29 protein-coding genes and 1 riboswitch are annotated in these 41,883 nt (G+C 47.2%); of the genes, 11 read left to right on the forward strand and 18 right to left on the reverse strand.

The window, feature by feature from the left end; translation table 11 throughout:
• The coding region (locus QUA23_RS26705; protein ID WP_333110595.1) for a hypothetical protein at positions 1-322 on the reverse strand (322 nt) is incomplete at its 3' end.
• Here QUA23_RS26705 and QUA23_RS26710 point away from each other — a divergent pair.
• Positions 297-4,343: an FG-GAP-like repeat-containing protein gene (locus tag QUA23_RS26710; RefSeq protein ID WP_333073421.1), complete on the forward strand. Its 4,047-nt coding sequence runs from the start codon at positions 297-299 to the stop codon at positions 4,341-4,343. The genes QUA23_RS26705 and QUA23_RS26710 overlap by 26 nt on opposite strands.
• A gap of 263 nt (positions 4,344-4,606) precedes the next feature.
• Here QUA23_RS26710 and dprA read toward each other — a convergent pair whose 3' ends face one another.
• The 3 genes from dprA to QUA23_RS26725 form a co-directional block, all read right to left on the reverse strand.
• The gene (gene dprA / locus QUA23_RS26715; protein ID WP_333073418.1) at positions 4,607-5,758 is read right to left on the reverse strand and encodes a DNA-processing protein DprA; all 1,152 of its coding nucleotides are present in this window, start codon (positions 5,756-5,758) and stop codon (positions 4,607-4,609) included.
• 180 nt (positions 5,759-5,938) lie between these two features.
• Positions 5,939-6,592: a YdcF family protein gene (locus QUA23_RS26720; protein WP_333073416.1), complete on the reverse strand. Its 654-nt coding sequence runs from the start codon at positions 6,590-6,592 to the stop codon at positions 5,939-5,941.
• A 153-nt stretch (positions 6,593-6,745) separates the two neighbouring features.
• Positions 6,746-7,393, reverse strand: a complete 648-nt coding sequence (locus QUA23_RS26725; RefSeq protein ID WP_333073415.1) for a DUF2301 domain-containing membrane protein — start codon at positions 7,391-7,393, stop codon at positions 6,746-6,748.
• Between the two features lie 80 nt (positions 7,394-7,473).
• Here QUA23_RS26725 and QUA23_RS26730 point away from each other — a divergent pair, with 80 nt between their 5' ends.
• On the forward strand, positions 7,474-8,151 hold the full coding sequence (locus QUA23_RS26730; protein ID WP_333073414.1) for a hypothetical protein: 678 nt from the start codon (positions 7,474-7,476) through the stop codon (positions 8,149-8,151).
• Between the two features lie 198 nt (positions 8,152-8,349).
• Here the strand turns inward: QUA23_RS26730 and QUA23_RS26735 are convergent, their stop codons facing one another.
• Together QUA23_RS26735 and QUA23_RS26740 are read right to left on the reverse strand one after the other, a co-directional pair.
• The gene (locus QUA23_RS26735) at positions 8,350-9,105 is read right to left on the reverse strand and encodes a DUF561 domain-containing protein (RefSeq protein WP_333073412.1); all 756 of its coding nucleotides are present in this window, start codon (positions 9,103-9,105) and stop codon (positions 8,350-8,352) included.
• Between the two features lie 233 nt (positions 9,106-9,338).
• A complete protein-coding gene (locus QUA23_RS26740) occupies positions 9,339-10,190 on the reverse strand; it encodes a creatininase family protein (RefSeq protein ID WP_333073411.1) in 852 nt (283 codons plus the stop codon).
• Positions 10,191-10,372: 182 nt separating this feature from the next.
• Between QUA23_RS26740 and QUA23_RS26745 the strand changes: the two genes are divergently transcribed.
• Positions 10,373-15,724 carry a PAS domain S-box protein gene (locus QUA23_RS26745; protein ID WP_333073409.1) on the forward strand — a complete coding sequence of 1,784 codons (5,352 nt, stop codon included), beginning with the start codon at positions 10,373-10,375 and terminating at the stop codon, positions 15,722-15,724.
• A gap of 388 nt (positions 15,725-16,112) precedes the next feature.
• Here QUA23_RS26745 and QUA23_RS26750 read toward each other — a convergent pair whose 3' ends face one another.
• Positions 16,113-16,436 carry a WGxxGxxG family protein gene (locus QUA23_RS26750; RefSeq protein ID WP_333073408.1) on the reverse strand — a complete coding sequence of 108 codons (324 nt, stop codon included), beginning with the start codon at positions 16,434-16,436 and terminating at the stop codon, positions 16,113-16,115.
• 322 nt (positions 16,437-16,758) lie between these two features.
• Between QUA23_RS26750 and QUA23_RS26755 the strand changes: the two genes are divergently transcribed.
• Positions 16,759-17,403: a hypothetical protein gene (locus tag QUA23_RS26755; RefSeq protein ID WP_333073431.1), complete on the forward strand. Its 645-nt coding sequence runs from the start codon at positions 16,759-16,761 to the stop codon at positions 17,401-17,403.
• A gap of 20 nt (positions 17,404-17,423) precedes the next feature.
• Positions 17,424-18,170 carry a pentapeptide repeat-containing protein gene (locus QUA23_RS26760; RefSeq protein ID WP_333073406.1) on the forward strand — a complete coding sequence of 249 codons (747 nt, stop codon included), beginning with the start codon at positions 17,424-17,426 and terminating at the stop codon, positions 18,168-18,170.
• Between the two features lie 178 nt (positions 18,171-18,348).
• On the opposite strand, the gene QUA23_RS26765 is transcribed toward QUA23_RS26760, so the two are convergent.
• Positions 18,349-18,879 (reverse strand): hypothetical protein, encoded by a 531-nt coding sequence (locus QUA23_RS26765; RefSeq protein ID WP_333073405.1) that lies wholly within the window; start codon positions 18,877-18,879, stop codon positions 18,349-18,351.
• 84 nt (positions 18,880-18,963) lie between these two features.
• Between QUA23_RS26765 and pyrE the strand changes: the two genes are divergently transcribed.
• Both pyrE and QUA23_RS26775 read left to right on the forward strand, forming a co-directional pair.
• The gene (pyrE, locus tag QUA23_RS26770; protein WP_333073402.1) at positions 18,964-19,539 is read left to right on the forward strand and encodes an orotate phosphoribosyltransferase; all 576 of its coding nucleotides are present in this window, start codon (positions 18,964-18,966) and stop codon (positions 19,537-19,539) included.
• A gap of 364 nt (positions 19,540-19,903) precedes the next feature.
• A complete protein-coding gene (locus tag QUA23_RS26775; RefSeq protein ID WP_333073401.1) occupies positions 19,904-20,389 on the forward strand; it encodes a hypothetical protein in 486 nt (161 codons plus the stop codon).
• 721 nt (positions 20,390-21,110) lie between these two features.
• On the opposite strand, the gene thiC is transcribed toward QUA23_RS26775, so the two are convergent.
• On the reverse strand, positions 21,111-22,484 hold the full coding sequence (gene thiC, locus QUA23_RS26780; protein ID WP_333073400.1) for a phosphomethylpyrimidine synthase ThiC: 1,374 nt from the start codon (positions 22,482-22,484) through the stop codon (positions 21,111-21,113).
• A 7-nt stretch (positions 22,485-22,491) separates the two neighbouring features.
• A riboswitch (TPP riboswitch) is annotated at positions 22,492-22,588 on the reverse strand.
• A gap of 225 nt (positions 22,589-22,813) precedes the next feature.
• Between thiC and QUA23_RS26785 the strand changes: the two genes are divergently transcribed.
• Positions 22,814-23,005 carry a DUF4058 family protein gene (locus QUA23_RS26785; protein ID WP_333110597.1) on the forward strand — a complete coding sequence of 64 codons (192 nt, stop codon included), beginning with the start codon at positions 22,814-22,816 and terminating at the stop codon, positions 23,003-23,005.
• Positions 23,006-23,181: 176 nt separating this feature from the next.
• Complete coding sequence (locus QUA23_RS26790; protein WP_333073398.1) at positions 23,182-27,654, forward strand: ATP-binding protein; 4,473 nt, start codon at positions 23,182-23,184, stop codon at positions 27,652-27,654.
• A 198-nt stretch (positions 27,655-27,852) separates the two neighbouring features.
• Here the strand turns inward: QUA23_RS26790 and QUA23_RS26795 are convergent, their stop codons facing one another.
• A complete protein-coding gene (locus tag QUA23_RS26795; RefSeq protein ID WP_333073397.1) occupies positions 27,853-30,126 on the reverse strand; it encodes a tetratricopeptide repeat protein in 2,274 nt (757 codons plus the stop codon).
• Positions 30,127-30,157: 31 nt separating this feature from the next.
• Between QUA23_RS26795 and QUA23_RS26800 the strand changes: the two genes are divergently transcribed.
• On the forward strand, positions 30,158-30,283 hold the full coding sequence (locus QUA23_RS26800) for a hypothetical protein (protein WP_333067264.1): 126 nt from the start codon (positions 30,158-30,160) through the stop codon (positions 30,281-30,283).
• 158 nt (positions 30,284-30,441) lie between these two features.
• Here QUA23_RS26800 and QUA23_RS26805 read toward each other — a convergent pair whose 3' ends face one another.
• Both QUA23_RS26805 and QUA23_RS26810 read right to left on the reverse strand, forming a co-directional pair.
• A complete protein-coding gene (locus QUA23_RS26805) occupies positions 30,442-31,314 on the reverse strand; it encodes a 6-carboxytetrahydropterin synthase (RefSeq protein WP_333073396.1) in 873 nt (290 codons plus the stop codon).
• Between the two features lie 48 nt (positions 31,315-31,362).
• The gene (locus tag QUA23_RS26810) at positions 31,363-31,623 is read right to left on the reverse strand and encodes a hypothetical protein (protein WP_333073395.1); all 261 of its coding nucleotides are present in this window, start codon (positions 31,621-31,623) and stop codon (positions 31,363-31,365) included.
• Positions 31,624-31,731: 108 nt separating this feature from the next.
• Between QUA23_RS26810 and QUA23_RS26815 the strand changes: the two genes are divergently transcribed.
• A complete protein-coding gene (locus QUA23_RS26815; protein WP_333073394.1) occupies positions 31,732-33,231 on the forward strand; it encodes a cyclic nucleotide-binding domain-containing protein in 1,500 nt (499 codons plus the stop codon).
• A gap of 101 nt (positions 33,232-33,332) precedes the next feature.
• On the opposite strand, the gene QUA23_RS26820 is transcribed toward QUA23_RS26815, so the two are convergent.
• The 6 genes from QUA23_RS26820 to QUA23_RS26845 all read right to left on the reverse strand — a co-directional run bounded on the left by QUA23_RS26820 (position 33,333) and on the right by QUA23_RS26845 (position 40,893).
• Positions 33,333-34,013, reverse strand: a complete 681-nt coding sequence (locus QUA23_RS26820) for a J domain-containing protein (protein ID WP_333073393.1) — start codon at positions 34,011-34,013, stop codon at positions 33,333-33,335.
• Positions 34,014-34,457: 444 nt separating this feature from the next.
• Positions 34,458-35,420, reverse strand: coding sequence for a cysteine synthase A (cysK, locus tag QUA23_RS26825; protein ID WP_333073392.1), 963 nt, complete (start codon positions 35,418-35,420; stop codon positions 34,458-34,460).
• A 56-nt stretch (positions 35,421-35,476) separates the two neighbouring features.
• Complete coding sequence (locus QUA23_RS26830) at positions 35,477-35,917, reverse strand: Rrf2 family transcriptional regulator (protein WP_333073391.1); 441 nt, start codon at positions 35,915-35,917, stop codon at positions 35,477-35,479.
• Positions 35,918-36,310: 393 nt separating this feature from the next.
• Entirely contained in the window at positions 36,311-38,509 is a 2,199-nt protein-coding gene (locus tag QUA23_RS26835) for an iron uptake porin (RefSeq protein ID WP_333073389.1), read from the reverse strand.
• A gap of 292 nt (positions 38,510-38,801) precedes the next feature.
• Positions 38,802-40,451, reverse strand: a complete 1,650-nt coding sequence (locus tag QUA23_RS26840; RefSeq protein WP_333073388.1) for an HD domain-containing phosphohydrolase — start codon at positions 40,449-40,451, stop codon at positions 38,802-38,804.
• Positions 40,452-40,611: 160 nt separating this feature from the next.
• Positions 40,612-40,893 (reverse strand): 4a-hydroxytetrahydrobiopterin dehydratase, encoded by a 282-nt coding sequence (locus QUA23_RS26845; RefSeq protein ID WP_333073387.1) that lies wholly within the window; start codon positions 40,891-40,893, stop codon positions 40,612-40,614.
• Between the last annotated feature and the right edge of the window lie 990 nt (positions 40,894-41,883).

A 41,883-nucleotide genomic window follows, 5' to 3' on the forward strand; every position in this document is an offset into this window, starting at 1 on the left:
CACCAGTCACGCCGATACCGACGCCGATAGTCGATCCAGTACCGCCGACACCAGTCACGCCGATACCGACGCCGATAGTCGATCCAGTACCGCCGACACCAGTCACGCCGATACCGACGCCGATAGTCGATCCAGTACCGCCGACACCAGTCACGCCGATACCGACGCCGATAGTCGATCCAGTACCGCCGACACCAGTCACGCCGATACCGACGCCGATATCTCCGACATTTAACTTGAGGACAGGTAACGAAGCACCGCTAGGTAACGCTTTCCCGGGAGCTAACGAAACTCCTTTGGCTGCTGCTGCTAACCCAGGCATCACCGTCTCCCCCACCAACGGATTAATCACCACTAAAACAGGTGGCAAAGCCAAATTTACCCTCGCACTTAACAGCCCGCCGACGGGCGAAGTTTTGATCGGTTTGAATGTTTCTCCTCAAAATCCAACAGAAGGTAGTCTCTCCTCTTCAGGAGTTACCTTTACACCTGACAACTGGAATATTCCCCAAGAAGTTACGGTAACAGGCACTGAGGGTACTTTCAGCATGGATGCTAACCGACCTTATACGATCGTCACAGACCCTGCGCTCAGCACTGATAGAAACTACTCAGGTATTGACGCCGCTGATGTCAGTCTTACCAATATGCGGGTTAATTCTGACAATCTATATCCTTCTCAGATTGTCGTTGGGCCAACAAGCTGGTTGACTACAACAGAAGTTGGTGGCACTGATAATTTCAGCGTTGTACTCACTCGCCAACCTATGGCTGATGTTGTCATCCCAGTAAGGAGTGACAACACAGCAGAAGGAACTGTTTCTGTATCGACGCTGAAGTTCACTCCTGATAATTGGGATATAGCTCAGATTGTCACAATCAAGGGTATTAACGATAATCAATCTGATGGCGATCGCCCCTACAAAATAATCCTCGACCCGGCTATAAGCAGCGACTTTGCTGACAGTGGCGGCTTTTTTCCAAATTTTGTGTACTCAGGTCTCGATCCTCAAGATGTCAGCGTGACTAATCTTGAACGCAGTTACACTTTCAACAAAATCAATACCGAAATGTCGAATTATTTCGACGGCGGAGCGATTAGCGCTTGGGGAGACTACAGCGGTGATGGGAAACTGGATTTTATCGCTTCGGGCGCTCCTCAGCTACTTAGCACACTCGGTAGCAGTTTTAGCTTCACGGGCACTTGGCTGTACCGGAACACAGGCAGTACATTTACTGCTGAAAGTGGCAACACAGGTTTGGAGTTAGCTCCTACCGCATCTTGGGGAGACTACAACAACGACGGCAAGCTCAATTTTGCCTTACAAACAAACCAATTGCAAAGTCAGGATCAAACGAACGACATACCAAACTATCTGAAAATCTACGACAACACTGGCAGAAACGAGAATGTATTCAACTCGGAACAGAGAAGTTCCGTTGATAGTTCCCAAGCATGGGGAGACTACAACAACGACGGCAAACTCGATCTCCTGAATGCCACCCAACAAAGTATCACGAACCAAAATGCAGACGGTACGTTTAGCGCCCTGGAAAACGCAAGCTTACTGTACCGCAATACTGGGAAGAGCGATCTTGTTTTTACGCCAGATATTACTGCCCAACTCCCGGGTGTTCTCAACGGTTCAGCAGCATGGGGAGACTATAACAAGGACGGCAAACTCGATATCCTGCTAACGGGCGATAGTCTTTCCGGCAAAATAACCAAGGTGTTTGGCAATACTGGCAGTGGGTTTAGCGAAGCTTTCGCTTTGCCCGGTGTTTCTAATGGTTCGGCTGCTTGGGCAGACTATGACAATGATGGCGATTTGGATATCTTGCTGGCAGGTAATTCAGATTCTGGCAACATCACTAAAGTTTACCGGAACACAGACAGCAGCTTTAGCGAAGACACGACCGTCGCCTTGCCCGGTGGTAGTTTTGCTGCTTGGGGAGACTACGACAACGACGGCAAATTGGATATTTTGCTCAACAGCAAATTGGAAGACAAGTTCTACAGCAAAGTTTACCGGAACACAGGCAGCGGCTTTAGCGAAGATATCAGTGCTGGACTGACTGGCGCCGGTTTTGGAGCTTGGGGAGACTACGACAACGACGGCAAATTGGATATTTTGCTGGGCAACCAAGTGTACCGCAGCAATACTGCGATCGCAAACACTCGCCCAACTGCACCCACAGGGCTGTCGGCCCAGCCGGATGGCCGAAATGTCACTTTCAACTGGAACAAAGCAACTGATGCTCAAACTCCTGCCGATGGTTTAAGCTACAATCTGCGAGTTGGCACGACACCAGGGGGCAGTGACATTCTCGCCCCGATGTCTCTCAATGACGGAACTCGGCAAGTTGTAGGGTTAGGCAATGCCAACCAAAACACCGAGTGGCAGCTCAAAGATTTGTCTCCAGATAAGACATATTACTGGAGCGTACAGGCGATCGACACTGCTTGGGCCGGTTCACCCTTTGCCGAAGAAGGGAGTTTTACCACAGTTGCCAACAACCCTCCTGTCCTCAACTACGGCCCGACTACAACCCCGTGGCATTACCAGTACATCAAGTCGAGCAGTTCATCAACGTTCGAGTACACCTTCCCAGAAAACACGTTCACTGACCCCGATCCGGGCGACCAACTGACCTACACAGCAACTCTGATGGACGGCAGTCCCCTGCCAAGTTGGCTCACTTTCAACCCAGATACCCGCACACTCAGCGGCACAAGTCCTAAACTGCAGCAGTTAACAATCAAGTTAACAGCAACAGACAGGGCGGGTCTTAGTGTCAGCGACAATGACCTTACACGTCCATCTCAGGGTATGTTGCTGACATTTAGCAGCACCGGCGTAGTCATTGACGGTTATATCTCCGGTGCAACTCTCTTCCTAGATGCCAATAAAAACGGCGTCAAAGACACCAACGAACCATCCACCACAACCGATTCCGGCGGTAAATTCAATCTCAACATCCCCTTCGAGACATTCGACACCAACAAAAACGGAGAAATCGACCCATCAGAAGGCAATCTAGTAGCCACAGGAGGCACTGACACCGCCACCGGCTTACCCCTAGAAACACCAGTCACCGCACCCCCAGATGCGAGTGTCGTCACCCTCCTAACCACCTTAATCGCCGACTTGAGCGACAAAGGAATTGAACCAGAAGAAGCCCAATCTTTAGTCAAAGCAGCCCTTGGACTCCCCGCCGATGTTGACCTAACTAGCTTAGACCCCATAGAAGCCACCAACAACAATCAACCAGGCGGAGTCCAAGTCTTATCCGCAATGGTGAAAGTCCAAAACTTCATCACCCAAACCAGCGCTTTGATTGACGGTGCTTCCAGTGCAGTCAATACCGATATTGTCAAAGCTGTTGTCAGTTCAATTACGACTCAAATTCAATCCGGTACAGTCTTAAACCTCAGCAATGCCGCAGCCTTAGAACCAATCATTCAGCAAGCAGCAGCTAAAATCCAGCAAATAGATCCCAGTTTCAACTCTCAACAAGTCAGCCAAATTACCTCGCAATCCGCGACAGTAATGGCAACAGCCAATCAACGCATTGATGCGGCTGTCTCCAACCCAACAGCAACATCAATTCCTGAATCACTTGCCCGCCTCCAACAAGTAGCCTTGGGCCCCACCACTCAAGATTTCAAAGAAGTTGGTACGGGAAATAAACCAATTTCCCAGGTAGTTGCTGACAATACTGGTACTGCTTTAGATAGCAGAATTAAAGCTGTAATATTGCCGACTGGGATTGCCACTCCTGTTGTCAGCGGTGATGCAGATTTGGGCAGCAATTCTCCCAATGCGATTCTCGGTACAAATGGCGACGATATCCTGACTGGCGACAGCGCGAATAATGTCTTGATGGGGATGAGGGGCAATGATTCCCTCAATGGAGTTCTGGGGAATGACACTATTTTCGGTGGCAAAGGTAGCGATACAATCCTGGGAAGTAGCGGTGATGATGCCTTGCTTGCCGGCCGCGGTGCTGACATTGTGAATGGCGATGATGGTAATGATATTCTTTACGGAGGTAAGGGCGATGATTTGCTGACGGGCGGTTTGGGAATTGATAGTTTGATAGGAGGAATGGGAGTAGATAAGTTCTTACTCTCTACCAATTCCGGTACTGATACGATTACTGATTTTGAAGTCGGTAAGGACTTGTTAGTATTGGGTAACGGGTTGAGTTTCTCGCAATTGGCGATTGCTCAAGATAGTGGTGCAACTTTAATCCGGTTGGGTCAAACAGGGGAGATTTTAGCTTCTCTCAGTGGTGTTTCGGCTAGCAATATTAGTGCCGTTAATTTCGGATTGATTTAAAGGTTCGTAATGAGGACTTTAGTCCTTATTATTCTTCAGTCTCTTAGAGACGGACTTCGTTTGTATATATGCGGTTTCAACCGCTGACTGTCAAGGCCTTGATCCCCCCTAACCCCCCTTAAAAAAGGGGGTGACAAGAATCTTCTCTCGCGTCCCCCTTCTTAAGGGGGATTTAGGGGGATCTGGCCTCGGCGGTAAACGAGAGATAAAGAGGGTTTTAGAGTTAAGTTGACACCAATGGCCTAAACCGTATTACTTACAAATCAGCATCGCTGATATCGCATTCCCGGTAACTGCGAAACTAATCCCAACAATTCCAACTGCAAAAGTATACTAGAAACTGTTCCCGCTTCCAATCCCGCTGCTTCCACAATTACATCAAAAGAAATCGGCCCAGATGCGATCGCACTTAACACCTGAGCCAATTCCGGCTCCAACGGCGGCCCTTGCTTCTCAACCGTCGGATTTGGGGGAAATAGCGACAACTGCTCGGCTCTATCCAATTTGGGCATAGCTCCGAGCATTTCCAACAACCTGTCTTCGCTTAACATTCTATCGCTATTCGGCAGAATCGGATGAGCACCTTTACTCAGCAACTCCAAACAACCAAAAGAACGCTCATCATCCAATCTGCCCGTCAAAACATACACATCCCGGCAAAAATCATTCGCTTGATAAGCAGTAATTAAAGCACCCGATTTGTGCGGAGCTTCTATCACGATTGTAGCGCGACTTAAGCCAGCAATTATGCGATTTCGGCGGGGAAAATTAGTTTTATTCGGTTGAGTACCCGCTGGATATTCGCTAATTACCAATCCCTGCTGCAAAATACGATCGCACAACCTCTCATTTTGTTTAGGATATACAATATCTACTCCCGTCCCCACCACTGCAAAAGTCCTTCCTCCCGCCTCCAAACAGCCTGTATGTGCCTCTGTATCAATGCCCGCAGCCAATCCCGAAACCACAGTAAAACCGCTTCTAGCCAAAGCCGTACTAATTTTGCGAGTCCACCTTCTGCCGTATTCCGAAGGGCTGCGAGTACCAACCATTGCCACCGTCGGCGTAATTCCTTGATTCTCTTTTACATCAACTAAACCACGATAATACAATACTGGCGGCGGATTGGGAATTTCCAATAATAAGCGCGGATAATCTGGATCGGCGGGCGTCCAAAAACAGGGATTTTTTATAAGATGTTTTTCAATAAATTCTTCGGGATTGAGTTTAGTGCGTTCTTGCACAATGGTTTCAATTATCTGCTTCCCCAACCCTTCGATTCGCATTAAATCTACTGGTTTTGCCGTCCAAGCTTCCGCCAAACTATTGAAATTTTGGTGCAATCTTTGCAACAAAATCGGCCCGATACCGTTAATTTGTGACCATGCTAACCAGTATGCGCGTTCTTCTAACAACGAGTTGCCCTCAACTTATCTGAAAATGATTTTATCATTTTTGGTTGAATTATGGTAGGAAACGGCACTGCCTTGTCCTGTCTTTTCACAGATTTACAAGTGCTATATAAATATTTTTTGACGAACCGGGAAGGCGCTAAGAACGCGAAGGGAATTAAGATAGATGTTGACAATTACTGGCTAGGTTTTCCAATCTACAAAACGGGCATAAATATAAGCAATGATTTCTCCGATTACTGTCCGAAAACCTTCGCTAGATTTCCACCATTCTTGGGAATTGTAATCTTGCGGTTCCGCCGCTATAATTCCGACTTTAATCTCAGGATTCAGCACTTCTTTAAATACAATCCAACTTCGGCGGGCGTGAGGGCCAAACGAATAAAGATTAATTGAGTTAACTTTTAAATCTGAAGTAGAAAACCAATCTCGAAGTGCGATCGCAGAAGCAGCAGTGCGGTGTTTCACAACACTCGCGGCTGGTACTGCTATTACTTGGTTTTTATCAAATCCTAGCGCAATAAAAGTCGCGGCAGTTAGTGCGGCATAATTTTTATATTCAGCGAGATAGTAGCCTTTACTTAAAGGAAGCCCTGTGGTAATTAATTGGGTGTATTTGCCTTTTTTGAATTCGGCGATCGCACTTTCGATGGCATAATCGGGCAACCAGCCTTCGACAACCAATATATCTGCTTTAATCGGCGCATTTACCGCCAAAAACGGATGGATATTTGTGATAATTAAGAGCATTAAAATTATCAACCCCGCGCTTGCAATTACCCAACCTTCCCTAGTAATTGCCCAGATTTCTCGACGACGAATTAAACGAATTCTCATTATAGAGCATAAGGAAGAAAATTGATGTGAAGATGGAAGAAGCTACAATACCAATGGTTTTAGGAAAATGGAAATAGTGGGACAGTGAGAGAGCGATCAAATTGCTCTTCGGCCCCATGCCCAATGCCCCATTCCCAATGCCTCATTCCCAAATTATTTGTGTTTCAGATACTCAAAAACGCTTTTATCCCCGATATCCTGCGGCAGCGGTTGAAAAAACTTGCGTACAGCAAAGATGATAAACAAAGCCGCCCAAATAGCCAGCAAAAACTGTTCATTTTCGGCTGACAAAAAGCCGAAAATATGTCCTAAAATTAAAAGAGGAACTCCGGGAGTCAAAAACTTGGTTTCGAGGCGATTAAAGCAGAACGCTTCCTTAAAATAAATACCATTTAAGGCGGCAAAAGTAAAGCCAATTCCCCACAACGTGGCGGGATGTTCGTACACTGCTAAAGCTAGAGGTTGGCTGCTTTGTAACGCTACAAACAATGCTGCCGCGCCGCCGATCGCCCAAAACACCTGTAGTGTTCGGTGTAGCGCAATCATGTAAATGTGAATAGTTGCCAAGCTGACGCCTAAAGCTATCCAGAAACAAGCAAAAACAGGCGTTACAGCTTGGATTGCGATCGGGTTGTCGCCCTGTTGCAACACCAGAGTAGTGCCGATCGCAAAACACAGCGCCGCCACCCCCAATCCGGCGCGGTAAATCAACACTCCCGTGCGATCGTTTTGAGTAATTGTAAATTCGCCGAATTGTCCTTGATAGACTGGCGATTCATCAGGTGATTTCAGTAGTTGCATTACAGCTTCCTCCTATTAGACACGAATGTACTTCTGCCAAGATATACTTTATTGATAAACCGATCCAGCGAGACCGAGCGATGCCTAAATTTAACAAGCCTAAACTTAACCAGCCTAAAGTTAACAAATCTAAAGTTAACAAATCTAAATTGGACGATCGCCCCGATCACAGCAAATCCCTTCCTTCGCAATCCGAACTTCCTCCAGTTCAGCTTGATGAAACCATTGTAGCAGGCAGAAGACCGAAACCGCTAGACGACTTCCAGCGCCTGCTGGCAGAAGTAACCGAATTGAGATCGGGGTTCGATCCAGAAATGTTAGCGCATATCGACAAAAATATCCCATTTAATACCAAGCAATTTGAAACTAAAATCAGCAAAATTTTGGGTTCTAAAAATATTGATTGTACTCTCAAAAACTCAGTCAAATATCTAGAGTACATCAAGCAAAATATTCAACTTCCCTGTCACGTTACTGGCATAGAAGAGTTTGAATGGGAAGAAGAATATACAATGGGTTATGGCAGCAAAAAAGAATATGCAAAGCTCAAAAAAACTAAACCTTCTTATACTGATAGATTCACCATTAATCGGTTGGAGGATTTTGTGATTCAGGAAGAAGGCATATTTGTGGAAGTGCAGCGCGTCGGCGATCGCCAAAAGTTTATGTTGCCTTTATTCGAGTTAGAATCAGTTGATGTAATCTCCCGCAACAATCAGTTATTAGATGATTATGCCGTGTGGTTTCTCAATTATTAAGGAAGAGTGGAAAAGTGGAAAAGTGGGGGAGGGGAAGAGGGGAAGAGTGGGAGAAGGGGAGAGTGGGGGATGGGAAAAATCTTCCTTCTTCCTAACATCCGTTACAGAATCCGTTGCCGAACTTCCTTCTCTCTTCTCCCTAACATCCGTTACACCCTAACATCCGTTACAGAATCCGTTGCCGAACTTCCTGCTTAATTAAATTGAAGCCGCAAAGTGCGATCGCGAAACCAAAGCCAAAGCTTCAACCAAACTGCGAACAGCCGCAATCATCGCCACTTCGCTATTAAGTTGGCTGACAGCAGAACCGACACCAATACCCGCAGCACCCGCTCCAATAGCGAGGGGTGCGGTGACGCTGGAGATACCGGAAGCGCAGAGTACGGGGACGGATACGGCGCGGGAAATTTCAAAGGCTGCGGCCAAAGTAGGCGCTGCTTTTTCAATTAATCCCAAGGTGCCTGCGTGAATTGGTTGAGCGCTAGTACCACCTTCGGTTTGGATGATGTTAGCGCCAGCTTTGACTAATTCAATTGCTAATTGCACTTGTTTGTCGAGTGCCAAAATGTGGGGAACTGTCACAGAAAGAGTGATGTTCGGAAATAGCGATCGAGTTTCGCGAGTCAACTGCAAAACTTCCTCAGCTTCAAAGCGGCGGCCTACTGCGTAGAAAGCATCAAAGTTGCCAATTTCAATCAAATCAGCGCCAGCTTCTACCGCAGGCACAAACTTTTCTGGTTCAACAGCAGATACACAAATTGGCAAATTTGTCAATTGTTTTGCCATCAATACCAAATCTCGATCGGCAGCAATATCTACAAAGGAAGCACCGCCGAGATCCGCTGCTTTGACGACACCCGCAACGTTGGCGGCATCAAAATTATTTAAACCGCTGATAATTTTCAGGGCGCGACCTTGCTCAAATGCGCGCTGCAATTTAGAATTTACACTCATCGTCTGTTTTCCAACTCAAAAAATTTCTTAGACTCATTTTGACACAAATTAGAATAATTTTTGATTTTTAATTCTTAATAGCCGTAAGGTGCAACCTAAGCAGCCTACATAGGTGGATTATGCCTCCAGGACTGTATTTTTTATTTTTATAGCAACCGCCAAGACAGTTATAACGTTCTTAATTGCTGCAACTATTGTTGTGACTGCATTTCCCGATCGATCTTCTTCACTCTTCATTCGTCCATCGGACTGACATCCGTTACATCTTGTACAGTTCTCGTTGCCGAACTTCCCGGCTGTCGAAATTTGTAAACATCTTTGATAACTTGTGCCCAGCCGTCCGAAAGAGATTCGAGAATCCGAGAACCCTTTTCTTTCGTTGCCACCGTCGCATCGCCCAACACACCGCTTTCAGTTAACTCTCGCGTCAGCCAAGCAAAAGGCAAATTTCCTTCCATACTCAGCAAACTGTCGATCGGCAAATTTTTCGGATATTCAGTAACAGCAAGTTCCATTTTTACCTGATCCGGCAAAATTGACAACATCAAACTCGTTTCTGCATCGCCCGCGTGAATCCCAAACTCCAACTCTTTCGCGCTCAATAATTCAGCAGCCACATTCGGAACCCGCCACACAAACAGCGGAAAAACCGAAAAATCCTGATATTTTTGATGAATGTCCCGCGCTGCAATTTCCATCACCTGCGGCTGTCCGCCGTGACCATTGAGTAACACTAATTTCCGAAATCCAGCCTGATAAATACTGTCAGCAATTTCGCCAATTACTGATAAAAGTGTCTGAGCACTGAGCATAATTGTACCGGGGAAATGGCAGTGTTCGTTCGACTTGCCATAGTACAAAGGCGGCAAAGCATAAGCGGGAATATTTGTCTCTAACTTTGCCAGCGCTTTGCCTGTCACTGCCGCGCTAATTGCCGTATCTACAATTAAAGGCAAATGGGGGCCGTGTTGTTCGATCGCACCTAGCGGCTGAATAATCACAGTATTTTCCTTATCCAGCATAGACTGAATTTCTGTCCAAGTTAGATATGGAAAAAATCGCGATTCGGGAATAAAATTGTGCATAAGGTGGCAACAAGAGTAAAAGCAACCAAGGCGATCAACTAGCCTGAAAACTAAAAAGCAATTACCAAGATAGATAACTAATTCTGTCTCTAGGTAAATGCTATAATTTATAGCAGATGCTTTAAGAGGGCGCTGATATACGCTCGCCAGCTCAGACCGAAAGACATAGAGACCACTAATTGATGGAAGCTTGGCAAACCCCACAAACTAATTTAACCGATATTCCGATCGCCGAGGAACTGTCCCGCCGCATTCCTCGATCGCACGATCAAAAAGCAGAAAACCGAGCGCTGCAAAAGCTGGCTAGACAATTGGCAACCTCACCCCACAGGCTGCTCAAAACACTGGTTGCGATTGCTAAAGATTTGTGCGGCGCAGAAAGTGTCGGAGTCTGCTTACTAGAAGAAAATGTCAGTTCCGAACAAATATTTCGGTGGGTGGCATTGGCGGGCGCGTGGGAAGCAGCAGAACATAGAAACACACCCCGCAAATTGCGTTTGTCGGGAGCAGGTTTCGATCGCCAAACTCCCCAGCTTTACTTCGCTCCCGAACAATATTTTACCGACTTACAACAGTTAGAATTGCCGATCGCCGAAGCGTTAGTCGTGCCGCTGCAAGCAGAAAATCAACCGCTGGGGGCAATATGGATTGTATCTCACGATTCGGGCCAATTCGATGCCGAAGACTTGCGGATCGCCATCTCCCTAGCAGACTTTGCCGTTGCCGCCGTACAAATCGATCGCGCCAATCAAACCAAAGAAGCTTTGCGAGAAAGCGAAGAACGCTGGCAGCTAGCCTTGCAGGGCAACAACGACGGGATTTGGGATCACAACCTGCAAACCAATTGCCAGATCCTGAGCGATCGCTGTTTAGAGATTTTGGAACGCGGCCCCGAAGAAGTCAAAAACTTCAGCCAATTTTTGAGCTACATTCATCCCGATGATTTGGAGATAATGCAAAGCAATTGGCAGCAGCACTTAAATCGAGAAACCTCACATTACTGCTGCGAGTACCGCGTTCGCTGTCGGGACGGGCGCTACAAATGGGTTTTAGCCAGAGGGCGAGCAATTTGGGACGAGTCAGGCAATCCCCTGCGAGCCGTAGGTTCCCTGACAGATATCAGCGATCGCAAACAAACTGAAATTGCCTTGAAACAAAGCGAAGAACGTTTGAGCATCGCCATCGAAGGCTCAGGCATGGCAACCTGGGATTTTGACGTGCGAACAAACCGAGTAATTTGGTCGGCGACCCATTTCAGCATTTTGGGCTGCGAACCGGTACCGGGCGGCGAAGCAAGCGCGGCTCTGTGGCAAAAGTGCGTGCATCCAGACGACTTAAAGCAAGTCATGCAAGCAGCCAAAACAGCTCGGGAAACGCGATCGCTCTACTCCCCCGAATACCGCATCATCCGCGCCGACAACGGAGAAATCCGCTGGTTGAGCGCGTTCGGGCGCTATCTCTACGACGCTGCAGGCGAAGCAGTGCGGTTTATCGGAGTATTATTTGATGCTACCGATCGCAAAAAAGCCGAACTCGCCCTGCACCAGAGCGAGCAAACCGTGCGCCGTCAACTTCTAGAGATAGAGTCGCTCTACCAAACAACTCCCGTGGGTTTGGCCGTTTTAGACACAGATTTGCGGTACGTGCGGCTCAACCAACGGTTAGCCCAAATCAACGGCTTGTCCGTGGAAACGCACATCGGCCGGACGGTGCGCGAAATATTCCCCGGCTTGGCAGATACAGCCGAAGCTGTGTTCCGCCGCCTTCTCGAAACCGGAGAACCGATGCGGAATTGTGAAATCAGCGGTGAAACCAAAGCTCAACCCGGTGTTGTGCGCACTTGGCTGGTGAATTGGTGGCCGCTCCAAGACACGGGCGGGGAGATAGTCGGGATGAATGTCGTGGTACAGGAAATTACCGCTCGCAAAATGGCCGAACTCGCCTTGCAAGAAAGCTACAACCGTTTCCAATTAGCAACAAGGGCGATCGACGGCATTGTGTTTGAGTGGGATTTGGCAGCCAACTCAGTTTACCGTTCCGAGGGGCTGTACTCGCTCGTCGGTGTCCGCTCAGAAGATGCACAGACAACACCAGAGTGGTGGAGAGAACGCATCCATCCCGTCGATTTGGCGCGCATCCAAGCCGAGACGGCAGAACTCTTGAGTGTTGAGCGCTACGAAAGCGAGTACCGAGTCCGGCACGAAGACGGGCGCTGGATCGATGTTTGGGAACGCGCCTGTTCGATCCGCAATCAGCAAGGTGAAGTGACCAAAGTTGTCGGCTTCACAACCGACATTACCAAACGCAAACAAGCAGAAGCAGCACTGCGCGATCGTGAAACCCACCTGCAGTTGATTCTCGACAGCGCCAAAGACTACGCCATCTTCACCACCGACACCGACGGACACGTTACCAGTTGGAACGCAGGCGCCCAGAGATTGCTGGGCTATACCGAAGCTGAAATCGTCGGGCAGGACGGACGAATCATCTTCACCCCAGAAGACTCTGCTGCTAGAAAGCCGGAAGCAGAAAGGCACATCGCCCTGACTCAGGGAAAGGCAAAAAACGAGCGCTGGCACCTCCGCAAAGACGGCAGCCGCTTTTGGGGCAGCGGGCTGGTGATGCCCCTGCGCGACGCAGCCGGCGAGGTGCAAGGTTTCCTGAAAATTATGCAGGACAAAACCGAGCGCCGGCAAATAGAAGAAGCACTCCGGCAAAGCGAAAATCGCTACCGCACCCTCGCCGATGGCGTCCTGCAATTAATGTGGATCAACACTGCCGACGGCAGGTTAGAGTTTTGCAACCAACACTGGCAAAGCTACACGGGCATCAGGCCAGCAGAATTGCCGCTGGCTGCACCGGTGCTGCAATTATTTCATCCTGATGATCTGCCAACAGTTGTCGCTACGCGCACCCAGGCGATTGAAGCAGGGGAAGCCTACGAATTTGAGTGTCGGGTGCGTAGGTTTGATGGTACTTACCGCTGGCATCTAGCGCGACTTGTGCCCGTCAAAGACAGGAAGGGAGAGGTGGTGCAATGGGCGGGAATCGGGATTGATATTGACGATCGCAAACGAGCCGAAGAAAGCTTAGCAGAAAGCGACCGCCGCTTCCGCTTTCTGGCTGAGTCGCTGCCCCACCTGATTTGGAACGTAGATTCCGCCGGGGAAATTCGTTTTACCAATCAACAAAAATGGTTGGAATATCTGGGAATGTCTTACGAGGAAGCCGCTCAAAGCAATTGGGAATCCCTAGTGCCGCCCTCGGATTTAGCAGAATCTTGGGCCCGCTGGGAAGAATGTCTAATCACCGGAGAAGTTTATCAAGTTGAGCTGCGCCTGCGGCGGGCCTCCGACCAAATGGAACGCTGGCATTTGTCCCGCGCCGTGCCAATTCGCGGCGCGGGGGGCGAGGTTGTCGAGTGGATCGGCACGAATACCGATATTCACGATCGCAAACAAGCCCAACTCAACGAGCAGTTTCTCTCGGATCTCGAAGTCCGCTTGCGGCAGCGCATCAACCCCGCAGAAATGTTGTGGGAAGCCATGAAAAGTCTAGGAGAATATTTAAAAGTCGATCGCTGCATATGGCACGAAATCGATGTAGAAGCCGATCGGGCAATTGTCCGGCAAGACTGGCACCAGTCCGACCTTGCCAGCACCGCTGGCACCTATCAAATCTCCGACTTTAAGACCCCAGAACTGAAAGCTCTCTCTATGGCAGGTCAAACACTTGTCATCTCAGATATCGCTAATCACCCCCATACAGCGCATTTATTCGATAACTACGGTGCCGTGTCGATTCGCGCTTTGGTCGATGTTCCCTGCCTTCAGGAAGGGCGCTGGGTGGCTCTTTTGGTGGTGACATCAAAGGCGGTTCGGCACTGGCGGCCCGATGAAGTTTGGCTGATGCAAGAAGTGGTGGCCCGCCTCTGGACCGTGATCCTGCACGCGCGAGCACTGCATGAGCTGCACGAAAGCGAGGCTAGGTTCCGCGCTCTAGCTGACAACATCGCTCAGTTGGCCTGGATCACAGATCCCACTGGCGGGAGTTTATGGTATAACCAGCGGTGGTTTGAGTACACGGGCACAACGCTAGAAGAAATGCTAGGCTGGGGCTGGCAACTGGTACACCACCCGGAACACCTCGATCGCGTTGTCGAAAAATTTAGGCGCTGCATTGAAACAGGCGAACTCTGGGAAGATACTTTCCCCTTGCGCGGCAAAGACGGATCGTACCGCTGGTTTCTTTCTTGCGCCGTGGCTATCCGCGACGAGCAAGGTAAGGTGCTGCGCTGGTGTGGCACTAACACTGACATTACCGATCGAAAAGTTGCAGAAGCGGAACGGGAACGCCTTCTAGCACGGGAAAAGGCAGCGCGCGAAGAAGCAGAACAGGCTAACCGCGTCAAAGACGAATTTTTGGCTGTTTTGTCCCACGAATTGCGGACTCCCTTAAACCCGATTATGGGCTGGACGAAGCTGCTGCGATCGAACGTTCTGACACCGGAAAAGCAGCGTTATGCCTTAGAGACGATCGAGCGCAATGCCAAACTGCAAACCCAGCTTATCGAAGATTTGCTCGATGTGTCGGGGATTCTGCAAGGTAAGGTCAGCTTGAATATTGCACCTGTAGATTTAGTTGGGGTGATCGGCGCTGCTATTGAAACGGTGCGTCTGGCGGCCGAAGTTAAGTCGATTCAAATCAGCACTCAATTTGCACCGAATCTCGGCCCGGTGTTGGGCGATGCGGGCAAACTTCAGCAGGTAGTCTGGAATTTGCTGTCAAATGCCGTCAAGTTCACCCCGCCGGGAGGCAAAATTGAAGTCGTTCTCGATCGGGTGGACACCAAGGCCCAAATTACTGTAACTGATACGGGAAAAGGTATCGAACCTGATTTTCTGCCCTATGTATTCGACTACTTCAGACAAGCTGACAGCTCGATGACGCGCAAGTTTGGCGGTTTGGGTTTAGGATTGGCGATCGTCCGCTATCTCGTCGAACTCCACGGCGGCACGGTGAAATCCGACAGTCCCGGCGAAGGAAAAGGTGCAACCTTGACTGTCAGGATACCTCTGATGCCGGTGCCATCTCCGACAAGTCCTGCGGGAACTGCGGCGCCGGATCGATCCTTCAATTTGAGCGGTATCAGCGTGTTAGCGGTGGATGATGAGGCCGATGCGCTAGATTTAGTGGTTTTTGTGCTTGAGGATTGTGGGGCAAGTGTTACAGCAGTTGCTAACGCCGCCGATGCCTTGGCGGTTTTAACTGAGTCTGTGCCGGATTTGCTGTTGAGCGATATTGGAATGCCCGATACTGACGGTTATATGTTGATGCGACAGGTTCGGGCTCTGGCGCCCGACAAAGGGGGACTGGTTCCGGCGATCGCCCTCACGGCTTATGCTGGAGAGATTGACTATCGGCAGGCCCTGGCTGCGGGGTTCCAGCGGCACATTTCTAAGCCTTTAGACCCGGAGAAGTTGGTGCAGGCGATTTGGGATTTACTCGATCGTTCTGGCGAAAATATTTTTTAAGGTCTTTTTGTGTCTGAAAAGCCTTTATTTAAAGTACCCCAAAAACGCCAAGAACGCGATGGAAAAAGGGAAGAAGAAAGGAGAAAGTTAATAATTTCTAGTTCGGTTATATCTGAGATATTGCACCTTTTTCAATCAGCATTGTATTGACTCGCTAGGAGCAAGGGCACACCAGAAGATTCACTTTTTCATTAACAGACCCGAAAGCCTGTTCATGAATAAAATGGTGCAATATGTCAGATGTAACCAATTTAACCGTCATTCGATCGCGCATCCTCTCAATAAAAAACCCCCACAGAGGGAGGTTTTTTTTATGATTGTTCGCGCTCGTCGGACAGGTTAAAACATCCTGTCCCTGCATAATGCCCACAGCACTAAGACTCAATTCTTAGCGGTAGTCACTACGCACGGCTGGCTCGCGATCGGTCGTTGTATTTGTATACCGGACATTTTCTTCGCGTTTGCGGGGAATCAAACCCAACAAACCCGACAAGCCTAGCAATCCCAGCCATCCCCAATCAAAATCGCGATCGGTCTCAGCACTGTAGACATCGGAGCGAGGAGTTGTGGTGGTTGTAGTGCTGTTAGTACCGTTAGTTGTACCGCCAGTTGTATCTGTCTGAGCTGAAGCAGGCAGATGAGCTGGTGCTATGGCTAAACCAGCAGCTATAATACCTGCACCGATTGCTTTGGATAAATCAGAACGTTTCATAATTCAAATGCTCTCTGTTGGCTAAAATCTTTAACTATCAAAACTATATCGAGTCGCTTTTAAAGTTAAATCCACCTCTAGCAGTAAACATTGTTATGTTCCACCTATAACTACAGATTGATATCAAATTTTTAGCACGCGCACAAAATTAAAGATTGCTCGCGGAGGCACTCCGGCACTAAAAATCGCGGGTCTGACACCTCACTAGGTTGTGAGGCACCCCGGCACTCCCGACAACAGACAAGGTGTTGTTGACAAAAAAAGGTAAACTCAGATATTGCACAGACAAGTGTTGGAACTCGATCGACGGAGATCAAAACTTTTGGGAATAGAGTTACGCAGCTACGTATTTCTAGACAACTTGCAGCCACAGCACGCAGCATACATCGGCACAGTCGCCGCCGGATTCTTGCCACTGCCGGGGGATGCGTCGCTGTGGATAGAAATCTCGCCCGGTATCGAAATTAACCGAATTACCGATGTCGCCCTCAAATCAGCGTCCGTGCGCCCAGGAGTGCAGATAGTCGAACGCTTGTACGGTCTTCTGGAAGTACACTCGAGTCAGCAGGGGGAAACGCGCGCAGCAGGCAAAGCAATTCTAGAATTCATCGGACTCCGCAGAGAAGAAGGTATCAAACCGCGAGTGATTTCCAGTCAAATTATTCGCAATATTGACGCCCACCAAACACAATTAATTAACCGCACCCGCCGCGGACAGTTGCTGCTGGCGGGACAAACGCTTTACGTCTTAGAAGTAGAACCGGCTGCCTATGCAGCGCTGGCGGCCAATGAAGCAGAAAAAGGCGCATCTATTAACATCTTAGAGGTTCAGGCTGTAGGCAGTTTCGGACGGCTTTACCTCGGCGGCGCAGAACGAGATATTATAGCAGGTTCCCAGGCAGCAATTGCGGCGGTGGAAAACGTGACGGGTCGAGAAAATCCAACAATTTTTGGTCGCAAGGAATAGCCGTTAAAGGAGATGCAATTATGGCAAACACACAGCATTTAGCGCTGTTAAAAAAAGGTGCAGTTACTTGGATTGAATGGAGAAGTCTCAACCCAAATATAGAACCGGATCTCAGCGAAGCTAACCTCGCGGAAGCAAATCTCAGAGGCGCGCATCTTTGGCGCTCGAACCTTTTTAAAACAGATTTGTTTAAGGCTAAGTTAATTTCGGCAAACCTCGCCGAATCTAATTTTAGTTTAGCAAATCTTGCCGGAGCACAATTGCTCGAAACTAATTTAATTAAAGCTAATTTAACTGGCACTAACCTCCAAGCGGCAGACTTGAGGGGAGCTGATTTGAGCAGTGCTAATTTAATTGGGGCTGACCTCACCGCTGCTAATCTCCAACAAACCGATTTCGGTGATGCGAATTTAATCGGTGCAGTGATGTTTCGAGTTAAGGCTATCGGCGCGAACCTCAACTGTGCTAATCTCAGTCAAGCAAATCTCACTCAAGCTGAATTGATTGAAGCACATTGCTATGGAGCTAATTTCTCTAAAGCTAATCTGGGGGAATCTCACTTCACTGGAGCATATCTTTTCCGGGCAAATCTCTGTTTTGCACAGTTGAGCGCTGCCGATTTCCGGTGGGCAAACCTTGGCAAAGCTGATTTGAGAGGGGCTAATTTGACCGGGGCAAATCTCAGGGGAGCAAAATTGGCGGGAGCTAATCTGGGCGAAGCTATTTTGAAAGGAACAATCATGCCTGACGGCAGCATGGTTTCATAAATATTGGATAATATTTAGTCCTGTAAAATAACCGCGATAGTTAAAAAAAGTCAGTTGCGCGTTTACCGAAAGGATTGTCAAAACATGAGTTTTTAGGGCGGGTTGAGGCTTTCTCTCTCATACAAATCCGAGATGAGAGTAAACCCGCCGCGGCTCAAAACTCGCAACTGTCGATCGACTAATTTTTGCCACCAGCGGGCGATACTTGATAAAGTCCTCTAACGGGCCCTGGATCGGTCGGTGAATCTTGCTGCTGTGTTGGAAGTGTAAACTGATCTTGGAGTCCGGCGGGAGTAGGGAAACAGCCGCTTGGTTGAGGTGCTAGCTGGCAAGCTGCAGGCAGTGCCATGACTGAGGCATCGAAGGGATTGACGGCATCTGGAACGCGGAGAATCGGATCGCTGGAAACTTGTCGCTGCATGACTCGTCGGTAGAAGCCGTTGACGCGGCTGGCATCCCGCTCAATTTCTTTTTCGGGAAAGGCAACGACGCCGCTGGGGGAACCGATGCCTAAATAGTCGCCCAAGTAACCTTGCAAGCTGACGTTGTGGTAAAAGTCTCCTGAAGCTTGAAAAAATTGTCGGTTGAAGTCGTCGGCAATCGGGTGAAATCGCTCTGTTTGTGCTTGAGCTGGTTTGACGGATGCCATTGCGACAGAGGCGACAGCGAGAATCAACGCGCCGCTCAGGCTTTTTAACTTTTGACTCATATATTTGGGCCTCCTTAATTAATTCCGATTCCACTATAAACTGATTATCGACGGATTATTTGTGTTTTTTACAAGGTGTGAGTTATGGATGCTGCGGATTTAAAGGTGTTGCGCGATCGACTTCTAGATTTGCTGTGCGAGTTTGCCTATCGCGAAGGCGATTTTGTGCTGTCTTCGGGGCAGAAAAGTTCTTATTATATTAACTGCAAACCGGTGACGCTGCACGCTGAAGGTGCTTTGGCAACGGGACGTTTGCTGTTGTCTATGCTGTCGTCGGATGTGCAAGCTGTGGGCGGTTTGACTTTGGGTGCTGACCCGATTGTAACTGCGGTGAGTGTGGTTTCGGCTCTGGAAGGTCGATCAATTCCGGCGCTAATTGTCAGAAAGGAGACGAAGGGACACGGGACAATGGCGTATATTGAGGGGCCGCTGTTGCCAGAGGGGACGAATGTGGCGGTTTTGGAGGATGTGGTGACGACGGGTAAGTCGGCGATGCAGGCGGTGGAAAGGTTGCGGGGAGCGGGTTATAAAGTCGATCGCGTGTTGTCGCTGATTGACAGAGAGCAAGGTGGTGCGGAGTTTTATCGCTCTGTTGGATTAAACTTTGAAACAGTTTTTACGATTAACGATCTTCAAAAGTGGATGGCTAGCAAAAAATAGGCAAAAGTGCGATCGAACTGACCGAAGATCACCATTTTCATGAACAGGCTTTCGGGCCTCTTCCACAAGAGTTCTCAAGATGTTTTTTTCTAGTTACCAGGCTCTGCCTGGTAATGAATATCTAGAGGCTCTGCCTCCATTTGAAGTGAGGAAATCGGTGTTTTATTGGGTGGGATTAGAAAGAAACTATCGCCGCTCGAATTTTACCAAAAGCAGCTCAGGTACTTGGAGGACAATGGAAAATAAAATTTTCGGTGCTAAACAAGCGCAAGCTTTCAGATTCTGATTCTATACCAATCGACCGATTTTAGCAGAGCGAAATTATAACCTGAGTGAGATATTAACTAGAGAAGACTGTTTTAAGGTGTTAGATGACCTGGCGCAAGGAGAAGCAGCAATGATTTTGCCTGCATCTGTTAAAGGGAAATGGAAACGACTGGCAACAGCCTTTATTTGTCCTCTGACACTAATGGGTGTTGGGATTGGACAACAACCAATTCAAGCACAACAAAATCCATCTAAGACTAATGTTGCTGCTTTGCCAGATGGTATTTACCTGTACGGAGATTCGCCACAGCCCAACCAAGTTCTTCAAAACTACATTGTGTTTCAACGCCAGAACGATCGGGTGGTTGGTGCAATTTACGCGCCGCGATCGGACTTTGCGTGCTTCACTGGTAAAATTCAGGGAAATACACTTTCGGGAAAGGCAATCTCAGCCGGAAAAATTCAAACAGTTGAAATCAATACTCAGCTAACAAATCTGCATTCTATTCGCACAATTAGCTCAAACGATCGGCGCATTCTTTCAACGTGCCAACAGACAGCGCAAGCTAACATATCCAGGTAAATCTTTTACTTAGCTCAAATGGTGCATGAGGTTGGCGCTGCGTTAACTCGCCCTACGAATTCAAAATTTATCATTACCAGGCAGAGCCTGGTAATGAATATCTAGACGCTATGCCTCGACTAACAAATAGTACAAAATATGAGCTTTTACCGCCGACTTAATGGTCCTGAAAAAATCGGTTTTATTGACTTATTCTCAGAAATAGGCGGCATGAGAGGAGCGTTTGAATCCGCCGCTGTTCCTTGAATGTGCAAACGGAATGCCTCTTAAGCAGCGAAATCAATCCCAATGCTCAGTTAGTTTACCAGTACCGGGTAGGCGACTAATTGGCTATCGCGGTGGTAATTCTCTTCCTTCTTGGCAACTGGGTTTGCGAGGCGAGAACAGTTGAGACGAAATTGAGTAGATGAAGAGTTTTATATTGAAAAGGCGAAATAAAGAATTTGGGCATAACCCAGATGATAAGCTATTAACTAAAGAGCAAATAGCTACTTTTTTGCTCATCCCAATCTGGATAAAATTCTCGATTCTTTGGTAACAAAAAAGTACCTGCAAGGGAACATCGCAATTCTCCTTTTCGGAAACTCCTTTTAATATCACCTTAAGTAAGGTGCGCCATCAGCACCCTAGTTTTGGGCGGGCAGGATGCCCGCCCCACCAGAAACGAAACAGCTTTAGGATTAAGTAAGGTGCGCCATCAGCACCCTACGAATTAATCCAATTAGCTTTGGGCTACAGGTTCCTTAGCCAAAAACTTCTCTAATTCCGTCAAAGCATCGGCATCAACCTTAGTCTGCATCGGACAGAACTTAGGCCCGCACATTGAACAGAATTCAGCAGTTTTGTAGATATCCGCCGGCAAAGTTTCGTCGTGATATTCCTTTGCGCGTTCTGGATCTAATGACAGCTCAAATTGACGGTTCCAATCGAAATTGTAACGCGCTTTCGAGAGTTCATCATCGCGATCGCGCGCACCCGGACGCCGGCGCGCAATATCTGCAGCGTGAGCCGCAATTTTGTAAGCAATCAGCCCGTTTCGGACATCCTCAGCATTCGGCAATCCTAAGTGTTCCTTCGGTGTCACGTAACACAGCATTGCAGTACCGTACCAGCCAGCCATCGCCGCCCCAATTGCTGAGGTAATGTGGTCGTACCCAGGCGCAATATCTGTCACCAACGGCCCCAAAACATAGAAGGGTGCTTCGGAACATTCCTCCATTTGTTTCTTGACATTAAACTCAATTTGATCCATCGGCACGTGGCCGGGGCCTTCCACCATTACCTGCACGTCATGTTCCCAAGCTTTGCGAGTTAATTGTCCCAAAGTTTTGAGTTCAGCTAATTGAGCCTCATCCGAGGCATCGTGAGTGCAACCGGGGCGCAGAGAATCTCCCAAACTAAACGAAACATCGTATTTTTTGAAGATTTCAATGATGTCGTTAAAGTGAGTGTAGAGGGGATTTTGTTTGTGGTGATGCAGCATCCACCTGGCCAAAATGCCGCCGCCGCGAGAGACAATGCCAGTTAGCCGATTTTTCACCAACGGCAAATGCTCAATCAAAATTCCGGCGTGAATAGTTTGGTAATCAACACCTTGTTGAGCGTGTTTGTCAATGATGTGAAGAAAGTCATTCGGCGTCAGACTTTCCATATTACCGTGAACGCTTTCTAGAGCTTGGTAAATTGGTACAGTACCGATCGGCACCGGTGAAGCTTTGATAATTGTAGTGCGAATTTCATCCAAATTGCCGCCGCCGGTGGACAAGTCCATCACGGTATCAGCGCCGTATTTAACTGCTAGTTTAAGCTTGTCAACTTCTTCTTCCATATTGGAAGAGTTGGGAGATGCACCGATATTAGCATTGACTTTGCATTTAGAGGCAATGCCGATCGCCATCGGTTCTAAATTCGTGTGATTGATATTAGCCGGAATAATCATCCGTCCCCGCGCTACTTCGGCGCGGATAAGTTCTGGCGGGAGATTTTCTCGCTTAGCAACAAAGTGCATTTCCTCAGTAATTACACCTTGGCGGGCGTAGTGCATCTGAGATACATTGGTGTGCCCGCTACGCTTAGCGATCCATTCGGTACGCATATTTAATTTCCTTGATAAACAGCTTCCCTCCGCTGGTATTACCCAGACTCAGGTTCTAAGGGTGTTTTCTCAGCCCGGATATTCGGGCACCCCTAGCTAAGCTGTTGATTGTATCACCGATTTCTGTGCGCGACGCCAGCAACTAAGGAAATCTTAATATTGAGAGATAGATGAGGGGAGCGATCGCCCTTTTGGGGCTTCTGATATTTCTGCTGTTTAAAAAGTGCGATCGTACCCCCTTTAAGAATCTAAACACCATCACACCTCATCAGGATTAATTCCCATTTGCCGCAATTTTGCTGCTAGGCGATCGGCGCGTTGTTTTTCTTTTGAAGCTTTTTCAAGACGATAAAGTTAAAGATATGTCAGGAGATGAAGAACCTGTTGTGAATTTATCTGAGATTTTGAGACAAGTTTATTTGGAGGCGACTCTAGATTTTGCGATCGATTATTCAGTGCAGCCTGTGCCGCCGCTGAGTGAGGGTGATTTTCAGTGGGTGCGATCGTTGATGGAATCGTAGGATGGAGACAGGGAGTGCGATCGTGCATAATAGTTAATAGATAACGCTTTAGCAAGCTTTAAACTGTACTTTTTCCAAAGCGTCAGCTTAAAAAAGAGAGAGAAGATATGACATTTGCTGGTGGGGTATCCGACAAACTGGGCAATCGATACGAAGGTCGGTGGACTGTGCATTGCATGATTGATGTGATGGATGAGAAAACCGATTCTATTAGTCTAGAACCACCAGGTATAGACGGCATAGAGTTCTTTATGCGTCGAGAGGGTAAATTGGAGTATCACCAAGTTAAGCGACAAAGAAGTGGGCGTGGGCGCTGGACACTAAGTGCTTTGGAAGATACACAAGTTCAAGTCCTATCCGACTTTTGGAAACATCTGAGTAATCCAGATGTTTCTTGTGTCTTCATTTCTACTCAAGATGCAGATGAACTACAAAGGTTAGCTATGGATGCAAGAGATGCTGTATCCTTGACAGAGTTTGAGCAAAAGTATCTTAATCAAAAACTATCTGGTCACTTCGATACGCTCCTTCAGAAATGGGGAAATTGTTCTCGAAGAGACGCTTACGAAGCGCTCAAGCGAGTTGAAGTTCAAACAGTGGGCGAGAATTTTCTGGTTAATACTGTTGAAAATCGTCTAGCAGCTTTAGTTGAGGGCGATCCAGAAACTGTCAGGCTTGAACTGGCTGAATTAGCACTAAACAGCATTCGCAATGAACTGACGGCACATGATATCTGGCATTATTTGCTGCAAAAAAGAGGCTATCGCCGTCGCGAGTGGGGCAAAGATCCTCACGTTTTGGCTGCCGTCGATAAAGTTAACGATGGCTACCTCTCTCGTTTACATAAAGAAGCGATTGCAGGAAAAGTAATCCCCAGAGAGGAGGTAGACACTATTGTTGCTCGGCTCACCTCGTCAGACGATAAGCCTGGTGTATTAGTTGTAGGTGAAGCTGGAGTGGGCAAAAGTGGCGTTATTCTCCAAGCTGTGGAAGCACTTCGTAAAAAAGGTATACCATTAATCGCTTTTCGTGTAGATCGTTTAGACCCAACTGACTCACCCGATCGAGTTGGAGAACAGTTGGAAAAGTTACCTGGTTCTCCTGCTCATGTTCTAGCCAACATTGCACAGGGACGTGATTGCGTGCTACTTATCGATCAGCTTGATGCGGTGAGTAAGGCTTCTGGTCGCAATCCTGATTTTTTTGAATGTGTAGATCGGATCATCGACCAAGCTAAAGCCTATCCACAAATGCGTTTACTGTTAGCTTGTCGCAAGTTTGACCTAGATTATGACCCCAGATTTAAGCGTTTAACGGGTGAGAATGGAATTGCTGAGACGGTGACAATTAATCGCTTATCTCATGAGAAAGTGCGAGAGGTTGTGGCAGACCTAGGATTAGAAGCAAGGTTACTAGACAATAATCAATTAAAGCTGTTATCCATACCCCTGCACCTGAGATTGCTAGCAGAAGTTGCAGAAGGTTCAAAACCTAATGTGCTCAATTTTAGGACAGCTAAAGATCTATATGATAAATTCTGGGATGATAAGAAGGATAGTATCCACGCGGGGGGGAATTCTGAGCATTGGACAGATGTGATATACACCCTCTGCGATTATATGAGTAAAAAGCAGAAGTTATCTGCTCCTAAAGCTCGTGTGGATGGATATGGAAAAACTGCTGAATTAATGGCATCTGAACACATCCTGGTTCCAGATGGGCAGCAGTATTCATTTTTTCATGAAGGTTTTTTCGACTATGCTTTTGCACGTCGCTTTGCAAGTGATGATGAAGAACTATTAAATTTTTTAGGGAGTGGGGAGCAGCAACATTTGTTTCGACGCGCTCAAGTTCGGCAAATTTTGGTTTACGAGCGGGATGCAGATCGCGATCGCTATCTTGCTGACCTCCAAGCTTTAATTACTAGCCCGAACGTCCGCTTTCACATCAAGAAGGTAGTATTTGCCCTGCTTGCAGCGCTAGATGACCCCACACAAGAGGAGTGGGAGATTATTGCCCCGCTAATAGGTAAGCAAGACGATCCCATCACGCAACAAGTTTGGCAAACTTTGCGTAGTTCTGTTCATTGGTTTCAACTGCTAGACTTGCTAGGATTAATAGAACAGTGGCTCAGGGATGAGAGCGAGGAACGTATCGAGCAAACGGTAACACTGCTATCTATTATGCAGAGGCAGATACCGGATCGGGTGGCTGAGTTAGCAGAGCCTTTTATTGCTGTATCGGAAGCATGGCGCGATCGGCTCAACTACCTTATACAAAGGGCAGAAATTGTTACTGAGCGTCGTTTTTTTGACTTTTTCCTGCGACTTATTCATGCAGGAATTCTTGACCAACCACGAAGAATAATCAATTCCAATCACGACTTTTGGAGGCAAATCTATTCTTTACCTCAACATCCTCCAGACTGGGCTTGTGAAGCTATTAGCTGCTATCTCAATCGGTATTTAGATTTAAGTCTAGCTGCTGGACAACCTAATCTGTTCGATCGCAACTCTGGTACTCTACCTCACAGCCAATTTGGTGAACAGATTGTAATGGCAAGCGCGCGTCAGGCTCCAAGAGCATTTATTGAACACCTTTTTCCTTTTATGCTACGAATCATGGAGTTAACATCTATACGAGAAAATAATCCACCTTGGCGTGATTCAGTCTGGTATTATCGGCATTATGGTAAAGGCTATGACATTAATCATGCCTTATTAAGTGGGATGGAAGAAGCACTATCTGATTTGGCTGCGAACCATCCTGAAGATTTTTCCATCCTCGCAGAGCAACAACTTCGTAGCTCTAATTTTGAAACAATCCAGTTTTTGTTAATTCGTGCCTATACTGCGAATGGAGAAAGATTTGCCGATGAAGCTATTGATTACCTCTGCGAACAACCAGCACGAATCAAAACAGGATATACCATTTGTAGCAGTAGTGGAGGAGCTTCCTTCTGGGCAACTCGCCAACTCCTAGAGGCAATTACTCCACATGCCTCTAACAAGCATTTAGTAATGCTTGAGACAGCGATATTAAACTATTATCCTGAGTGGGAAAAAAGAGCTGGTATGCACTTGTATTACGGTCATGCACAGTTTGTTTTGCTAGAAGGTATCAATTCCTCTCGGCGCTCAGAGTCAGCTACCCGTCGGTTACAAGAATGGCAGCGAAAGTTTAGTAAACAGTCAGTAGAAGCGCCGCAGCCAATGGTGGCAAGTGTCGTTGGTTCTCCCATACCAGAATCGGCAACACAGAAGATGACTGATGAACAGTGGTTGAGAGCAATTCAGCGCTATGACAAGCATGGCTTGGACTCCAACAAAGACTACTCTTTTGCAGGTGGGGCAGGCCAGCTATCACATCTTCTAGAAAGGCAAGTGAAGATTGAACCAAAACGTTTTGCTGCATTAGTTAGACAGTTTCCAGATAACACGAATTCATATTACTTTGATGCTGTTTTACGCGGTATTGCAGAAGTTGATCTAGATATTGAGACTGCTTTTCTGGTATGTCAGCGTTGCCACCAATTACCCAATTATCCTTGTGGTCGTTCGATTAGTTGGCTGATTGAAAAATTAGCTAATTTCCTCTGGTCTGAAGAGGCTTTTGATATTGTAACTTGGTATGCCTTAAACGACCCTAATCCCGAACAAGAGTCTTGGCGCACTGAGACTTCCAACGGACAGGTTTACTACGGTGGTGATATTTTAGGTGCTGGAATTAATTCGACACGAGGTAGTGCTGTAAGTGCAATTGCCCAACTAATTTTGGCGGACAAAAATCGCGCCTCTTATTTTCAACAATCTCTCCAACAGATCGTTCAAGACTCTTCGATTGCTGTTAGATCCTGTGTGGCTCAAGCACTAACAGCAATGTTGAATTATGACCGAGACTTAGCTGTCAGCTTGTTTCAGCAACTTTGCGATACCGAAGATGCACTTCTTGGAACTCAGACTGTTGAGTATTTCTTGTACTACGCTTTACACACGCATTTTGAAGTGCTAGCATCGATTGTTGAACGGATGATTAGGTCTGACTTACCGGAAGTAGTAAAGGTTGGGACTAGACAAGCCTGTGTAGCATCTCTAAATATCGAAGAGGCACGTTGGCTGGCAGAACTTTGCCTGTCTGGTACAGAAACTCATCGAATCGCTGCGACTGAGATATTCGTTGCCAACTTTCGTCAAGCACACTTTCGTGAATTTTGTGAAGAGGTTTTAATTAAACTTTTCGATGATTCATCTGAACCAGTGCGTTCTCAAGCAGCTAGGTGTTTCTCACATTTTGAGGGAGATGAACTCGGTGATTACATCAGTTTAGTGGAGGGATTTGTTGATAGTCCCGCATTTTTTAGTGATGACTACAACTTAATCGATGCCTTGGAAAAGACAACAGCTAAACTTCCCGATGCTGTTACTTATCGAGTGTGCGAGCGCTTTATAGAAGGCTTGAAATCCGATGATGCTAATGTTAGTCAGCGTGGAAGGCTTGAAGCAGACAAAGTTAGTAAATTACTCCTGCAATTATACAGTCAAAGTAAAAAAGACTCAGCGTTACAATTACGCTGTCTTGACCTGATTGACTTTATGACTCAAATGGAAGTTTACGAATTAGCTGAGGCGCTAACGCAGTATGAAAGATGAAAGCGAGTATATTTCCCGTATGGGGTTCGTGAAGCGAAGCAATAGCCATAGCAAATTGCCTTCCTGATGGCAGCACTGATTAACTTGAAACCGAAGAGAAACTATAGCGTTTCTCAAATAAGTGAGGTACGCCCCGATCGCATTCCGATTCCCAGGCGTACCTCATTTTACTCAAAAGTGCTATATAATCATCAATCCTTACATCAAAGCTGTGGAAGTAGGTCGATCGACCTTGCTATCAGAGGCCTTTGAAATAGCAGAGGATTCCCCGGAATTTGGCTTAGCTTCAGTCTCTTTTTCCCCGGATTCAAGTTTGTCTGTATCGTGCTTTAATTCTGATACAATTGCGCCTCGATCGCGCCAAGCTTCGGCATTTTCTGGTTTGATGGCAATAGCTCGATCGTAAGCTGCCATTGCTTCCTCATAGCGCTTTAATTCAGACAAGACTATCCCCAGATGACGCCAAGCATCGTAGGAGTCTGGCTTAATAGCAATCACTTTCTCATATGCTGCGATCGCTTCTTCATGGCGCTGCAATTTAGCCAAAGATTCGCCTTTACCAAACCAAGCTTCGTAACACTCGGAATTAAGGGTAATTGCTGATTCGTAAGAGGCAATTGCTGCTTCGTGCTGCGACAGTTTATCGAAAGCTGCGCCTCGGTTGTGCCACACTTCAAAATCCTCCGGTTTAAGGGCTATTGCTTTGTCGTAGGATTCGATCGATTCTTGATATCGCTGCATTTTTCCGAGCACAGCCGCTCTATTGTACCAAACTTCGTATTTATCGGGTCGGATGCCGATCGCCCGATCGTAAGAATCAATAGCATCGCTGTAGCGCAGCAGTCTCCACAGCATATTGCCTCGATTGTACCAAGTTTCATATCTCTTGGAATTGAGTTCAAGAGCGCGATCGTAAGAATCAACTGCTGCTGCGTACTGCTGTACTTTGGCCAGCATCGCACCTCGGTTGTGCCAAATTTCGCTGTCGGTTGCTTTGATAGCGAGGGCGCGATCGTAACTGGCGATCGCTTCTTCGTAATGCTGCAATTGACCCAACAAAGCCGCTATACTGTGCCAACAACCGTATTTTCTAGATTCGCTCAAACTTGCTCGTTCGTAACAGGCGATCGCGTCTTCGTACCTGTGCAATTTGCCCAGCAAATGCGCTTTATTATACCATGCTTCGTAGTTATCCGGTTTAATTAATATTGCTTGGTCGTAACAGGCGAGTGCTTCTTCCAGGCGCTGCAATCTTACTAACACATTTCCGCGCCAATACCAAGCCTCATCCAAATTTTTATTCGCTAAAACAGCTTTTTCCAAACACACTAATGCTTCATCATAATTGCCTTGAAAATAAAGCCCTTCGGCTTGCTTGATATAATCGTCAGCAATCAAATTTTCGTTGCTAGCAAGTGCCGTTTGCGAATTTTGGGAATTGTTTAAGGGGGGTTGAGGTGCGACTTTGAGAGCTTCTTTGGCAACAACTGCGGGAACTTGGGAAATTTCTTGAACAATTTGAGATTTTTTCTCGTCAACTTCTGTACGCAAAACTTGCAGGTGCATGATAAATTGAGATTTGAGAGTCTCAATTTGCTCGACGGAAGATTTGGAAAGTTCAGTTTCTCTAGTTAAAAAATCAATAGATTGTTTAGCTGCACTCATTTGCGCTTCTAATTCATTCCTCAACTTTTGAGTCAGTTGGCTAGAATTTATGAGTTCTGATTCCAATACACCAATGCCTTGCAATCGTTTATTGGCATCAGCAACCAAGTGTTTGATGATCAGCCGTCGCATCATCCAAAAAAAGGCAATTGTCACTGGTGGAAATACAGTACCAAGAATTAGTAAAAAATTGAGCAAAGTTATGGTACTATTAAAACCGTATCCAGATTCAGAACTGCCACTAGACGGGGAGATAAAAGCGACAACCTCGCGAACTTGAGGATTGGTCTCAACCCCAGTTTCGATTAATTTAGCCAGCCAGGTTTCTTGTAAAGATTTTGTTAGTTCATCGCCGGATGCAGCAGGAGTATTCGCCTTGGTTTTCGCACTAGCAGATAAATCGGGTTGAGCGGCCGCTACCAGCAAACCAGTCGGCGATTTTACAGCAATTCGCGGGGAAAATTGTTCGTTGGCGATCGTCTCAGGCTCGCTAATTGACTCAGCCCGACGGGATAGGGTAGTATTTGAGAAAAATTGTTCGTGAGCGATCGTCTCAGGCTCGCTAATTGACTCAGCCCGACGGGATAGGGTAGTATTTGGAGAAAATTGTTCGTGGGCGATCGTCTCAGGCTCGCTAATTGACTCAGCCGGACGCGATTCAGTATTATTTACCGCATCAACAAAGTTGCTAGCCTGCGGTGTCTCAGGAGAAATAGGATTTGCAGCAGGATTGGCGCTAGTATTAGCAGTTAAATTGTGGGATGCGAGGGCAGCCAGAGTCAAGAGAGCTAGATTAGAGACGCGCATAAACGTCAACTCATTTAGGAGAAATTAGTGCTTGGTTGTCAGCGATCGGGCGATCGACCTCATCGTCTCAGCAGTTAGAATAGCTGACATGAGGAATGCTGACTTACTATCTCCAAAATACGCGCGGAGTCTGACTTTTCAGGAAAACTGCCAGTAATTCTGGCTGGGGAACTTTGATGAAAGAATATATTCTCGCGCCTGATGCGGTTGGATAACTCTCGGAATCATCATGAGGCTGGTAGGGCGGGGTTCACCAATCTGCACGATTAGGCAACTCTCCGGGTGAACCCCCTCCAACCGACCCGATTTTTAACTCTAAACCCCAGCTAAAACCGCTTCCGGCTGCTGATGTTCAACCGCCACTTCCTCTAAATCAGCGCCAAAAATTTCACAGCTATTATTCGGACTTTCAATCAGCTTAATCTTGTGCAACTCTGCGCCCAATTCCCGAACGGGCGCAAGCAATAATTGCCCGATCCGAACAGCAATATTCTCCGCTGTCGGCACAACGTTCTCAAAATAAGCAATATCCTTATTTAAAAAAGTGTGATCGAAGGGTTCAACAACATAATCGTCAACGGCTTTTTGCAAAGCTCCCAAATCAGCAATCATGCCAGTCCGCGCATCAATTTCCCCTTTAACAGTCACCTCTAAATGATAATTGTGACCGTGACCGTTGGGACGAGCACATTTGCCGTAAATCTCCGAATTTTCTTCAAAGCTCAAATCGGGACGAGCCAACCGATGGGCGGCGCTAAAATGAGTGGACAAAGTTAGATAAGCTTCCATTCCGTTTCCTAAATATTCAGCCCAAAGTTCGGGATGTTCAAACAATTGAATTTTGCTCACAGGCAAATGAGGGGCTAGCCGCAGCCAAATTTGCCGTGCTATGTTTTCCGTAGTTGGCAGAGTTTGCTCAAATTCCGGCCACGCTTCGTTAAGGTAGGAAAAATCGAGATCCTTGATAACTTCCCGCTTGATGACGTGCTTGACATCAGACAGGTTGAGCACCATGCCGTACTCGTCGAGTTCGCCTATCATGGAAACGTAAAGGACATAATTGTGTCCGTGTCCCGGTGCGCGGGCAGTTGGGCCAAACCGCTCAAAGTTCTCGGCTTCGCTTAACTCCGGCAGCCAGTACCGGTGACTCGCCGAAAACTGTGCCCGACGATTGATGATGCACTGCATAAAAGTCAAGTAGGGTAAGCTTGTTAAGTTCTGTAAAGGACTTACTTCTTAAGGATAAACTAATTTTTGCTGGAATTTTTCGATTATTTGAGGGTGCTGCAAATGAATTTCTACCAATTTTCCAAATATTGGCCACAAGTCGCCGATCGATCGAGCCGCCGGGCCCATTTTACGCCACAACACAGATATCTGGCAGAAAATACCGCTACAAAACAGTTTCTCGCCATCAGTTACTAACCCATCAGTTACGAGTCTTTGAGAGAGTGGGTGAAGCTGAGCTATTCCCAAGGGAATCGACTTTTTTGCCACACACGACACTCCAGAGTTCGAGTTTTTCGCCTAAGCTCTGCAATAGTTAGCCGTTGGCAGTTCAGTTGCGCTCAAAACTAATCACCAATTACCAATTACCCAATATTAATGAATTCGATTACTGCACGAGCCGATCGCTTTTTTGACCATTTATCGGGTGCGATGACAACCCCGCTATTCTATATCGGGGACACTCATCTGTCCATCAGTGCGATCGTCAAACTGATAATCTTAGCTATATTTGCCTTGATTATAGCTAAGATTATCAGTGAAGGAATCAAGCGCAGCCTGCTAGTTCGGATGGGATTGGATCGCGGCAGTCGAGAAGCAATTTCTACGATCATTAGCTATATTTTAGCCAGTATTGGCTGTATATTCGTCCTGCAAGGTTCCGGCATCAACCTCACTTCTCTCACCGTGTTAGCTGGCGTCGTCGGCATTGGTTTCGGCTTCGGATTGCAAAATCTCGCCAGCAACTTTATCAGCGGTCTCACCCTGCTATTTGAACACCAAATTAGAGTCGGAGACTTTATTGAAATCGACAAGTTATTAGGAACAGTAGAAACAATTTCGATTCGCTCTACAATTATTAAAACAATTGACGGTCTATTTGTAATCATACCAAATATTAAGTTTGTCGAAACTAATATTATTAACTGGAGTTACAGAGACCCCAGATGCCGCCTCCACATCCCCGTCGGTGTTGCTTACGGTTCTGACCCAGTAATAGTTACGGAAGCGCTGTTAATTGCGGCGCGGATGGAATCGAATGTCTTGTCCCATCCTTCTCCTAAAGTATGGTTTCACGGTTTTGGAGATAACGCTTTAAATTTTGAACTTTTAGTTTGGATTGACCAGCCGCAGGAAAGTGATGCTATTAAAAGCGCGGTAAATTTTTTAATAGATTACGAATTGCGCCACCGAAATATCGAAATTCCCTTTCCCCAGCGGGATTTGTGGCTGCGAAACCCGCAAGAGTTAACTCAACTTTTTCACAATAACAAAGACGATAATTCTAACGGAAAAGTTTTTCCGCAGAATGCTAAATCTTCAGCCGAGATCAAATCTAATCCGCCCGTTTCTGAACATAAAAATCCAGCGCCTAAATCCCCTAATAATTGGACGCTGCGAGATTTGTTGAGGCGAGTAACTTATTTTGAACAGTGTACGGATTTAGAACTGCGGCAGTTAATTGAATACGGCTACCGACAACTGTTTCCAGCGGGACAGGTGGTATGTAAGGAAAATGACCCTGGCGATTCTTTTTATATTATTCTTTCAGGTACTGTAGAAGTTCTTTCTCAAAAAGCCGGTCAGTATATTGCTACCCTTCACGAGGGCGAGTTTTTTGGGGAAATATCTTTGCTGTTGGGTACTCCGAGAACGGCGACTGTTAAAACTAGCGAAGATGCAATTTTGTTTGTGGTGGAACGTCACGATTTACAAAAACTTTTAAGAGAACAACCCAATTTAGCCGATCAGATTGCTCAAAAATTGTCGGAACGCCAGCAAGCTTTGAGAGATTTGGGATTGTTAGATGACGACTCTCTGGAACAAACTCCTTTTATTAAAATTCGCAAGCGAATTCAAGTCCTTTTTGGAATTTGAAAGAGGGAAGTTCGGCAACGGATTCTGTAACGGATGTAACGGATGTAACGGATGTCAGGAAGAAGGAAGAAGGAAGAGGGAAGAGGGAACAATCTGCTTTTTTAACTTTTAATTTTTAATTCATCTTGCGCTTCCCGCCGCAGTCTAGCGGCAATTCTAAACAGTTCTTGACCGGTGTGCAAGTGGCGATCGTCATAATTGAGGGTAAATAGCTGCAATTCTTCTATTCCGTCTCCGACTTGATTGATGCTGTAGTAGAGATAGGCCGCTACTCCGGCTACATTAGAGGGATTGGGCATCGATGTAAGAAAGTTATGAGCTTTTTTGAGAAACTCGCGGCTGGTTTCGATATAAAGTTGAAACTTTTCTATCAGTTCGTCATCAAACGGATCTGCGGACAACTCGTCTATTTCCTTTTTAAGCGGCTTCAAGATGCTGTTGAGCATTTTATTGACGGGTTTGTATACTTTAATCAGCCACTGTTCCATTTGTTCGTCAGCGTCCCGTGCTGTTTGTGTTTGCTGGCGGCTGACGTTTGGTGCGACTGGTGATTGCTGTTCGGTTTGCTCGGAAAGTTGGCGATCGTAAGATTGTCTGCGCTGAGCGTCTCCTAATATTTCATAGGCTGCATTGAGGCGGACAATTTCTTCGTGACCCGCTGTGTCGCTGCGGCTGTCTGGATGAAATAATTTGACTAAACGGCGGTATGCTTGTTTAATCTCGGCTTGTGTTGCGGTTGGGCTAATCTTTAGGGTTTTGTAGTGATTGATAACGGAAGACACGCTGTTATTTCCTTGAAATCTGGATAATATGTGAAAAATTGCTTGACAAAAATATCATTTTTTGCTAAAATTTTAAGTATTTATCTGATATAAATGTCAAAAATTGTCAGTAAAAAACTTCAGTTTTCAACTTATCATAAATCTATTTTAGAAAAACATTGAAGCTTTGGAAGTGGTGAGCCGATCGACATTTGGGACTCCTATAGCGCTGCTCTCGCCAACAGTTAGCTCCTTCTTTTATTTTCTCTTCCTTCACCACAAGAGCGCTCAGCGCCCGCTTCGCTAACACGTCGAAAGCGGTTCAAAAACAAGCGCCTTCAGAAATTCGGCATCATTCGCGATCGAGGAAGCTAGAATCTACCGCCATTGTTGAATCTAAAAAGCCAAGCAGGGCGTACACTGTACGCCCTGCTCTGTGTTGCTGCAACTTGGCTGGAGGCTGACCTAGTTGAGGGCCATCGCCAGATTGAGTTCTGGCTCTTGGAACAAGGGAGTGCTGAGATAGCGTTCGCCGAAGCTAGGCTGAATCATCACAATCAATTTCCCTGCATTTTCCGGACGCTTGCCGACTTTCACTGCCGCACATAGTGCCGCACCGCTGGAAATACCGGACAAAAGTCCTTCTTCTCTGGCCAAGCGCCGACCGTAGGCGATCGCCTCGTCATCCGTAACAATTATAATTTCGTCGATCGAATCCACATTCAGCACCGGCGGCACAAAACCAGCACCGATACCTTGAATTTTGTGAGGCCCTGGCTTTCCGCCCGACAGTACCTGACTGTTGGCCGGCTCAACGGCGATCGCCTTAAACTCGGGTTTCCGCGACTTAATCACCTCTGCGACACCCGTAATCGTACCGCCCGTGCCGACTCCGGAAATCAGGAAATCCACCTCGCCGTCTGTATCTTCCCAAATTTCCTCAGCCGTTGTCGAACGGTGAACCTGCGGGTTCGCTGGATTCCGAAACTGCTGCAACATATACGCATTGGGAGTTGTGTCCACAATCTCTTGAGCGCGGCGGATGCAGCCGCTCATGCCCTCAATTCCGGGAGTCAGTTCTAGTTGGGCCCCGTAAGCTCGCAGCATCGATCGGCGTTCGGTGCTCATCGTATCCGGCATGGTCAAAATCAACTGGTAGCCCTTAGCCGCCGCCACCATTGCTAGAGCAATTCCGGTATTGCCAGAAGTCGGTTCCACTAAAACTGTTTTGCCTGGACTAATCAGCCCTTCGGCCTCTGCTTGATTGACCATATTGACACCGATGCGGTCTTTCACCGATGATGCCGGATTCATGCCTTCGAGTTTTACCACAATCCGAGCCAAGCAGCCTTCTGCTTGGGGTATGCGGTTGAGTTGCACCAGGGGCGTCCGCCCTACCAATTCTGTAATGTCGCCAGCAATACGCATAATCTTTGTGAGTTTGTAATTAAGTAAATGTTAATTCCTAGTTGGCAATATTTTAACTAGATGTAATACATGATATCGAGCTGGCGTCTGCCATTGCGCTTTTCGCACAGATCCTGTAGCGTGTATTTGTGCAAAACTGAGTTGGCAATCGATCGAGCTTCTTGCCAAACTTCCCAAATCACCGCACTTTCTACAGTTTGAGCAGGCGAGTCTTTTTCAGATCGATCGAACTCTGAGCCTTCGAGACAGTTGATAATTTCTAGGAGTGTAATTTTCCACGGTTCTCTCGCCAAGATATAACCTCCCTTTGCTCCTCGCTGGCTACGAATCAGCCCGCAGCGTCTCATGGTAGCCAGCAACTGCTCTAAATATCGATCTGGAATATTTTGCTGAGCCGCTATCTGGCGAATTTGCAGAGGCTCGCCTTCCTCGTAGCAATCGGCAAGCTCCAGCAAAGCTAAGAGTGCGTATTCGCTTTTACAGGAGAGTTCTACCATAATTGCTTCAAATATCAGAATTATCTACTCCGAAGTCAGATGTTAAAATTCTCATCAATGTTGAGTTCCAAATTCTAACTCCTAACTTTACCTTTTATTATACCCCGGTTTTCCACTGAACTTGAGCGACTTTCATCACTTCATCCTTGGAACGATCGGCAATCTGAACGCAACAAACCCAGTTTCTCGTTTCGACTCCCTCCGCTTCCAGCACGGTCTTATTTCAATAAACGGGTTGTCTGCCTCTATGACTGATAATTTTTTATTTTTAATATATTCTTGGCGCCCCCTTCCTCCGGCAAACAAGAAAGCCCTGCAGCAGGCAGGGCTAAACTTGGCCTCTAGAGTTGCCAGCAGAGAGGATATGACCCCCCTGCCTCCTCTAACCCGCTCTTAGAACGTGAAAGTAGTTCTCAGAGTACCAATGATGATGTCATCATTACGGTCATCTTGATTAGGATTGGTCACCCAAATCACGCCCGGAGTAACAGAAATGTTGTCCGAGAGCTGAAACTTGTAGAACCCTTCAACGTGATACGAATCATCGTTGCGGAAGCTCCGCAAACTCCTCGATGCTTCAAGTTTATCCAAGTAAGGCTCACGACCTACCACGAACCCTAGCAAGTTACCTTCTTTCCCTAAATCAGGCAAAGCCAAGGTGACAGCGTAGTTCCAAATTCTCGCATCGCCGATGCCGATAATGCGGGCATTGGTTAAACCAGCCCAGCCACCAAGGATAAACCTCGGGCTCAGCCGCAACGAAGCCTGAGCACCGTAGGAGTTGCTGACAACTTTGCGAGCATTGAAGCCCTCAAAGCCCTCGCTCAAACCGTTGAGAGAATTAGCCACGCCGGTACCTGTGAAACCGCCAAGGTTGTCTGGCCCGTTCGATAAACCATTGTCAAACCCAAAGTTACCTCTGCTAAAGTAACCGTGGTTGTAGTTGAAAGCAACTTGCAAGTTGCGTCCGGGGGTAAAAGTCAACTGACCCATCGCCGCGTAGTCGCCGTTCGTCAAGCCTGCACCCCTAGCCGGACTGGCTGCATTTGACGCCAAATAACCGAAGGACAGAGAAGTCGGGCCGAACACGCCGCCCAGCAAGCCCCTGCCACCGAAGGCATAGTCAAAGCCAATACCTGAGCCACCGCCCAAGCGATAAATCGGGTTCCGCTGTCCAAAGGTGCTCAATGACCCGTTGCCACCGTCAAAGTCTTCAAAGTAAGGGTTGACAGTCGGCAGAATGTCGTCCCAGACGACAGCGTTGGCTGCAAGAGTAACGTTCAGTCGCGGACCGACGGGGAACTTGTACAGCAAGGTATCGAGGGCAACAACGTTGTCAGTTCTGCCGACAAAATTCCAAGTTTGAGTGCCTTCGCTGGTAGCCCCAAGGTTGAATTTTTGGCCGTTACCGACTTGAAGCCTCGTCAGCAGCAAGTCTCTGCCGGTGAAGCTCGTATTTAAATTGAGACGCACCCGCTGTTGGAAGACAGTTTCGTTATTGTTGCTGCCGATTCTTTCGCCGTCTCTGCCAAAAACGCTAATGTCGCTACTAAAGTCGTCGCTGAGGGCAAAAATAGCTTCCCCAGTCAGCTTGGTAGTGGTGGAGAATTGGTTGGCTTCGAGTTCGGCTGTCCGAGCTTCCAAAGCATCGACACGACCGCGCAGGGTTGCCAGTTCCGCTGCAAATTCTTCTTGGAGCCGTTGGAGGGCTGCCAAGTCATCTCTCGTAGCGAAGTTGCCAGTGCCGCCTCTAATTAGCTCGCTCACCTTGTCTAAGCAAGCATTTAAACCGGCTGCGAATTCGTAGCGAGTCATTGCCCGGTTGCCGCGGAAGGTGCCGTCGGGATAGCCGGCAATACAGCCGTAGCGCTCGACTAGGGATTGCAGTGCTTGGAAGGCCCAGTCTGTGGGCCGCACGTCGGAAAGTTGAGATACTGAGGTAACTTGACCTTCAGTTTCGCCGCCGGCAGTACCTTCGGTGGTGTACTGGTTGAGCTGTTCTAATGTGGCGGCTGGGTTTTGCTCTTGTGGTGCGGCAGTTTGGGCTAAAGATTCAGCCGATTTTGGCAAACTTTGTTCTGCCGACTCTGCCACTGCCGGGGCGGGAGTTTCTAATTGAACTGCACCGATTTGCTCTGGGAGAGCGGTAGCTGCCGAGGCTGGAATTTCTAGTTGGGCTGCCGGGGCAGAATTTTCTACTGGTTGAGCGACTGTTGGCTCAACTGCGGCTAAAGATTCACTTGTAGGTTGTGATGCCGCTTGGGGATTTGCCTCAGCAGGGGCTGCGTTGGCTCCGACGATCGCACTTTCAGGTGCAGCCGTGGCCACATCTGCCATCGCTGCCTGAGTTTCGTTGCCAGCGACTTGGGAAATTTCTTCTACTGGCTCGGAGGCTGCAGTTGTTTCGGAAACAGCAGCTAAAGCATTTAGTTTCGCTTCGGAGGTTTCAGCGGTTTCAGCTTTAGCGACAGCGGGATTGAGCGCATCAGCAGCCTGCTGAGCGTCTGCTGCCATCGCGCTCGAAGAAACTACTAGGGTAGCTCCTAAGACTGCTGGGCTGATTAGTAAGTAACTCCACAAAAATTTCGACATATTCACTCTCATCCTCACACCGATTACAGAGAAACTTTTCTAGTCTTCTATGTGGTCAGTCGTTGCTCAACTAGCATACTCTAAAAAGAGACCTAAAATTCACTTTTTCTTTTGATTCTTTCGGGCTGACCGAGTATATAGATGTGACTGACGGCTGCACTGAGCCTGTTTTTTCACCTGTGCTCAACTGCGTCAAAACCAGACTAGGCTTGGGCTGTCGATTGATTTTACCGATCGCACTTGATAGCGCCCGATCGCCTATTTACTTTTTAGCACAGCACGCCCGGCTCGTCTAGGCTGATTCGACTTTAACCTCCAAGCTGTGTCCGAGGACGCTAAAGACTTGGCGATGGTCGAACAATTCTAACAAATCGGCGTTGATTTTGTTGTGAGCTGCTTCTTGCCACAAAATTTTCATCGCTACCTCTGTTCGCAGAGCTCGTTTGTACGGGCGATCGCCTGCTGTCAGGGCGTCGTAAATATCCGCGATCGTCATCAATTGCGCTTGAATTGGAATTTCTGACTTGTTTAGACCTCGCGGATAGCCTGTGCCGTCGAGTTTTTCGTGATGTCCGTAGGCAATGTCTGGAACATTTTTTAAATCTTTTGTCCAAGGAATTTGTTTCAGAAACTCGTAAGTGTGAGTTACGTGAAATTCTATTGCCGATCGTTCTTCCGGCGTCAGGTTGCCCCTCGACACCATCAATTGCACGATCTCGTCTGGGTTCAGCAGGGGTTTCTTTGTCCCATCTATATCTCTGTAAGTTTGTCGAGAAATCTCTCGCAGTTGAGCTAGGGGTTCTGCTGCTAAAATGTGAGGCTCGTTTGCCTCTAGCAGCACTTCCCAGTATTCTGCTAATCTGGCTTTCGCCTCTGCTAGCTTAGTGTCTAGCTGTTCAATTTCCTGGCATTGAGGGCACTCTGGCTCCTGGAGCGGGTGTTTTCGGTAGGCTGAATGCTCCAGCAAGTATTTATATTTAGACTGGAGGCATTCCATTTCCATCGTCCGCTGAGCTAAGCCAAAGCGGTGGCGAATAATTTCTAGCTGTGCGGGGTAGAGCTTTTTCTGTTTGGTCAAAACTGCTTCGGGGACTCCTATTTTGCCAAAATCGTGCAGCAGGGCGGCGTAGCGAAGTTCTTGAATTTGGCGGCTGTTAAAGTAAATAGAGCGCAGTCCTCCGCTGCTGACGGTGTTTACTTCTTCTGAAAGGCGTACTGTGAGGGCTGCTACTCGTTCTGAATGGCCGTAGGTACAGGGATCTCTGGCTTCTATGACTTGCACCGAGGCTTTCACGAAGCCCTCGAACAAATTTTCTATGCTATCTTGGAGTTGATTGCGCTCGATCGAGATTGCTGCTTGAGAAGCGAGCGATCGAACTATCCTTTCTTCCCACTCGGAATACTGCTGAGTCGATTCCCAGGCATTGTCTGCTGTCAGAACCGTATCTGCTTTTGTTTTGCGGTTGATCAGTTGCAGTACGCCTATTGTCTCGCCCTGTCGGTTTTGCATCGGCAGTACCATTACCGAACAAGTGCGGTAATTAATATCCCTGTCAAAACTGGTATCTAGCCGATAGGGTACGCCGGGGGGTAAGTCGTAGGCATCAGACAGATTCAAACTTTGACCTGTAATTGCCACGTATCCTGTCAAACTTTTGTCGGTCAGTGGCAGAGCGAACTCTTTAAACGACAGGCTCGGTTTAGAAGCATTTTGGGCTACCTTGAACAGCAGCTTAGATGTTTCGTCGCTGTGATCTACTAAGTAAACGCTGCCAGCATCGCTGTAGGTAATTTCTCTACTTTTGGATAAAATTAAGTTTAACAACTCGCCCAAATCTTGGGCGCTTGACAAAGCTGCGCCAATATCTAAAAGCTTTTCTATCAGATCGGTTTTTTCTGTGGCAGAGTCGTTCTTGAACTCTGGCTTTTCAAATACGATCATGTTCGGATGATGGGGAATAGCCTTTTATACATTGAACGTTTAGCCTCTCGACTTTTTCACACCCGATTTTAACCCCTAGTCGATTTTTTATTTGCGAGCTTTCCGCGATCGGGGACTGTCACTAGATGCACTGGCTCTTGTTAGGCCAACGGGCACTCTTTTAATCTAGCGTAGAAATCTCTTGGGCTAGCGCAAAGTCTTTCTCAGTTAAGCCTCCGGCATCATGGGTTGTCAAGTTAACTGTAACTTTGTTGTAGGAGATTTCTATGTCGGGGTGATGTCCTGCGGCTTCTGAGGGGGCGACCAACTTATTTACAAAGGCGATCGCTTCGATAAAATCTTTAAATAAACGGGTACACCGCAGTTGTTTACCTTCAACCGTCCAGTCTGACAATTGACTGGCGCGCTCTTGAATTTCAGTATTGTTAATTAGCTCAGCCATAATTTTTTTTCTTTGGGATTAGCAATGGCAGATTAACGGCCAACTTGTAGAAACCCCGACCAAAAACTATCCGCTCTCACCAATAGTGTTGAGCCTCAAGTTTTAATACTCAAGATTTAACACTATTTGAGGTGAGAGCGGTCTAGCGGGTCTTCAGATTAGAACCTGACTGCCGGGAGAATCCCTAGCTCAGCCTGGTTCCCCGTGGAAGTCGTTTCCCGTTGGAGACGACGGCTGACTGCTAGTGAGCGGCCCCGGCGCACAGCCGGTAGTTTCCAATCTGATGACCCATGCGTTTACTACTTTCTATCATGGGCATCACCTCCAGGTTTAGCTAAATGGCTTAATATTGGAACGCACATCACCTAAATACAAGATTTAAGGTGATGATTTGTGCGCTAGCCATTGCCAGCGTTACCAGAAGAACTTGCGTTCTGAGTATCGTTCTAGTATTCACAATTATTAGAATAACACAAGGAATTAGAAGTGGGGGGATGCAAATGGAGATTTTTGTAAGATGATGGCAAATTACTGCTGCTGGAAGGTCTTTGATCGATCTCTACAGCAATCGGGCGATCGCAGTTTCAGCCATTTGCCTATATTTTCTTCAGAATCCGGGCTGTGCGGTTATCAGGTGCAGGGCAACTCTGGCGGCGGGGAAAAGCCGCTCGATTTCTTGCCAGATAGGAGAGAGAGTTCACCAGATATAAAAAAACAAGTTGTTCTAGCTACAGGCAGAGTTGGTTTTTGTACAAAATCAACTTTTTTTAGGCCGCTAATTCGATCGAATCCTGGAAACAAAAAGCTCCTGCCTGGTGGCGGGAGCTTTTTGAGCATTAAGGGTAAAGCCTAAACTGCTTTATCTTACCCTTTTAAAATGTTGGAAATTTTGATATTTCGCGCTGATTACAGAGCGTTACCGCGAGGCAGAACTTCTTCAGGGAAGATGAAGTTTTCGTGGGGTTGGTCCGTAGGAGCCATCCAAGCACG

It is taken from the genome of Microcoleus sp. Pol1C5, assembly GCF_036701115.1.
Classification (GTDB): Bacteria; Cyanobacteriota; Cyanobacteriia; order Cyanobacteriales; family Microcoleaceae; genus Microcoleus.

Excerpts from the sequence above, each read along its gene's own strand:
- QUA23_RS26720 (WP_333073416.1), bottom strand. The coding sequence starts at position 6,592 with ATGAGAATTCGTTTAATTCGTCGTCGAGAAATCTGGGCAATTACTAGG.
- QUA23_RS26725 (WP_333073415.1), bottom strand. The coding sequence starts at position 7,393 with ATGCAACTACTGAAATCACCTGATGAATCGCCAGTCTATCAAGGACAA.
- QUA23_RS26730 (WP_333073414.1), top strand. The coding sequence starts at position 7,474 with ATGCCTAAATTTAACAAGCCTAAACTTAACCAGCCTAAAGTTAACAAA.
- QUA23_RS26735 (WP_333073412.1), bottom strand. The coding sequence starts at position 9,105 with ATGAGTGTAAATTCTAAATTGCAGCGCGCATTTGAGCAAGGTCGCGCC.
- QUA23_RS26740 (WP_333073411.1), bottom strand. The coding sequence starts at position 10,190 with ATGCACAATTTTATTCCCGAATCGCGATTTTTTCCATATCTAACTTGG.
- QUA23_RS26745 (WP_333073409.1), top strand. The coding sequence starts at position 10,373 with ATGGAAGCTTGGCAAACCCCACAAACTAATTTAACCGATATTCCGATC.
- QUA23_RS26750 (WP_333073408.1), bottom strand. The coding sequence starts at position 16,436 with ATGAAACGTTCTGATTTATCCAAAGCAATCGGTGCAGGTATTATAGCT.
- QUA23_RS26760 (WP_333073406.1), top strand. The coding sequence starts at position 17,424 with ATGGCAAACACACAGCATTTAGCGCTGTTAAAAAAAGGTGCAGTTACT.
- QUA23_RS26765 (WP_333073405.1), bottom strand. The coding sequence starts at position 18,879 with ATGAGTCAAAAGTTAAAAAGCCTGAGCGGCGCGTTGATTCTCGCTGTC.
- pyrE (WP_333073402.1), top strand. The coding sequence starts at position 18,964 with ATGGATGCTGCGGATTTAAAGGTGTTGCGCGATCGACTTCTAGATTTG.
- thiC (WP_333073400.1), bottom strand. The coding sequence starts at position 22,484 with ATGCGTACCGAATGGATCGCTAAGCGTAGCGGGCACACCAATGTATCT.
- QUA23_RS26790 (WP_333073398.1), top strand. The coding sequence starts at position 23,182 with ATGATTGATGTGATGGATGAGAAAACCGATTCTATTAGTCTAGAACCA.
- QUA23_RS26795 (WP_333073397.1), bottom strand. The coding sequence starts at position 30,126 with ATGCGCGTCTCTAATCTAGCTCTCTTGACTCTGGCTGCCCTCGCATCC.
- QUA23_RS26805 (WP_333073396.1), bottom strand. The coding sequence starts at position 31,314 with ATGCAGTGCATCATCAATCGTCGGGCACAGTTTTCGGCGAGTCACCGG.
- QUA23_RS26815 (WP_333073394.1), top strand. The coding sequence starts at position 31,732 with ATGAATTCGATTACTGCACGAGCCGATCGCTTTTTTGACCATTTATCG.
- cysK (WP_333073392.1), bottom strand. The coding sequence starts at position 35,420 with ATGCGTATTGCTGGCGACATTACAGAATTGGTAGGGCGGACGCCCCTG.
- QUA23_RS26830 (WP_333073391.1), bottom strand. The coding sequence starts at position 35,917 with ATGGTAGAACTCTCCTGTAAAAGCGAATACGCACTCTTAGCTTTGCTG.
- QUA23_RS26835 (WP_333073389.1), bottom strand. The coding sequence starts at position 38,509 with ATGTCGAAATTTTTGTGGAGTTACTTACTAATCAGCCCAGCAGTCTTA.
- QUA23_RS26840 (WP_333073388.1), bottom strand. The coding sequence starts at position 40,451 with ATGATCGTATTTGAAAAGCCAGAGTTCAAGAACGACTCTGCCACAGAA.
- QUA23_RS26845 (WP_333073387.1), bottom strand. The coding sequence starts at position 40,893 with ATGGCTGAGCTAATTAACAATACTGAAATTCAAGAGCGCGCCAGTCAA.